This window comes from Deinococcus alpinitundrae, from assembly GCF_009982895.1.
In the GTDB taxonomy this organism is placed as follows: Bacteria; Deinococcota; Deinococci; order Deinococcales; family Deinococcaceae; genus Deinococcus; species Deinococcus alpinitundrae.
Window position 1 is genome coordinate 1 of sequence record NZ_WXZL01000013.1, and the last position, 54,517, is coordinate 54,517.

At 66.0% G+C, this 54,517-nt stretch carries 59 protein-coding genes, 2 tRNA genes, 1 pseudogene and 1 riboswitch (1 of these 63 cut by a window edge); of the genes and pseudogenes, 33 read left to right on the top strand and 29 right to left on the bottom strand.

Going from position 1 to position 54,517, the window contains the following annotated elements; all coding sequences use genetic code 11:
* Positions 1 to 480 (bottom strand): annotated as a pseudogene (locus GUI70_RS12920) (transposase); the annotation flags it as partial.
* A gap of 24 nt (positions 481 to 504) precedes the next feature.
* Between GUI70_RS12920 and GUI70_RS12925 the strand changes: the two are divergent.
* Positions 505 to 690, top strand: coding sequence for a hypothetical protein (locus GUI70_RS12925; RefSeq protein ID WP_161882736.1), 186 nt, complete (start codon positions 505 to 507; stop codon positions 688 to 690).
* Positions 691 to 815: 125 nt separating this feature from the next.
* Entirely contained in the window at positions 816 to 1,946 is a 1,131-nt protein-coding gene (locus tag GUI70_RS12930; RefSeq protein WP_161882737.1) for a tyrosine-type recombinase/integrase, read from the top strand.
* A gap of 96 nt (positions 1,947 to 2,042) precedes the next feature.
* Here GUI70_RS12930 and GUI70_RS12935 read toward each other — a convergent pair.
* Positions 2,043 to 2,116 (bottom strand) — tRNA-Gln (locus GUI70_RS12935).
* Positions 2,117 to 2,403: 287 nt separating this feature from the next.
* Here GUI70_RS12935 and GUI70_RS12940 point away from each other — a divergent pair.
* The gene (locus GUI70_RS12940; protein ID WP_161882830.1) at positions 2,404 to 4,209 is read left to right on the top strand and encodes a 30S ribosomal protein S1; all 1,806 of its coding nucleotides are present in this window, start codon (positions 2,404 to 2,406) and stop codon (positions 4,207 to 4,209) included.
* Between the two features lie 144 nt (positions 4,210 to 4,353).
* On the opposite strand, the gene GUI70_RS12945 is transcribed toward GUI70_RS12940, so the two are convergent.
* The 3 genes from GUI70_RS12945 to plsY all read right to left on the bottom strand — a co-directional run bounded on the left by GUI70_RS12945 (position 4,354) and on the right by plsY (position 6,592).
* Positions 4,354 to 5,379, bottom strand: coding sequence for an aspartate-semialdehyde dehydrogenase (locus tag GUI70_RS12945; protein WP_161882738.1), 1,026 nt, complete (start codon positions 5,377 to 5,379; stop codon positions 4,354 to 4,356).
* Between the two features lie 182 nt (positions 5,380 to 5,561).
* On the bottom strand, positions 5,562 to 5,864 hold the full coding sequence (locus GUI70_RS12950) for a hypothetical protein (RefSeq protein ID WP_161882739.1): 303 nt from the start codon (positions 5,862 to 5,864) through the stop codon (positions 5,562 to 5,564).
* A 134-nt stretch (positions 5,865 to 5,998) separates the two neighbouring features.
* Complete coding sequence (gene plsY / locus GUI70_RS12955; RefSeq protein WP_161882740.1) at positions 5,999 to 6,592, bottom strand: glycerol-3-phosphate 1-O-acyltransferase PlsY; 594 nt, start codon at positions 6,590 to 6,592, stop codon at positions 5,999 to 6,001.
* Positions 6,593 to 6,845: 253 nt separating this feature from the next.
* On the opposite strand from plsY, the gene GUI70_RS12960 reads away from it, so the two are divergent.
* Positions 6,846 to 8,042: a sugar ABC transporter substrate-binding protein gene (locus GUI70_RS12960; protein ID WP_438503488.1), complete on the top strand. Its 1,197-nt coding sequence runs from the start codon at positions 6,846 to 6,848 to the stop codon at positions 8,040 to 8,042.
* Between the two features lie 177 nt (positions 8,043 to 8,219).
* Here the strand turns inward: GUI70_RS12960 and GUI70_RS12965 are convergent, their stop codons facing one another.
* A complete protein-coding gene (locus GUI70_RS12965; RefSeq protein WP_161882741.1) occupies positions 8,220 to 10,097 on the bottom strand; it encodes a DUF3084 domain-containing protein in 1,878 nt (625 codons plus the stop codon).
* Positions 10,098 to 10,115: 18 nt separating this feature from the next.
* Entirely contained in the window at positions 10,116 to 10,874 is a 759-nt protein-coding gene (gene lptB, locus GUI70_RS12970; protein WP_161882832.1) for an LPS export ABC transporter ATP-binding protein, read from the bottom strand.
* Positions 10,875 to 11,021: 147 nt separating this feature from the next.
* Here lptB and GUI70_RS12975 point away from each other — a divergent pair, with 147 nt between their 5' ends.
* The 5 genes from GUI70_RS12975 (at position 11,022) to GUI70_RS12995 (ending at position 16,607) form a co-directional block, all read left to right on the top strand.
* Entirely contained in the window at positions 11,022 to 12,188 is a 1,167-nt protein-coding gene (locus GUI70_RS12975; RefSeq protein ID WP_161882742.1) for a phosphopentomutase, read from the top strand.
* Complete coding sequence (locus tag GUI70_RS12980) at positions 12,185 to 12,865, top strand: hypothetical protein (RefSeq protein WP_161882743.1); 681 nt, start codon at positions 12,185 to 12,187, stop codon at positions 12,863 to 12,865. The genes GUI70_RS12975 and GUI70_RS12980 overlap by 4 nt, the downstream gene beginning before the upstream one ends.
* A gap of 67 nt (positions 12,866 to 12,932) precedes the next feature.
* Positions 12,933 to 14,270 carry a histidinol dehydrogenase gene (hisD, locus tag GUI70_RS12985; protein WP_161882744.1) on the top strand — a complete coding sequence of 446 codons (1,338 nt, stop codon included), beginning with the start codon at positions 12,933 to 12,935 and terminating at the stop codon, positions 14,268 to 14,270.
* 163 nt (positions 14,271 to 14,433) lie between these two features.
* Positions 14,434 to 15,813, top strand: coding sequence for a hypothetical protein (locus GUI70_RS12990; protein WP_161882745.1), 1,380 nt, complete (start codon positions 14,434 to 14,436; stop codon positions 15,811 to 15,813).
* Positions 15,814 to 15,962: 149 nt separating this feature from the next.
* Entirely contained in the window at positions 15,963 to 16,607 is a 645-nt protein-coding gene (locus tag GUI70_RS12995; protein ID WP_237724895.1) for a glycosyltransferase family 2 protein, read from the top strand.
* Positions 16,608 to 16,610: 3 nt separating this feature from the next.
* Here GUI70_RS12995 and GUI70_RS13000 read toward each other — a convergent pair whose 3' ends face one another.
* Complete coding sequence (locus GUI70_RS13000) at positions 16,611 to 17,264, bottom strand: TetR/AcrR family transcriptional regulator (RefSeq protein WP_161882747.1); 654 nt, start codon at positions 17,262 to 17,264, stop codon at positions 16,611 to 16,613.
* 161 nt (positions 17,265 to 17,425) lie between these two features.
* On the opposite strand from GUI70_RS13000, the gene GUI70_RS13005 reads away from it, so the two are divergent.
* The gene (locus GUI70_RS13005) at positions 17,426 to 18,241 is read left to right on the top strand and encodes an SDR family NAD(P)-dependent oxidoreductase (protein ID WP_161882748.1); all 816 of its coding nucleotides are present in this window, start codon (positions 17,426 to 17,428) and stop codon (positions 18,239 to 18,241) included.
* A 164-nt stretch (positions 18,242 to 18,405) separates the two neighbouring features.
* The gene (locus tag GUI70_RS13010; RefSeq protein ID WP_161882749.1) at positions 18,406 to 18,705 is read left to right on the top strand and encodes a putative quinol monooxygenase; all 300 of its coding nucleotides are present in this window, start codon (positions 18,406 to 18,408) and stop codon (positions 18,703 to 18,705) included.
* A gap of 10 nt (positions 18,706 to 18,715) precedes the next feature.
* Here the strand turns inward: GUI70_RS13010 and GUI70_RS13015 are convergent, their stop codons facing one another.
* Together GUI70_RS13015 and proC are read right to left on the bottom strand one after the other, a co-directional pair.
* A complete protein-coding gene (locus GUI70_RS13015; protein WP_161882750.1) occupies positions 18,716 to 19,258 on the bottom strand; it encodes a hypothetical protein in 543 nt (180 codons plus the stop codon).
* 58 nt (positions 19,259 to 19,316) lie between these two features.
* Positions 19,317 to 20,108 carry a pyrroline-5-carboxylate reductase gene (proC, locus tag GUI70_RS13020; RefSeq protein ID WP_161882751.1) on the bottom strand — a complete coding sequence of 264 codons (792 nt, stop codon included), beginning with the start codon at positions 20,106 to 20,108 and terminating at the stop codon, positions 19,317 to 19,319.
* A 101-nt stretch (positions 20,109 to 20,209) separates the two neighbouring features.
* Here proC and GUI70_RS13025 point away from each other — a divergent pair, with 101 nt between their 5' ends.
* The 7 genes from GUI70_RS13025 (at position 20,210) to GUI70_RS13055 (ending at position 26,070) form a co-directional block, all read left to right on the top strand.
* The gene (locus GUI70_RS13025) at positions 20,210 to 21,043 is read left to right on the top strand and encodes a 50S ribosomal protein L11 methyltransferase (RefSeq protein ID WP_161882752.1); all 834 of its coding nucleotides are present in this window, start codon (positions 20,210 to 20,212) and stop codon (positions 21,041 to 21,043) included.
* A complete protein-coding gene (locus GUI70_RS13030) occupies positions 21,043 to 21,741 on the top strand; it encodes a 16S rRNA (uracil(1498)-N(3))-methyltransferase (RefSeq protein ID WP_161882753.1) in 699 nt (232 codons plus the stop codon). Before GUI70_RS13025 ends, GUI70_RS13030 begins: the two co-directional genes overlap by 1 nt.
* 28 nt (positions 21,742 to 21,769) lie before the next feature.
* Positions 21,770 to 22,177, top strand: coding sequence for an Hsp20/alpha crystallin family protein (locus tag GUI70_RS13035; protein WP_161882754.1), 408 nt, complete (start codon positions 21,770 to 21,772; stop codon positions 22,175 to 22,177).
* Positions 22,178 to 22,257: 80 nt separating this feature from the next.
* Positions 22,258 to 23,061, top strand: a complete 804-nt coding sequence (locus GUI70_RS13040) for a hypothetical protein (protein WP_161882755.1) — start codon at positions 22,258 to 22,260, stop codon at positions 23,059 to 23,061.
* Between the two features lie 38 nt (positions 23,062 to 23,099).
* A riboswitch (ZMP/ZTP riboswitch) is annotated at positions 23,100 to 23,187 on the top strand.
* 55 nt (positions 23,188 to 23,242) lie between these two features.
* On the top strand, positions 23,243 to 24,826 hold the full coding sequence (gene purH / locus GUI70_RS13045) for a bifunctional phosphoribosylaminoimidazolecarboxamide formyltransferase/IMP cyclohydrolase (protein ID WP_237724896.1): 1,584 nt from the start codon (positions 23,243 to 23,245) through the stop codon (positions 24,824 to 24,826).
* Positions 24,826 to 25,668 carry a bifunctional 5,10-methylenetetrahydrofolate dehydrogenase/5,10-methenyltetrahydrofolate cyclohydrolase gene (locus GUI70_RS13050; protein WP_161882756.1) on the top strand — a complete coding sequence of 281 codons (843 nt, stop codon included), beginning with the start codon at positions 24,826 to 24,828 and terminating at the stop codon, positions 25,666 to 25,668. Before purH ends, GUI70_RS13050 begins: the two co-directional genes overlap by 1 nt.
* An 18-nt stretch (positions 25,669 to 25,686) precedes the next feature.
* Positions 25,687 to 26,070, top strand: coding sequence for a DoxX family protein (locus GUI70_RS13055; protein ID WP_161882757.1), 384 nt, complete (start codon positions 25,687 to 25,689; stop codon positions 26,068 to 26,070).
* Here the strand turns inward: GUI70_RS13055 and GUI70_RS13060 are convergent.
* Positions 26,025 to 26,312 (bottom strand): hypothetical protein, encoded by a 288-nt coding sequence (locus GUI70_RS13060; RefSeq protein WP_161882758.1) that lies wholly within the window; start codon positions 26,310 to 26,312, stop codon positions 26,025 to 26,027. The genes GUI70_RS13055 and GUI70_RS13060 overlap by 46 nt on opposite strands.
* A 220-nt stretch (positions 26,313 to 26,532) precedes the next feature.
* Between GUI70_RS13060 and GUI70_RS13065 the strand changes: the two genes are divergently transcribed.
* From GUI70_RS13065 to GUI70_RS13090, 6 genes are all read left to right on the top strand, one after another.
* Entirely contained in the window at positions 26,533 to 27,084 is a 552-nt protein-coding gene (locus GUI70_RS13065) for a nucleotidyltransferase domain-containing protein (RefSeq protein ID WP_161882759.1), read from the top strand.
* 304 nt (positions 27,085 to 27,388) lie between these two features.
* Positions 27,389 to 27,901: an HD domain-containing protein gene (locus tag GUI70_RS13070; RefSeq protein ID WP_161882760.1), complete on the top strand. Its 513-nt coding sequence runs from the start codon at positions 27,389 to 27,391 to the stop codon at positions 27,899 to 27,901.
* Between the two features lie 107 nt (positions 27,902 to 28,008).
* Positions 28,009 to 28,500, top strand: coding sequence for a universal stress protein (locus GUI70_RS13075; protein WP_161882761.1), 492 nt, complete (start codon positions 28,009 to 28,011; stop codon positions 28,498 to 28,500).
* A 96-nt stretch (positions 28,501 to 28,596) separates the two neighbouring features.
* Positions 28,597 to 28,671: transfer RNA gene (locus tag GUI70_RS13080), tRNA-Glu, on the top strand.
* Between the two features lie 100 nt (positions 28,672 to 28,771).
* Positions 28,772 to 29,434 (top strand): deoxyribose-phosphate aldolase, encoded by a 663-nt coding sequence (gene deoC, locus GUI70_RS13085; protein WP_161882762.1) that lies wholly within the window; start codon positions 28,772 to 28,774, stop codon positions 29,432 to 29,434.
* Between the two features lie 26 nt (positions 29,435 to 29,460).
* Positions 29,461 to 30,039, top strand: a complete 579-nt coding sequence (locus GUI70_RS13090) for a Maf family protein (protein ID WP_237724897.1) — start codon at positions 29,461 to 29,463, stop codon at positions 30,037 to 30,039.
* A 97-nt stretch (positions 30,040 to 30,136) separates the two neighbouring features.
* Here the strand turns inward: GUI70_RS13090 and rpmF are convergent, their stop codons facing one another.
* The 3 genes from rpmF to GUI70_RS13105 all read right to left on the bottom strand — a co-directional run bounded on the left by rpmF (position 30,137) and on the right by GUI70_RS13105 (position 31,800).
* Entirely contained in the window at positions 30,137 to 30,319 is a 183-nt protein-coding gene (gene rpmF / locus GUI70_RS13095; protein ID WP_161882763.1) for a 50S ribosomal protein L32, read from the bottom strand.
* Positions 30,320 to 30,544: 225 nt separating this feature from the next.
* The gene (locus tag GUI70_RS13100; RefSeq protein WP_161882764.1) at positions 30,545 to 30,925 is read right to left on the bottom strand and encodes a hypothetical protein; all 381 of its coding nucleotides are present in this window, start codon (positions 30,923 to 30,925) and stop codon (positions 30,545 to 30,547) included.
* A complete protein-coding gene (locus GUI70_RS13105; RefSeq protein ID WP_161882765.1) occupies positions 30,922 to 31,800 on the bottom strand; it encodes a hypothetical protein in 879 nt (292 codons plus the stop codon). Before GUI70_RS13105 ends, GUI70_RS13100 begins: the two co-directional genes overlap by 4 nt.
* Before the next feature lie 69 nt (positions 31,801 to 31,869).
* Here GUI70_RS13105 and GUI70_RS13110 point away from each other — a divergent pair, with 69 nt between their 5' ends.
* The 5 genes from GUI70_RS13110 (at position 31,870) to GUI70_RS13130 (ending at position 35,172) form a co-directional block, all read left to right on the top strand.
* Positions 31,870 to 32,223: a 2Fe-2S iron-sulfur cluster-binding protein gene (locus GUI70_RS13110; RefSeq protein WP_161882766.1), complete on the top strand. Its 354-nt coding sequence runs from the start codon at positions 31,870 to 31,872 to the stop codon at positions 32,221 to 32,223.
* Between the two features lie 63 nt (positions 32,224 to 32,286).
* Positions 32,287 to 33,261 carry an ornithine carbamoyltransferase gene (gene argF / locus GUI70_RS13115; protein WP_237724898.1) on the top strand — a complete coding sequence of 325 codons (975 nt, stop codon included), beginning with the start codon at positions 32,287 to 32,289 and terminating at the stop codon, positions 33,259 to 33,261.
* Between the two features lies 1 nt (position 33,262).
* A complete protein-coding gene (locus tag GUI70_RS13120) occupies positions 33,263 to 33,820 on the top strand; it encodes a GNAT family N-acetyltransferase (protein WP_161882767.1) in 558 nt (185 codons plus the stop codon).
* A complete protein-coding gene (argC, locus tag GUI70_RS13125; protein WP_161882768.1) occupies positions 33,810 to 34,769 on the top strand; it encodes an N-acetyl-gamma-glutamyl-phosphate reductase in 960 nt (319 codons plus the stop codon). Before GUI70_RS13120 ends, argC begins: the two co-directional genes overlap by 11 nt.
* A 67-nt stretch (positions 34,770 to 34,836) precedes the next feature.
* Complete coding sequence (locus GUI70_RS13130; RefSeq protein WP_161882769.1) at positions 34,837 to 35,172, top strand: YegP family protein; 336 nt, start codon at positions 34,837 to 34,839, stop codon at positions 35,170 to 35,172.
* 13 nt (positions 35,173 to 35,185) lie between these two features.
* On the opposite strand, the gene tmk is transcribed toward GUI70_RS13130, so the two are convergent.
* From tmk to GUI70_RS13170, 8 genes are all read right to left on the bottom strand, one after another.
* Entirely contained in the window at positions 35,186 to 35,824 is a 639-nt protein-coding gene (tmk, locus tag GUI70_RS13135; protein ID WP_161882770.1) for a dTMP kinase, read from the bottom strand.
* Entirely contained in the window at positions 35,821 to 36,621 is an 801-nt protein-coding gene (locus tag GUI70_RS13140) for a Nif3-like dinuclear metal center hexameric protein (protein WP_161882771.1), read from the bottom strand. The genes tmk and GUI70_RS13140 overlap by 4 nt, the downstream gene beginning before the upstream one ends.
* A gap of 218 nt (positions 36,622 to 36,839) precedes the next feature.
* Positions 36,840 to 37,208 carry a VOC family protein gene (locus tag GUI70_RS13145; protein ID WP_161882772.1) on the bottom strand — a complete coding sequence of 123 codons (369 nt, stop codon included), beginning with the start codon at positions 37,206 to 37,208 and terminating at the stop codon, positions 36,840 to 36,842.
* Between the two features lie 27 nt (positions 37,209 to 37,235).
* On the bottom strand, positions 37,236 to 37,601 hold the full coding sequence (locus GUI70_RS13150; RefSeq protein ID WP_202630476.1) for a VOC family protein: 366 nt from the start codon (positions 37,599 to 37,601) through the stop codon (positions 37,236 to 37,238).
* A gap of 83 nt (positions 37,602 to 37,684) precedes the next feature.
* On the bottom strand, positions 37,685 to 39,526 hold the full coding sequence (locus GUI70_RS13155; protein WP_237724899.1) for a pectate lyase-like domain-containing protein: 1,842 nt from the start codon (positions 39,524 to 39,526) through the stop codon (positions 37,685 to 37,687).
* A 228-nt stretch (positions 39,527 to 39,754) separates the two neighbouring features.
* The gene (gene recQ / locus GUI70_RS13160) at positions 39,755 to 41,947 is read right to left on the bottom strand and encodes a DNA helicase RecQ (protein ID WP_161882773.1); all 2,193 of its coding nucleotides are present in this window, start codon (positions 41,945 to 41,947) and stop codon (positions 39,755 to 39,757) included.
* A gap of 67 nt (positions 41,948 to 42,014) precedes the next feature.
* Positions 42,015 to 43,004: an EAL domain-containing protein gene (locus GUI70_RS13165; protein WP_237724900.1), complete on the bottom strand. Its 990-nt coding sequence runs from the start codon at positions 43,002 to 43,004 to the stop codon at positions 42,015 to 42,017.
* A gap of 244 nt (positions 43,005 to 43,248) precedes the next feature.
* A complete protein-coding gene (locus GUI70_RS13170; protein ID WP_161882774.1) occupies positions 43,249 to 44,649 on the bottom strand; it encodes an acyl-CoA dehydrogenase family protein in 1,401 nt (466 codons plus the stop codon).
* A 99-nt stretch (positions 44,650 to 44,748) separates the two neighbouring features.
* On the opposite strand from GUI70_RS13170, the gene GUI70_RS13175 reads away from it, so the two are divergent.
* The 3 genes from GUI70_RS13175 (at position 44,749) to GUI70_RS13185 (ending at position 46,508) form a co-directional block, all read left to right on the top strand.
* Entirely contained in the window at positions 44,749 to 45,273 is a 525-nt protein-coding gene (locus GUI70_RS13175; protein WP_161882775.1) for a hypothetical protein, read from the top strand.
* A 159-nt stretch (positions 45,274 to 45,432) separates the two neighbouring features.
* Positions 45,433 to 46,266 carry an alpha/beta fold hydrolase gene (locus tag GUI70_RS13180; RefSeq protein ID WP_161882776.1) on the top strand — a complete coding sequence of 278 codons (834 nt, stop codon included), beginning with the start codon at positions 45,433 to 45,435 and terminating at the stop codon, positions 46,264 to 46,266.
* Positions 46,267 to 46,277: 11 nt separating this feature from the next.
* Positions 46,278 to 46,508 (top strand): DUF4287 domain-containing protein, encoded by a 231-nt coding sequence (locus GUI70_RS13185; protein WP_161882777.1) that lies wholly within the window; start codon positions 46,278 to 46,280, stop codon positions 46,506 to 46,508.
* A 58-nt stretch (positions 46,509 to 46,566) separates the two neighbouring features.
* Here the strand turns inward: GUI70_RS13185 and GUI70_RS13190 are convergent, their stop codons facing one another.
* Entirely contained in the window at positions 46,567 to 46,881 is a 315-nt protein-coding gene (locus GUI70_RS13190; RefSeq protein WP_161882778.1) for a hypothetical protein, read from the bottom strand.
* Between the two features lie 367 nt (positions 46,882 to 47,248).
* Between GUI70_RS13190 and acnA the strand changes: the two genes are divergently transcribed.
* Positions 47,249 to 49,960 (top strand): aconitate hydratase AcnA, encoded by a 2,712-nt coding sequence (gene acnA, locus GUI70_RS13195; protein WP_161882779.1) that lies wholly within the window; start codon positions 47,249 to 47,251, stop codon positions 49,958 to 49,960.
* Positions 49,961 to 50,225: 265 nt separating this feature from the next.
* Here acnA and GUI70_RS13200 read toward each other — a convergent pair whose 3' ends face one another.
* From GUI70_RS13200 to GUI70_RS13225, 6 genes are all read right to left on the bottom strand, one after another.
* Positions 50,226 to 51,896, bottom strand: coding sequence for a chloride channel protein (locus GUI70_RS13200; RefSeq protein WP_237724901.1), 1,671 nt, complete (start codon positions 51,894 to 51,896; stop codon positions 50,226 to 50,228).
* A 110-nt stretch (positions 51,897 to 52,006) separates the two neighbouring features.
* Positions 52,007 to 52,867 (bottom strand): lysine biosynthesis protein LysX, encoded by an 861-nt coding sequence (gene lysX / locus GUI70_RS13205; protein WP_161882780.1) that lies wholly within the window; start codon positions 52,865 to 52,867, stop codon positions 52,007 to 52,009.
* A 55-nt stretch (positions 52,868 to 52,922) separates the two neighbouring features.
* Entirely contained in the window at positions 52,923 to 53,096 is a 174-nt protein-coding gene (gene lysW, locus GUI70_RS13210; RefSeq protein WP_161882781.1) for a lysine biosynthesis protein LysW, read from the bottom strand.
* Positions 53,097 to 53,198: 102 nt separating this feature from the next.
* Positions 53,199 to 53,546, bottom strand: a complete 348-nt coding sequence (locus tag GUI70_RS13215) for a zinc ribbon domain-containing protein (protein WP_161882782.1) — start codon at positions 53,544 to 53,546, stop codon at positions 53,199 to 53,201.
* A 23-nt stretch (positions 53,547 to 53,569) separates the two neighbouring features.
* Positions 53,570 to 54,076, bottom strand: a complete 507-nt coding sequence (locus GUI70_RS13220; protein WP_161882783.1) for a LeuD/DmdB family oxidoreductase small subunit — start codon at positions 54,074 to 54,076, stop codon at positions 53,570 to 53,572.
* Positions 54,077 to 54,103: 27 nt separating this feature from the next.
* Positions 54,104 to 54,517, bottom strand: the 3' portion of a protein-coding gene (locus GUI70_RS13225; RefSeq protein ID WP_161882784.1) for a hypothetical protein. 183 nt of this gene lie beyond the right edge of the window; 414 of the gene's 597 nt are visible here — the last part of the coding sequence; the start codon falls outside the window, past its right edge; the stop codon is at positions 54,104 to 54,106.

A 54,517-nucleotide genomic window follows, 5' to 3' on the forward strand; every position in this document is an offset into this window, starting at 1 on the left:
CAAGGCCAGTTGGGTAGGCGAGGGCTCGCCCTTGCCCCGCCAGATTAAGAAGGACCAAGGCAGGCGCAGTTCTCCGCAACAGAGGTACAGCAGTACGACATGAACACCCTGCACCGAATTCAAGGTGTGCATCCAGTCCCCCAACCCTTCGCAGCGACCTTCCTTCGCGATCGAGGTCAGATCAACAATGAGTTCAAGCCGCGGTGGCCGTCCAACACAGCGTTTCCGGTAGGCCTTCAGTTGGGATTGCGCATGGTGGCGCATGACCCGAATCATGGCCGTCAGGCTCCAGGGCGCATGATTCAAGAAGCGGCTCAGGGCCGTGGGCGATTTGACCGTTGCATATGCTGGCAGCGGCTTCCCTGTCGCCGTCAGAAAAAGATTGAGTAGCACCTGGACGTTGTCCAGATGCTGCTTGCGCGTCAATGTCGCAAGAATGTCAGTGTAAAGCTGTCCAGCACGAGTTTCCTTTGCGTTCACACCCTCATTCTGAGGTGCAAAGCCGTGCTGGACAGCTTTTTCGTAAACCGCAACATCTCAGTAGTAACACCCGACCAGTTTTTAAGTCGGGTCATCGCAATATTGGGCAATACCAAGGCGGGTTACATTCCCATTTTGAAAGATGGTGTTCTAGAAACATGGGAAGCCACTCAAAGCACCATGCTAGGAAAAGGCGAAGACCGCCCATAAGGCGGCCCCGTAGGAAGAATCTATAGCGCACCAACCCGCTTGTCAAGCGCTGCTTTTAGGAGTCCTCAAATGTATCTCAAGTTGCGCCAGGACGGTAAAAAACTCTACTGGGTAATCCCACAACCATGACCAAACGAGGCAACGGTCAGGGCAGTGTCCGCAAACTTCCCTCGGGCCGCTTCCGCTGGGAAATCATGATCGAAGGCCGCCGCTTCTCCGGCATGGCCGCTAGCAAGACCCTCGCCCAGCAAGCCCTGGCGGGACTCATCGCCGACGCCACACGCGGCGGCATCGCCGACCCCAGCACCATCACCGTCACCGAATACCTCACCCAGTGGCTCGATGAGCGTCAGAAGACCCGCGCACCGCGCACCCACGAAGTCCAGGCGGCCATCCTGCGCCGCTACATCACCCCCGCCATCGGCGACAAACGCCTCCAGAAGCTCACACCGAACGACCTTCAGCGTCTGTACCTCGGCATGAACGCCAACGACCTCGGCACCAGTACCCAGCGGCAGACGCACCAACTGCTCTTCAGCGCCCTCAAAGACGCCGTGCGCCTTGAGATCCTGATGCGTAACGTCGCGGACGTTGTGAGGCCCAATCCGCCCCGCCGTGACCGTGTCGGGCTGGCCGCCTTCACCCCGGATGAAGCTGAGAAGTTCCTGGCCGCCGCCCGACTCGACCGCCGGGGCGCGGTCTTTGAATTCGCCGTTTCAACTGGAATGCGCCGGGGTGAGTTCTGCGGAGTCCGCTGGATTGACGTCGACCTGCAAGCCCGCACCGCCCAAGTCAGAGAAACCATCTCGGACGCGGGCGCTGATGGCAAGATCAGGACCGGCACACCGAAGACGGCCAACTCCCGGCGCACGGTTCACCTCTCGCCGGACGTTGTGACGCTGCTCATCCGGCAGCAGGAAGCCCGGCAAATCCTTGCGGAGACGATGGGGGAGAAGTGGCAGGACTCAGGCCGGGTCTTCACGAATCTGACCGGCGGTGACCTCCGGCCCAACAACCTGCGCCGCGACATGACCCGCATCTGCCAGGCTGCAGGCATTCGCACGCTGAACATTCACGGCCTGCGCCACACCTATGCCTCGCTGAGCCTGCGCCACGGCGTCCCGGTGGAAGTGGTGAGCAAACAGCTCGGGCATGCCTCTGTGGGGTTCACGCTGAGCCTCTACCGGACGGTGTACGAGTCTGAGCAGGCGAGCTGGGCGATTAGCCTGCGGGAGATGCTTTCCAAGGCCGGATGACTCGTTACGCACGGGTTACGCACGCGGCCCTGTTTTGATCGACAATCTGCGGAATGGAGAAATGAAAAAACCCGCGCTAGGCGGGTGTTTCCTTGCTGGCTGGGGCACAAGGACTCGAACCTTGATCGACAGTGTCAGAGACTGTTGTCCTGCCATTAGACGATGCCCCAACAACTTCCACTCGTTTCGCCTTACGGCGGCGGGTGACAGCGTGGGGAAGTATAGGGGCAGGGACAGGTCCTGTCAAGCGCCGGGGCCGCTCAATACCCTCAGATTTGCTTGCCGGGGGGCTTAGAAAGTGGTAAGCTGGGGCGTTAGCCGCGCGCAGGCGCGAGCTGCCAGGAGGAGCATCAAAGTGGAAGACCAAGTTAGCCGCACCCCGGATCAGGCCGGGGACACTCAGCCCACCACCGACACGGCGCAGGGCAGCGCCACCACGCCCACCACCACTGCAGAGATGGGAACTGCTGAAGTCAGCACCCCCAGCACGGACACTACCGACAGCGCCACCACCGAGACGGTCAGCCCGGCAGCAGCGCAACCTGCTCCGATCCCGGCCCAGGCGGTTCAGGCCCAGCCTGCGCCGTCGGCCCCGGTGCCCTCGGGCCGCCAGGAGCGCAGCGACGACGACTACCCCGCCATGACCATGGAGGACGTCCTCGCCACCCTGGATACCGAGAACCAGGAGTCCGGCGCGCCCGCACGCGGCGACGTCGTGACCGGCACCGTCGTATTCATCGGCAATGAGGGCATTGCAGTCGATGTGGGTGCGAAGATTGAGGGCGTCATTCCCTTCAATCAGCTCGGCGACGAGCCGATGACGCTCGAAGAAGCCCAGCAGATGTACAAGCCCGGCGACTCGATCGAGGCGTACGTGGTGCGTAGTGATTTGGCCAACGGCCAGATCGTGCTGAGCAAGAAGCGTGCCGAGCAGGACAAGGGCTGGCGCGTGCTGGCAGGGGTGCAGGAGCGCGATGAGTCGTTCCAGGTCGATATCGTCGACAAGGTGCGCGGCGGTCTGGTCGCCATGATCGACGGCATCCGGGCGTTTCTCCCGGCCAGCCAGGTTGATACCCGCCGGGTCAACGACCTCGATCCTTACGTGGGCAAGCCGCTGGAAGTTAAGCTCATCGAGCTCAACCGCAAGCGCAACCGCGTGATCATCTCGCACCGCGCCATCATGGAAGCCCAGAAGGCTCAGGCCCGCGAGAGCACCATGGGTCAGCTCGAACCCGGCGCGCAGTTTGAGGGCGAAGTCGTCGAGATCACTGATTTCGGTGTGTTCGTTAACCTCGGCGGCATCGACGGCCTGGTTCACCGCAGTGAATTGACCTACGGGCGTTTCAACCACCCCCGTGACGTGGTCAAGGTGGGCGACAAGGTGCAGGTGCAGGTCATCGACGTCGATCCGGGCCGCGACCGCATCAACCTCTCGATGAAGTCTTTGACCACCGACCCCTGGGAAAGTGCCATCGACAAGTACTCCATCGGCCAGAAGGTCACCGGCAAGGTCACCAACCTGACCAACTTCGGCGCGTTCGTGGAAATCGAGCCGGGTCTGGAAGGGCTCGTGCACGTCAGCGAACTCTCGTGGACCAAGCGGGTGCGCCACCCCAACGAAGTCCTCAAAGAGGGCGACGAGGTGGAGGCTATAATCCTGCGGATCGATCCCAAGGAGCGCCGCATCAGCCTCGGATTGCGCCAGGCCACCGACGATCCGTGGAGCAGCCTCCCCGACCGCTTCCCGCCCGGCACGCCGGTCAAGGGCAAGGTCACGGGCCTCACCGATTTCGGCGTGTTCATGGAAATCGAGGAAGGCATCGAGGGCCTGATTCACATCAGCGAGCTCGATCTTCAGCGCGTCAACAACCCGGCTGATTTGTTCAAGAAGGGAGACGACATCGAAGCCGTCATTCTGAACATCGATCCCGTGGAGCAGCGCGCCAGCCTGTCGCGTCGGCGTGCCCTGGGCGGCGCTCCGGCACGTGGCGGTGACTTCGTTTCGCAGGGCGGCGGTAGCCGGACCCCCAGCTTCGGTGGTAGCCCGGCCGGTGGTCGCAGCGGCGGCGGCGGACGCGGTGGACGCCGGGGCGGCGACTTCGAGTACAGCTTCAATGCCAAGGACGCCCAGCAGGGCGGCGGCAAGATCAGCGCCAAGCTCGGTGACGTGTATGCCGATCTGTTCGCACAGTTTGGTCTGGGCAGCGACAAGAAAGACGACGTCGCGCCCGCCAGCACTGAGGGCGAGAAGCAGAGCGAGTAACACTGAGCCGATCTACGAAAAACCGGGAGGGCCGCGCGCCTTTCCGGTTTTTTGTGATGTTCAGTGGCACTGCATCTGCTGTAGCAGCCGTTGCAAAAAGAAATGGCCTGAGCGAGAGTTGCTCAGGCCATTTCCATCCTCTGTCTAGCTTAGCGCCGCAGTTCTACTCGGCAACGCGCCTTTCGCCTGCAGGTACTCGGCGATCTGCACGGCATTGAGTGCCGCGCCCTTGAGGAGCTGATCTCCGCTGACGAATAATTCTAGGCCGCCCTCGAACGCCAGGCTGGCCCGGATGCGGCCCACCTCGACGTCGTACTTGCCGCTGGCGGTCAGGGGCATTGGATAGAGCTTGGCGGCGGGATCATCGCGCACCTCCACGCCGGGGGCGCTTCTCAGCAGTTCGCGGGCCTCGTCCGGCGTCGCGGGGCGCTCGAATTCCAGCGTGATGGCCTCAGAGTGCGTGCGCATGGTCGGAATGCGAACCGCCGTGCAACTCACGATCAGATCCGGTTCACCGAAGATTTTCCGGGTTTCCCAGGCCACCTTCATTTCCTCCTTGGTATAGCCGTTGTCCTGAAAGCTGTCGATGTGCGGAATGACGTTGAAGGGAATCGGGTAGGCGAACACCTCGGCCTCAGCAGACTGGCCATGCAGCATCCGGTGGGTCTGCGTCTCCAGTTCCTGCATCCCTTTTGCGCCCGCACCGCTGGTGGCCTGATAGGTACTGACAATCATCCGCTTGACGCCGTAGCGCTGATGCAGCGGCCAGACCGCCACAGCAGCGATGGCGGTGGTGCAATTGGGGTTGGCGATGATGCCCTGGTGCCCCAGGGCGGCCTCACCGTTGACCTCGGGAATGACCAGCGGCACGTTGTCGTCGTATCGGAACGCACTGGAATTGTCGATGACCAGCGCCCCGCCTTTGACCCACACCGGGGCCAGCGCCTTGCTGATGCTGCCGCCCGCCGAGGCCAGAATCACGTCGGCGTCGATCGGGCCGTCGGGGGTGGCCTGCACCGTCAGGTCTTCCCCCTTGAATTTCAAAGTACTGCCTGCCGAGCGCGGCGAGGCGTAAAGGGCGAGGTGGTCGAACTGGAGGCGGCTCTTTTCCAGCACCTGCAAGAGTTCGTGTCCGACAGCTCCGGTGGCTCCGACGATGGCAAGGCGCATAAGTTCTCCAGGGGCACAACGAGGTGAGAGGAAGGGAAAGAGAAAAAGAAAGCGCCCGCCGAGATCAAGGGCGGGCGGCGCTGCATGCTGCGGGCCGCTACCAAAAAATAGTCGTCAAGGCGGCAGTTCGGCGGCAGGGCATGGCCCCACGGTAGCGGCTCGCGGGCAGGGCGTCAAGCGGCTCAGCGTTTCTTGCGGCCCCAGGGCAGCCAGCCGCCGCGCTCCTGGCGCGGTGCGGGCGGGCTGTAGCCCTCTATCTTCATTTCCGGCTCCGGCAGGCCGATGAGTTGCCAGTCGCTGCCAGTCCACAATGCGCCGCCGAATCGTCCAGCGCAGTAAAGGGCGTGTTCGTGCTCAGCCTCGGGCGTGACGGCGCGTGGATCGGCCAGGGCGTCAAGCATCGCCAGCACGCCGTCATCGTCACACTTCCAGCATCCGCCACTGAACTGGGCTTCCTTGCCATAAATCCGAATGGTGACAGGCATACGCTCCCAAGCGGCTTCTCCGGCTCTGCCGCCTTGTGTTGAAGTAATGCGGCATACTAGCGCGCTTCACGTTTAGTCACCCGCGCCCACTTCACTTTTTTGGTGGCCCGGCTCTCTGTGCTCTACGCTTTGGGTCAGCTCTTCTTGCCGATGTGGCGCTCGGTTCCGGCTTGCAGCCGTTGAATATTGTCGCGGTGCTGCCAGACCACCAAGACGCACAGTGCCAGCAGCAGCAGGACTTCCCAAACGGGGCGGCCCAGCGCCGCCGCCGTGGTGACGGCCACGGCTCCGCCCACCAAACTGCCCACCGAAACGTAGCGGGTGAGAGTGACACTGAAGATGCCCAGCACCAGCACACACGCGCCCACGATGGGGTCGATGGCCACGATGGTGCCCAGGCTGGTCGCCACGCCCTTGCCGCCTTTGAAGTTCAGGAAGACGCTGTAATTGTGGCCGAGAATGGCCAGGATGCCGCACAGCGCGGCCCACTCGGGCAGCAGACCGAGCCAGCGGGCCAGTAGCACCGCCGCTGCACCTTTGGCCGCGTCGAAAAGGGCCACCCCCAGCCCCGGCCCCCATCCCAGGGTGCGCTGCACGTTGGTGGCCCCGGCATTGCCGGATCCCACCGTGCGGATATCGATGCCCCGCGAGCGGGCAATCCAGGCGGCGGCGGGCAGGGCACCCAGCAAGTAGGTGAGGACGAGGGCCAGCAGGGTGTGCAGGATCACGCTCCCGATTGTACGCGCCCACCGGGAAACGTGGCGCTCGGCGCACTCCGGGCTGCCAGGGCCGCTGTACCTAGCAGTCTGTGGCCTGGGCTGCGTTGTGCCGGTTCGCGGCGGGGAGTATACTGAGTGCCGAATAAATCCTAGTTCTCTCCAGTGCTGCCCAGTTGCCCTCAATGGTGGTTTGCGACAGGAACTGCTTGCTGAGATACGCTGGATGGATTGGAAGCGGTTCAATTCGCCGCTAAGGAGTGTTATGAAAAAAACTATGAAATCAGCGTTCGTCTTCGTCTCGCTGGCGTTGCTGGGCAATGCTGCGGCTGCCAGTCTGACGGTCTGGACCCACTTCGGCGACGCCGAGCTGACCTGGCTTAAGGCCCAGGCCGCGACCTACACCAAGAGCAGCGGCAATGCTGTGCAGATCGTCAGCGTGCCGTTTGATCAGATTCCCGACAAGCTGATCCAGAGTGCCCCCAAGGGCCAGGGACCCGACGTGGTCGTGACCCTGCCGCAAGACCGTCTGGGCCAGCTCGCGGCGGCGGGCGTCATCGAGCCGATGGACAAGTACGTGCTCTCGAAAAGTGACCTCGACAAGACGGCGGTGAGCGCAATGACCTATCAGGGCAAGCTGTTCGCCCTGCCGATGTTCGCCGAGGCCGTCGCGGTCATCTACAACAAGAAGCTGCTGCCCGGTGGCGTGCCGACCAACTGGGACCAGTTCATCAAGACGGCGCAGGCCAACACTGGCAACGGTAAGTTCGGCTTTCTGGCCGATCTGTCCAACGCCTACCTGAACTACGGCATCTTCAGTGCCTACGGCGGCTACGTCTTCAAGAATACCGGTGGCACCCTCAACGTCAAGGACGTGGGCCTGTCGAATGCCGGGTCCGACAAGGCGGTCGCCACCCTCAACGATCTGCGCTACAAATACAATCTGGTGCCCGAAGGCGTGGACGGCGGCGTGGCGAAGGACGCCTTCGTGCAGGGCCGCCTGGCCATGCTGCTGACCGGCCCCTGGGATATGGCCGACATCAAGAAGGCCAACATCGATTACGGCATCGCGGCGCTGCCCGCACCCACCGGCGCGCCCAATAAGTGGTCGCCGTTTGTCGGCGTGCAGGGCGTGATGCTCAACGCCTACAGCAAGAACAAGGTGGCGGCGGCGCAGTTCGCCAAGCAGCTCGTCAGCAGCGACGCCCAGACCTCGTTCAACAAGGCCGGGGGCCGCATTCCAGTGAGCCTGTCGGCCCGGGTGAAACTCAAGAGTGATCCGGTGGTGGCGGGCTTCGGCAAGTCGATCAGCGCCGGGACGCCGATGCCCAACGTGCCGCAGATGAGCGCTGTCTGGGGGCCCTGGAGCAATGCCGTGGCCCAGAGCGTGCAGAAAGCCAGCCCCAACTACACCAGTATTCTCGACAGCGCCGTGAAAGAGATCAACGGCAACATCAAGTAAAGTCTGAGTGTTGTGCTGGCAAGCGCCCCACCATCCCGGCGGGGCGCTTGTTCGTTTGAGCGGGAAGACAGTGGCGTCAACTGGGCGTTTTCCCAGGCAATGGAACGGACAAACGCTCCAGCGTTCAAGCAGCCCAGTGATCAACAATTCCCCTACCACTTTTTGCGCCCCAGCTTCCTACTTCAGCACTGGATACAGGTTCACCGGCACGCCGGGGCGGATATCGTCTCTGGAGGCCAGGCCCACCATCGCCGCCGCACCATTTTGCGCGCCGAGTTTGCCCAGCACGTCGAGGCGCTCACTGTCACTCAGGCCCAGGTCGCTGATGTATTCCAGGGGCACGCCCCGGCTGGTCAGATCGAACACCGTGTCGCGGATCAGGTCGGTGAGCTGGGCGCTGAGGTTGTCGGTGCCGTGCTGCAGATCGATGCTGGCTTGGCGGATAATCTGGCCGCGCTTAAACAGCACCGTCTGGGGCCGGGCTTCGCAGCTCAGATCGACCGGAAAGCCGCTCGCCACATTGACGGCAGCGCGGCACTGCACAAAGGTGCTGGTGTTCAGACCGCGCAACTTGGTATCCAGCTGGGCGCGGGCATCCGGCGAAAGGCGGGCGGGCGGGCTGCCGCGTGCGCCCTGCTTCTGGGCGGCGGCGGCGACAGCCTTCAGGAAGTCCGGCACGCTGCGCACGCTCGCCACCACCCCAGCGTAGACCAGGTCGTTGCGGCTGTAGATCAGGTCGGTGTTGCGGCTGGCGCTCAGCTCGCTGTTGGTGCGTGAGTAATCGACTTCCAGCTTGGAGAGGTTGGCCTGGGCGCTGACGAGGTTGTTCTTGAGGACGTTGTTGGCCGCACTCAGGGTCTGACGCTGGGTTTCCAGGGTACCGATCATGCTTTGCAGGTTCAGCAGTTCGCGGCGGATGTTGCCGAGGTCCTGGGCGGCGGCGTCGCGCTGGGCCAGCAGATCGCGGCGCTGCTTGACCAGGGCGTCGCGCTCGTCGGCCAGGCTCTCGCGCTGGGCCTGGGCCACGTCACGGGCTTGCAGGGCGCTGTCGCGGGCGCTGAGGGCCTGCGCACGCACGGTGTCGGCCGTGTCGCGTGCAGCGTTGGCCGTGTCGCGCGCAGCATTGGCCTGATCGCGAAGGCGGTTGGCAGCGTCGCGCTGCGCCAGGGCTGCATTCCGGGCCGAAAGGGCCGCCTGCTGGTCGCGTTGCAGGGCGTCGCGCTCTCTTCGGGCGCTGTTCAGATCGGCCTCGGCTTTCAGTCGCTCGGCCAGGGCGCGGTCGCGGCTTTGCTGGGCAACCTGTAACTGGGCCTGCACCTTGGCGCGGCTGACTTCCAGCCCGCTGGTCTGGGTTTCCAGCGTTTGAATCTGGGTTTGCAACGCTGCTGCCCGGTTCTGCGCGGTGCGGGCCTGCTGCTGCGCGTTGACGCTGCTCTGGTCGAGTTCGACGATCTGGGTACTGAGCAGGTTGGCCCGCGCCTCCTGATTGAGTTCGCGCTTGCGGCTGCCCTCCAGCGCCTGCTGCGACGTTTTGAGCGCCTGCTGGTTGCGCGCTGCCTGGGCGTCCAGGGTGCGCTTGAGGGCTGTGAGTTGCTGGATGCGGGTCTGCAAGCTGCTCACCTCACCCGCCAGCGTGCTGCGGGCGGCCTGGGTCGTGTTGAGCTTACGCTCGGCGGCGGTCAGATCGGCCAGCGCCGAGGCGGTTTCTCGCCTGGAGGCCGTGACCCGTAAGTTGGCCGCGTCGCGCTCCTGCTCGGCCTGCTTGAGATCGGCAGTGGTGGCCTTCACGCCTTTCTTGAGCTGCCCGAGTTCGGTGCGCAGCTTATCGGCCTGCGTGATGTTGTTGATGGCCGTGCGGTTGAGCAGCCCGAAGGCCAGCACGGACGCCAGGCTGATGCCCATGCCTGAGGCCACCGCCACGATCAGCGCGGTGGTTTTGGGCCGCAGCCCGAAGAGACGCATGTGTTTGCGCCCGGCCTTGCGGGCGATGGTGTCGGCGCTGTAGGCCACCAGACCCGAAAGCAGCACTACGAAAATCAGAAAACCCAGCAGCACGAAGGTGGCCTGTTTCCCTTACAGCTCGAAGTCGTCGCCGAGGTAGTGGTTACGCGCCTCGATGTCCTGGGCGAAATCTTCGGGGGTGCCCTCGAACTTCACCTCGCCGTCGTACATCAGATACACCCGGTCACACAGGGCAATTGTCTCGCGCACGTTGTGGTCGGTGATAAACACCCCGATGCCCCGGCGGTCGCGCAGCTCGCGGATCAGGCGCTGAATCTCGCGGATGCTCTTGGGATCAACGCCCGTGAACGGCTCGTCAAGCAGCAAAAAGTCCGGGTCGGTGGTCAGGGCGCGGGCCAGTTCCAATCGGCGGCGCTCCCCGCCGGAGAGCTGGTAGGCCTGCGACTGGGCCAGGTGGCTCAGCCCGAACTCGGCGAGCAGGCTGTCGGCCCGCTGTTCCTGCTCGGTGCGGCTGATGTTCTGGTATTCGAGAATCGCCAGCAAATTATCGCGTGCGCTCATCTTGCGAAAAGCACTCGGTTCCTGCGGCAGATACCCGATGCCGCGCCGGGCGCGCTGGTGCATCGGCAGCCGGGTCACATCCTGGTTTGAGAGCGTGATGCTGCCGCCGCCGGGGCGCACGAAGCCCACCATCATGTAGAAGGTGGTCGTTTTGCCCGCGCCGTTGGGGCCGAACAGCGCCACGATCTCGCCGCGGGTGACGCGCAGATTGACGCCGCGCACCACGTTGCGCCGACCGTAGGTCTTGCTGAGGCTGCGTGCCTCGAAGTGGGCCGGAGCGCTGGCGATACTGGGGCCGGGCGAATGAATCGGGTCGGGGGCGCGGGCGGTCACGTCAACGAGCCTAGCACGGCCAAAATTGAGCGCGGTGAGCAGGATGACAGCGTGTGGGGGGGGTCGTGGCGGCGGGCCGGTGAACCTGGATGGAGATGCACTAGGATGAATTAGACTGCCCCTATGAAGTTCTCGATCATCGTGCTCGATTCGGTGGGCGCAGGTGAGCTGCCCGACGCGCAGGCCTTCGGCGACGTGGGATCTCACACCCTCAACCACACCTTGGCAGCCAGCGGTGTGCAGCTGCCCAACCTGACGGCGCTGGGTCTGGGCCAGTTGCCCACGCTCGATCTGCCCGCCGCGTCCCCTTCAGCTCCCGCCAGCGCCAGCTTTGGCCGCCTGAAGGAAGTCAGCCCCGGCAAGGACACCTCCACCGGCCACTGGGAATTCATGGGGGTGCAGCTCGAACACGCTTTTCAGGTGTTTCCCGAGGGCTTTCCGCCGGAAGTGATGAACCGCTTCACGGCGGCCACCGGCACCGGCTACCTGTGCAATCAGCCCTACAGCGGCACCCAGGTCATCGCCGACTACGGCCCCGAACACCTCGAAACCGGCGACCCGATTGTGTACACCTCCGCCGACAGCGTGTTCCAGATCGCTGCGCACCTCGACAAGGTGCCGATCGAAACGCTGTACCAGTGGTGTCAGGCGGCCCGCGACATCTTGCAGGGCGAGTATGCCGTGGCCCGCGTCATCGCCCGGCCCTTCCGGGGTGAGTTCCCTTACGAGCGGGCGAACGACCTGCGTCGCGATTTCTCGCTGACGCCGCCGCCCACGGTGCTCGACGCCCTCAAAGCGGCAGGCAAGGACGTGGTCGGCATCGGCAAGATTCCCGACATCTACGACCACCAGGGCTTTACCGAAGAGATTCACACCGATGACAACGCCGACGGGATTCGCAAGACCCTGGCGCGGATGCAGCAGCCCTACGACGGCCTGGTCTTTACCAATCTGGTCGACTTCGACAGCAAGTTCGGCCACCGCCGCGATCCGCACGGCTATGCCGGGGCGCTGCGGGCCTTTGACGATGCCCTGCCGGAACTGCTGAAAAACGTGCCGGACGACGGCTGCCTGCTGCTGATCTCCGATCACGGCAATGACCCCACCTGGCGTGGCACCGACCACACCCGCGAGCATGGTCTGTTGCTGGCCTACCGGCCCGGCGGCAGCGGCGTGGGCGTGTCACTGGGCGACCGTGAAACCTTCGCCGACATCGGCGCGACGGTGGCTGAGGCGCTGGGGGTCAGCTGGAACGGCCCCGGCCAGAGTTTCTGGAGCTTGATCCGGTGAGCCAGGCGGCCCGCCCCGCCCTGACGAGATGGCTGAGCAGCGAGTCGCTGCGCCTGACCCTGACGCTGGGCGGGCGATTTGCCGGTGAGCAGGTGTGGCAGACCCAACCGGAGAAATTCGGCGCGGCCGGGCACGGCTACCAGACCCGCGTGCAGACCGATTTCGGCGGTGTGTTGCCAGTGGTGCGCAAGGTGCAGGTGTCGCGCTACCTCGCTGACGGGTCGAGCCTGAGCTACGCAGAGAGCGAGGGGCGCAACAAGCCGCACTTCGAGACGCTGTTTGACCGTGAAACGGCCCTGATCACCCTGCGCCACAACCGCGAGGAGGCCACGGCCCCGCTGCTGACCCCGCACCACGACCCGGTCAGCCTGGTGATGGCCCTGCGCGGCCCCGACGCCCCGACCCAACTGTGGCGGGCGGCCCTGACCGGCGGAACGGTGCATGTGCAGCCGCTGCCCGACGCCGAGGTGGGGGGGCAGCTGGCCCGCGCCTTTTACCTGCGGCCCGGCGGCGCGTATGTGGCGAGTGAGCTGGAGGCCCCCTACCGGCTGCTGAGATTGGTGCAGCCCACCGATTTCGGCCCGGTGGACGCCAGCTTGCAGTTTGAAACCCGGCGTAAAGAAAAAGAAGAGACCCGTCCCGAAAAATCAGACAAGCCCCGGCGGCGCAGAGCCTAAATCCGCACTGCTCCCGGGCTGAGCGCCCAGCGCCGGGTTTCCCCCTTTTATTCAGGAGACTCCTTTCATGCAAATTCTTCAGGGCGAGGCCGCCCGGCAAGCACTCAGCCGCAGCTTCAATGATATTCCCGTGCCGGAGAGCGTGCTGGCGCGCAACGAGCAGCTCTACGGCGAACGCCTGACGCCCCAGCAGGTGGTCGAGCGTATTCTGGCCGACGTTCGCGTGCGCGGCGACGACGCCCTGCTCGACTGGACCGAGAAGGTGGACGGCTTCCGGCCCACCCTGCGGGTCAGCGCCGAGGAGATCGTGGCTGCCCAGATCGCCCCGGAACTGCATGAGGCGCTGCGGCTGGCAATCCGGCGGGTGCGCGACTTCTACCGCCAGCAACCCGCCCACGGCTGGATCGACCACGGCGAGGGCGGCGCGCTCGGCCAGCTGGTGCGCCCCTTGTCGCGGGTGGGCGTGTACGTGCCGGGCGGCCTCGCGCCGCTGATCAGCACCCTGATTCACACCGCCGTGCCCGCCCAGGTGGCAGGCGTACCAGACATCATCGTGACCACCCCACCCAACCGCGAGGGTCAGATTCACCCGGCCATTCTGGTGGCAGCCCGCGAACTCGGCATCACGCAGGTGTTCCGGGTGGGCGGCGCGCAGGCCATCGCCGCACTGGCTTACGGTACCGCCAGCATTCCTCGCGTCGACAAGGTGGCGGGGCCAGGCAATCTGTTCGTGGTGATCGCCAAGCGATTGGTGTTCGGTCAGGTCGGCATCGAGAGCCTGCCCGGCCCCACCGAGACGCTGGTGATTGCCGACGACACCGCCTCGGCCCGCTACGTGGCCGCCGACCTGCTGGCCCAGGCCGAGCACCTGGGGGCCGAGCCGGTGCTGGTGAGCAGCAGCCGTGACCTCTTGATCCGTGTGCAGGCCGAACTCGGCGGTCAGATCGAGGCGTTGCCGGAACCCAATCGCAGCTGGGCCCGCGACAGCATCGAGAGCCGCATGAAGATCGTGCTGGCCGCCGACCTCAATGAGGCGCTCGAGTTGTCCAACCTCTACGCGCCTGAGCACCTGTGCCTGCTGACCCGCGATCCCTGGAGCCTGCTCGGCGGGGTGCGGCGGGCCGGGGGGGTTTTCGTGGGCGAAGCCAGCATGGAAGCGCTGGGCGACTACGTGGCCGGTCCCAGCCATGTGATGCCCACCGGCGGCACGGCCCGCTTCATGAGTCCGGTCAACGTGCGCGACTTCCAGAACATCATCAGCGTGGTGGGCGTCAACGCCGCCGAACTGGCCCGCATCGGTCCGGCGGCGGCGCTGCTGGCCCGCGCTGAAGGTCTGGAAGCCCACGCCCGCGCCATCGAGAGCCGCCTGAATGCGGCGGAAGACGCGCCGGGTCTGAGCCGCTGAGCCGTATCAGGCCTGAGCGTCCTTAAGCTGATCCTAAGAGAAACTGATCTTGTGCTCTCATGCCAGCGGTCACAATGATGAGATGGATTGCCGGAGCTGACCTGCCGTCAGGCCGGACCCGTTGACCCCCACCCCTTCAGCCGTCAAGACCCAAGGAGAACGTATGCCCCACCCCCAAAGCGGTATTTCAAAACGCAGCTTGCTGCTGCTCGGCGGTTTGACCGCCCTGATGGCCAGCCCATCGGCCCGCGCCCGGCTCGGCGAACTGGTGCAAGGCACCCTCGGCAGCGCCCAGGACCTGCTGGGCGACACCGTGGCCCCCGCCGCCCAGCACGCGGCCCAGGCAGTGGCGCTGCGGGCCGGTGAATTGACCGAGGAGGCCCGCAAGGTCGCTGCCCAGGCCCAGGACCATCTGCCTGATTTGATCGACAGCGTGCGTGAGCAGGCCGGTCAGCGCGGCCAGCAACTCCTCGACAGCACCGCCGATCTACGCGGCGATCTGGCCGGGCGGGCCGTTGCTGCCGCCGCCGTGGCCGCCAGGACTGCTGCCAGCGTGCAGGATTCGCTGTCGAGCACCGTGTCGAATGTCCAGGACAGCGTGCAGGACCGGCTCACAGAAGTTCAGCAGGAAGCCGGGAAGCGCCGCAAGGTGCTGGCGTCGGAGGCCGGAAACCTGCGCGGCGACCTCGTTAAGACCGTCAGCAAAACGGTCGACCGGACTGCCAAGCAGGGCAAGAAGGTGCAAAAGCAGGCCAGGAAAGAAGTCAAGGCAGGCTGGCTGGGCTTCCTCGACACGGCCCAGGAGCAGGTCGAGGATACGCGCAAGGTCGCTGCCAGGAAGCTGGAGCACGCCGGAAAGGACACCCGCAAGCAGGTCAAGCAGATGAAAAAGCAGGCCCAGAAACGAGTGCAGAAACAGATCAAAAACAGCTGGCCCTCGTTTGCCGACGCGGCCCAGGAGCGCGTGCAGTCGGTGAGCGCCGACGCCCGCAAGCAGGCCCAGGCGCAGTTTGGGAGCCTGGACAAGCGCAGCCGCAAGCAGGTCAAGGGCTATGAGCAAAAGATCGCCCGGCTGGAAAAGGAACTCGCGCGCACGGCCAGCAAGCAGCTGAAAAAGGCTGGGCTGGGCCGCAAGCGTCGGGGCGTCGGTGGGCTGTTGCCGGTGGCCCTGCTTATCGGCGGCGGTGTGGCGCTGGCCCGCGTGCCTGCGGTGCGTCAGGGTATTCTCGACGGGGTGGGCGCATTCAGCCCTGAGGCGGCCGACTGGCTGCACAACGCGGGCCGCACGGTTCGCAACGCCATCGGCACCGCCTGGCTGGAGCGCATGGAAGACGTCAACCACGCCCCGGCCCCACAAGCGCCCTCGCCCAAGCCTGACCAGGCCACGGGCAGTGCCGCCTACGCTGCGGTGGAGCCGAATTCCCCCGCCGCCACGCCCGCGCCTGCCGCTCCGGCGGAGGCTACCAAGCCCCAGAACGACAAAGACCAGGATGCCAAAGCCGCCGTGCCCCAGGAAACCCCGGCAGATTCGAAGAAAAACTGAGATCTGAGTGGTAGGGCTGGGGCGTGTGGGGAACTGAGGTTTCCCATACGCCCTGGCTTTTTCTATCTGGCGCTCGGCGCTCGGCCAGGGTATGGGCCACAGCGGCGGAATGCTGGGGTGCTCCTCATGTTTGCGTGTACCATGACCGTGTGCCGAGTGTCGCCGTTGTCATTCCTGCCTTCAATGAGGCCGACACCATTCCCCAGGTGATTCGCGCGGCGCTCGAACTGACATCCGACGTGGTGGTGGCTTCCGACGGCAGCACCGACGACACCGCCGGGGTGGCCCGCACGGCAGGAGCGCGGGTCATCGAGCTGCAGCACAACCAGGGCAAGGGTCCGGCCCTCAAGGCGGCCCTGCAAGCCACCCAGGCCGACTACGTGGTGATGCTCGATGCCGATCTGGTGGGCCTGAACCGCGCCCACCTCGATATTCTGCTGCGCCCGGTGCTTTCGGGCGAATTGGGCATGAGTATCGGCATCTTCGACGGCGGCGGGCTGATCACCGACCTGGGCAACAAGCTCACCCCGCACCTCAGCGGTCAGCGTGCCTGCCTGCGGCACTGGCTGCTGGGCGTGCCACATCTAGGCGCGGAGCGCTGGCCTGAACCGGCCATCACGGCGGCCCTCAAGGAGCAGGGCGTCAAGTGGGACTACGTCGAGCTGCCCAATCTCAAGCAGGTCATGAAGGAAAAAAAGCGCGGCTTCTGGAAAGGTGCCCGCCACCGCACCCGGATGTATATCGATCTGTTCGGCTTCAAGCGGCGCAAGAAGAAGGCTGAGAAAGGCGGCTGACGCTCAGGGCCGGGTGGTGCTCAGGCCCCTGTAGAGTGCCGTCAAGCTGTCTTCCAGCGCCGGTCGAAGCTCGACGTGCAGGGCCGCCAGGCCGCTGATCTTCAGCGCTTCGCGCACGGCCGGGGCCGGTTCGCTCATCGGCTGCAGCCCCGCGATCAAAGCCTGGGTGTAGGTCAGCAGCGGCGCGCCGCCGCCTGCAGGCAAGCCGGGCAGCGCCACTTCCAGTAGCGGGGTGACAACTGCCAGCCGCGCCGAGAGCCAGCGCTTGTGTTCCAGCGCCCGGGCCGCACTGATGTTGTGCTCCAGCAGACCGGCGTGTAGCGGCAGCAGCCAGGTCAGTTCCGGGTACTCGAGGGTCAGGGTCGTGATGAGCGCCGCCAGGCCCTGGGCGCTGTGAATTCCGCCCAGGCGCAGGTGCTTTTCCAGCGAGGTCAGAAACTTGCCCAGCAGGTCCTCGTAGACAGCCAGAAACAGGGTTTCCTTGCTTGGAAAGTAAGCGAACAGCGCGGGCTTGGTCAACCCGACCCGCTCGGCGATGTCACTGAGGGTCAGGGCCGGATAGCGGGCGGTGAGCAGCAGGTTGCGGGCTTCGTTCAGAATCTGCTCCCGGCGCGCTGCCTTGGCGGCTTCGGAACGGGCACGAACTTGAGGAACCATGAGTCAATTATAAGCCTGAGAAAGCATCTTTGCAAATCGAGAGGCTGAATGGCAAGAGATTGACAATCTGACCCCCGGTAAGTTAACTTGAATTATCGAGGGTCAATAAGCCGTATTGACTTCGTCCGCCTCGCTTTCCGTCCCTTTTCAAGGAGCCGAATATGTCCACTGCCGATGCCACCCGCCCCACTGCCCTCGTCACCGGAGCCAGCGGCGGGATCGGTGAAGCCTTCGTCCGCCAGTTGGCCGCCCGCGGCGTTCACCTGATTCTGGTGGCCCGCAGCGCCGACAAACTCGAAGCGCTGGCCGCACAGATGCGCGCCGCGCACGGCATTCAGGCCAGCGTGATGGTGCAGGACTTGACGCTGCCGGGTGCGGCAGGGCAGCTTCAGGAACGGGTCAGCGCGGCAGGACTGACGGTCGACTTTCTGATCAACAATGCTGGATTCGCCAGCTACGGGGAGTTTTACCAGTTGCCACTCGAACATGAGCTGGAGATGCTGCAAGTCAATATCGTGGCGCTGACCGAACTGACCCACCGCTTCTTGCCGGGTATGGTGCAGCGCGGGCGCGGGCGGGTGCTCAATGTGTCTAGCACCGCTGCTTTTATGCCAGGCCCCTTGATGGCGGTCTACTACGCTTCCAAAGCCTATGTGCTGAGCTTTTCCGAGGCCCTCAGTGAAGAGTTGCGTGGCACCGGCGTGCAGGTCACGGCGCTGTGTCCGGGGCCGGTGGCATCTGGGTTTCAGCAGCGTGCCCAGATGGAAGACAGCAAATTGCTCACCAGCAGCAGTCCGCTGCTCGCGCCGATACTCAGTGCCGAGGCGGTGGCGCGTGAAGGCCTGCAGGCGATGTTCGCGGGCCAGGCGGTCAAGGTGGTGGGCCGCCTCAACAAGCTGCAAACCCTCACCCCGCGCTGGATGCCGCGCGCAGTGGTACCGCGAATGGTCAAGCGGCTTCAGGAGCGCAGCCACTAAAGCTTGACGGGGCCAGCGGTTACAGGGGCGAACGGATCGCCCGTCGCGACGCCGACAAGCCCACTGCCCTGGAACGCGAACCCAAGTTGCCTCACTGCGCCTTTGACCTGAAGCCCTTAGCCGCTGTCCAGGCTGCCCCAACGGATCAGCCGCTCAGGAGACGTGTGCTCATCATCGCCGGAACCGTCCGTATTCGCCCAGACCAGCGCGACGCCGCTGTTCGGCAGGCCCGTCAGATGGCACAGGCCACCCAGAGCGAGGTGGGCTGCTTGGCCTACACCTTCAGCGCCGACCTCACCGACCCTGAACTGTTTCACGTTTTCGAAGCGTGGCAGGGCGAAGCCGCGCCAGCCGAGCACTTCCGAACGCCCCACATGGCCGAATTCAACCGCCGCCTGCCGGATTTGGTCGCCAGCGCCCCACAGCTTCAGCGTTACAGTGTGGCCTCGGTTCAGCCGTTCTAGTGCGGCGGCCCTATTTCAGCAGGTCCACAACCTGTCCGCCCGCTGCCTGGTAGCGCACCACGCCCAGGCCCGGCACGAAATAGCTGTACTGGGTGGAGGTGCCGCCGCCGCTGATTACGTCGCTGCGAATCAGCAGGGCGTTGAAGTTCCCGGCGCTCAGGCTCAGCGGTTCGTTGCCCATGACCCGGCTGCTGAGCTTGAGGCCGCCGCTGGCGCTCTCCCAGCGCTGCCCGAGCGTCAGCGGTGAGGACGGATACACCGTCAGCGGGGGGTTGTACCACACGACCTGCTTGCCGATGCGCACACCGCGCAGGTACACCCCGCCGCCCCGGTACTCAAGCAGGTCTTCCGAGACGGTCACGCCGCCGATCTGGTGGGCCGTCGGCGTCACGCTGACACCCTTGACGGTGGTGGGCTGGCCGATCTGCTGGGTTTCGCCGCTGCTGTAGCGCCAGGTGGTCGAGGGCGTGCTGGGAAAGTAGCTGCCCGCCGCCAGCCCGCTGCTGGAGAGCAGGGAAACCAGCAGCGGAGCGAGGAGGGAGCCGCGTTTCATCACGCCCAGTCTAGCCGGGCGGTTCTGACGGCAGATGCACAAAAGGCGGCGGCGCGCTTTACTCCTGATCGCGTCCGAGTTCGGCACTGCGCAGCGTGGCGGCCACCACCGTGCTGATCAGCGCGCCGCGCACGCCGCTGCCTTCCAGCACTTCCAGGCCCGCGATGGTGGTGCCGCCGGGGCTGGAGACCTCGTCCTTGAGCATCCCCGGATGCGCCCGCTCCAAGAGAAGACCGCCGCTGGTGCTCATGACCCGTGCGGCGAGTTCGTGGGCCAGCGCGCGCGGCAGCCCCATGCGGACGCCGCCGTCGGCCAGCGCCTCGGCTATCACCGCCAGGTAGCCGGGGCCGGAGCCAGTGAGGCCGGTAAAGGCATTGAACAGGTGCTCGGGCAGATTGTAGACCTGGCCCACCGCACCGAAAATCTCGTGGGCGTAGGGCATGTCGCCGCCGCGCTGGGCTTCGTCCAGGCCAGTGATGGCGGTCTGTGACTGGCCGATGGTGGCTCCCAGGTTGGGCATCACCCGCACCACCCGCTCGGTACGCAACCGCCGCGCCAGGGTGGCCACGCTGACGCCCGCCATGGTGCTGATGTAGCCGGTGTCGGGCTGGGCCAGCCATTCGCTCGCCTCGGGAAACACGCGCGGCTGCAAGCTGATCAGCACCCGCTCGGCCCCACCGAGGTCACCCACCGGCAGCACCGGAGTGCCCAGGCGCTCGGCGATCATGTCCAGCCGCGCCGCGTTGGTGTCCATGATGCCGATCTCGTCCGGGTGCAGCAGTCCGCGCCGCATGACGCCTTCCAGAATCGCCAGCCCCAGTTTTCCCACGCCCACGATGGCCAGTTTCATGCCCGGCAGTATAGAGGCCGCTCCAGGCCGCACAGAACCGGAGAACAGACAAGGCGAAGGCGGCACGCCCGCAGGTGTGAGACCTTGCTAGCATGTCCGGCATGCTGGTGTATGTCTTGCCCGGAACCCTGGAAACCCGTGAAGCCGACCTCGATACCCTGTGGGAAGCCGGGGCGACGGGCCTGGAGGAGCGTGCCGGAATGTTGCGCGCTTACTTCGACACCCCCGCCGACCTCACGCTCGACGGCGAATGGACCGACGAACCCGACCAGGACTGGCAGGCCGACTGGAAAAAGGGGTTGACGCCCGTGACGGCGGGCCGCTTTACCATCACCCCCTCGTGGCTGGCCGACGAGGTGCCGCCCAGCCAGATCCCGCTGCTGATCGACCCCGGCATGGCCTTCGGGACCGGGCACCACGCCACCACCCGGCTGGCGGTGGAGGCGCTCGGGCAGCTCGATCTGGCGGGCCGCCGGGTGCTGGATGTCGGCAGCGGCAGCGGGGTGCTGGCCCTGGCCGCGGCCCTGGGCGGGGCCGAGCGGGTGCTGGGCCTCGACATCGACCCGGTGACGCTGCCCGCCGCCATCGAAAACGCCCAGCTCAACGGCCTGAAGGCTTTTCCCGGAACGCCCGCCCGCTTCGAGACACTTGGCGGCAGCCTGAGCTTCGCGGTGGGCAGCCTCGATCCTGACGACCTCGATGACACAGGCGAACCCGAATATGACGTGCTGGTCGCCAATCTGTTTGCCGAGCTGCACGACCTGCTGGCCGGAGCCTACCGCGCCGTGCTGCGCCCCGATTCGCCACTGATTCTGACCGGCATTCTGCAAGACCGTCTGCCGCTGGTACGCGCCGCCCTGGCCCGCGAGAGCTTCACCCAGGTTAGCGAGACGCTCGACGGGGAGTGGGTGCTGATCACGGCCCGCTCCAGCTGATGGCGCGGCACCAGCACCGCGTCAGGGTGGACGCACTCGCCGCGCAGATGAGCCTGAATGCCGCCGAGATCAAGCACCTTCAGGTGATGCGGGTCCGCTCCGGCGACAGTGTGTTGGTCTTCGACGGCCGGGGCGCAGCGGGCGAGGCCGAGCTGACGCAGCTCGACGCCTTCGGTGCCCGTCTGAAGCTGCTGGGCCGGACGGAAACCAGCACCGAGTATCCACAGCCGGTCACGCTGGGCATCGCGCTGCTCAAAGGTGACAAGCTCAGCGACGTGGTGCGGGCGGCCACCGAGCTGGGCGTGGCGCACTTCCAGCTGCTTCAGACCCGTTACGCCGACGTGCCGGACATCGGCGAGAACAAGCTCACGCGCCTGCGCCGGATCGCCGAGGAAGCCGCCAAGCAGTCGCAACGCTCGGTCGTGCCGGAGATCGCGCCGCCCATGCCGCTGGCGCAGTTTCGCCCAGGGGGGCAGGTCTTTTATGCCCACCCCGGCAGCCCGGCCCGGCTCCTGGACGAGTTGACTTGGTACTCACCGCTGACACTTATCAGCGGCCCCGAGGGCGGGTTCTCGCCGGAAGACCTGGTGCAGCTCGGCCTGGCTGGGGCAGCAGGGGTGACGCTCGGTCCCCGTATATTGCGCGCCGAGACTGCGCCGATGGCCCTGCTGGGAGCGCTGGCGGCCAGTGGAGTCTGAGCGGCCCGCGTTTGCTACCCTGACAGGTATGGATAAGCCCGTACTCGCCCGTCTCAACCGGGTCATGGAACTGCGTGAGGAGGTCGAAACCCTGGCGTCAGGCGGCCCCTACACGCTCGACGCCGACTGGCTCAGCTCCGGCACTCACCTGACCCTGGTGGCCGATGTGCCGGGCTGCTTGCCCGAGAGTCTGACCCTGGAAGACGACGGCGAGGCGGTGACGCTCAGCGGTGAGCGCAGCGCCCTGCCGGACGATCAGGACGCGCTGCACCGCGAGCGTCGCACCGGACGCTTCACGCGCCGCCTGCCGTTTCCGGTGCCGGTACTGGCCCAGAGCGGCGAGGCCAGTCTGGTGGCCGGGGTGCTGAGTGTGCGCTTCGAGAAGGTCAACAAGACCATCGAGGCGCATACGGAAGAACCACAGCCGCAGCGCTGAGGTGCTGGGCGGTTTGGCTTAGGGCGGGCTGGGCCGGGTGGCCGATGTGGGCGTATTTTTCTGCCCTTTACAGTGCGGGCATGACCCTTCCTCTGCACCTTGAGCGCGCCTTCGCCCGGCTGAACATGCGGGTTCACAGCATGAGCGCCCCGGTGCGGCGTGCGGCAGCCTCCAGCTTCAACCTGGACATCGCCACCGATCGGCACGGCGAGTATTTCGAAGTTCGGCTCCCGGAGCAGTCCCAGCCCGAACTGCTGACGCTGGACGTCTGGCCCGATCTGCGCCAGCTTTTGCTGATGGCCCGCACCGACGGGCGCAAGGGCAAGTTTCTGTGCGGTTTCGACGAGCGCCACCTGTTCACCGCCGCCGTGCCGGGTCCGGGGGTACGCGACGTGCCGGGTGCCATGCAGGCGCTTAAGCCCGCCGCCGTGCTGACTAGCGAGGAGCATGCCCATCTGCGAACCAGTGCCCGCCTGCGCCGCCGCAACGCCGCTTTCGTGCGCCAGGGCGAGTGGTTTTTCGTGCCGCAGCCGGAATTGATCGTCTTGCCCGAACGGGTGCGCCGCAACGAGCCGCTCTCGCGCGGTGCGGGCAGCAAGACGCATGTGTGCGCCGAGGCCGCTCGGGTCGGCGGCGAGCCGGTGATGGTCTGCTCCAGGTTTCCCAGCGGCGTGCCGCTCGCCCGTTACCTGCAACTGGTGCGGTCCTCGGCCCTGGTGATGACCTGGCACTGGCAGCAGATGACCCGCAACCCAGAGCTGTACGTGCGCGGCGAGGTGCGTCACAAGGACCACGCCACGCTGACGCTGCCCACTTGGCACCGGGTGCTGATGAACACCGAGAACGAGGCGGCGGGGCGGCGGACGGTGGCGTTTCTGGACTGAAGGGCGGCTTGCCCGCTGCGGCTTGGTATACTTTCCCCGAGCGCTGCGGCGACTGGCGCTGAACGTGGGGGCCACCACGGGGAAGCCGCAGCTTTTTTGACCAGATCGCACGCCTGGGTCGGACTGTACCGTTACCTCCATCAGGAAGGCGGGGCGTCCAGCTCTTCACCCAGGAGACCGCATGTCAATGTCCGAAGCCAGCCAAACCCAGCCGACCCCCCGGCGCGCCCTGATTTCCGTCAGCGACAAGCGCGGCGTGGTGGACTTCGCCCGCCAGCTCAGTGACCAGGGCTGGCAGCTCCTCTCGACCGGCGGCACCCTGAGCGCCCTGCAAGCGGCGGGCGTGCCCGCGACCAAAGTGGCCGACGTGACCGGCTTTCCCGAGATTCTGGACGGGCGGGTCAAGACCCTGCACCCCAAGATTCACGGCGGCATCCTGGCGCGGCGCGATGAGGCGCACCTGGCCGAACTTGCTGCGCACGACATCGGATTGATCGATCTGGTATGCGTCAACCTGTACCCCTTCCGCGAGACGGTGGCGGCGGGCGCGGACCTCGCCACCGCCGTCGAGAACATCGACATCGGCGGCCCGGCCATGCTGCGCGCCGCCGCCAAGAACTTCGCCGACGTGCTGGTGCTGGTCGACCCCGCCGATTACCCGGTTGCCCTGCAAGCGGAAGTCTCGCAGGCCGAGCGTCAGCGCCTGGCGGCCAAGGCTTACTTGCACACCAGCAGCTACGACGCGGCGATCACGGCGTACCTGTCGGCTCCGCTGACGGCCGAGCAAGCACCCGCTGAACCCGTGCCCACGGCGACGGCGGACTTTTTTCCTGCCGAAATCACGCTGCCCCTGACCCGCGTGGCCGAGCTGCGTTACGGCGAGAATCCCCACCAGCCCGCCACGGTCTACCGCCTCGGCGAGCAGACCGGCCCGGCGCTGGACGCCGAGGTGCTGGCCGGAAAAGCCATGAGTTTCAACAACTATGCCGACACCGACGCCGCCTGGGCGCTGGTTTCCGAGTTCGGCGGCCCGGCCTGCGTGGCGGTCAAGCACGCCAACCCCTGCGGCGTGGCGCTGGCCGACTCGCCCCAGGTCGCCTGGGAGCGCGCCCGCGACACCGACACCCTCAGCGTGTTCGGCGGTGTGGTGGCCCTCAACCGCCCCATCGATCTGGCGACGGCCAAGAGCACGCGCGGCACGTTTCTGGAAGTGCTGATCGCGCCAGACATCGACGAGGACGCCCTGGCCTGGCTGCGCGAGAAGAAGCCGGATCTGCGGGTGCTGCGTGCCGGAAAGACCCAGGCCCCGCGTGTGGAGTACCGCCCGCTCGTCGGCGGCTTCCTGGCCCAGCAGCGCGACGACCGCACCTGGGACGAACTGTGCCCCGAGGTCGTGACCGCCCGGCAGCCCAGCGAGGCCGAGTGGCAGGATTTGCAGTTCGCCTGGACGGTGGCCAAACATGCGCGCAGCAACAACGTGGTGCTGGCGCTCGGCGGCGTCACGGTAGGTGTGGGGGCCGGCGCGGTCAGCCGCATCTGGGCCGCCGAGCGGGCGGTGCAGAACGCGGGCGAGCGCGCACGCGGCTCGGTCATGGCCTCGGAAGCCTTCTTTCCCTTCGACGACGTGGTGCGGCTAGCGGGCAGTGTGGGCGTCAGTGCCATCATCCAGCCGGGCGGAGCCAAGCGCGACCCCGAAGTCATCGCGGCGGCCAACGAACTCGGCCTCAGCATGGTGCTGACTGGCTCGCGGCACTTCAAGCACTGATGCAGCTGCTTGGCAGACCCCTGGCGGCCAGCGTCACGGCAGAGGTGCGCCAGCGGCTTTCGCGGCTCGGCTTTTCGCCGCACCTGGTCAGCGTGGTGGCCTCGGGCGACCCGGCCACCCTGGTGTATGTGGAGAGCAAGCGCCGTCAGGCCGAGAAACTTGGCGTGCGCCTGAGTGTGCAGGACCTCGGCGCTGGGGTGTCGCAGGACGACTTGCATGCGGCCCTGCATCAGCTCTCGCAAGACGACAGCGTGCAGGGCATCGTGCTGGAGTTGCCGCTGGCCCCGCACCTCGACCCGGACGCGGCGCTGCGGCGCATCGCTCACCCCAAGGACGTGGAGGGACTGACCCCGGCCAACCTGGCCCTCGTCTCGGCGGGCCGCGAGGCCGAGGCGCTGCTGCCGCCTACCCCGCGCAGCGTGCGCTTCTTGCTGCGTGAGGCGCTGGACCTCTCGGGAGCGCGCATCGCGGTGATCGGGCCGGGGCGCACGGTGGGCCGCCCGCTCACATGGATGCTGAACAACCGCCAGGCGACGGTGACGCTGTGCAATGAGTTCACCCGAGGTCTAAGCGAGGTGCTGGCCCCGCAGGACGCGGTGGTGGTGGCGGTGGGCCTGGCCGGATTGCTGCGGCCCGAACATGTGCAGCCGCACCACGTCGTCATTGACGCGGGCATCAACGTCACGGCGTCCGGCGTGGTCGGTGACGTCGACCCGGCAGTCTGGCCGCTCGTTCGCGCCCATACCCCGGTGCCCGGCGGGGTCGGCCCGCTCACCAGCGCCCTGATGTTTCAGAACCTGGTGCGGGCGGTGCGGCTGCAAAGAGGGGAGACGGTGGAGTGAGCCGGGCATAATCGGCAAATGTCCACTTCAACCCGGCGTCTCGGCAACGACCCTTCGAGCTTGTTGCTGGCGGCCATTTTCGTTGCCGCCGGAGCGCTGCACCTTCTGCGGCCCCGCGTGTTCGATTCGATTGTGCCGCCGTATGTGCCGATGCCGCCGCGTGCCGCCACCCTGATCAGCGGCGCGGCGGAACTGGCGGGCGGACTGGGCCTGCTGCACCCCGCCACCCGTCCGGCGGCCCGCTGGGGACTGCTGGCCCTGCTGCTGGCAGTGTTTCCCGCCAATGTGCAGATGGCCCTTGAGCCGGAGAAGTTTGTGCCGATTCCCGCCTGGGCGTTGTGGGCACGCCTGCCGCTTCAGCCGCTGCTGATGCTCTGGGTGTGGCGGGCTGGGCGGCGGTGAGCGGCGCAGCGATTGCCGAGGCAGAGCTGCGCCGCTCGCTGGGCGATTATCTGGAGCGTGGCAGACCGGACGGCGTCTTCGCGACCCACTGGACGGGTCCCGGCACGGTGAAAGAGCTGGGCCAGCTCGAAGCGCCGGAACTCCAGCTCGACCTGCTGCCGGACCCGCCGATGCCCGGGCAACTCGGGGCGCTCACCGAGCTGGGCTACCGGCCCACGCCCGACGCCCGGCAGTGGGTTCACCTGGATGGATGGACGTTACGGCTGAGCGATCTGGGCGCGCTGGATTCACTTAACCTTCAAGCCCTCACGAACCACCTGGCGGGCGACCACGCGGCCCGAGAGCGCTACCTCAGCGTCTACCGGGCACGGGGACGCGCCGAGGCCGGAGGCCGATGCCCAGCTCTGGCCCCAAGCGCTGGCGGCCACCTTGCAGCGTCAGGGTTCTGGGCCGGTGGCGGCGTTGGCCGACCTTTTCTCAGCCTTGCCCTTTGCCTGGATGGTCGCCAGTGGCTGGGCGCTGGAACTGCACCTCGGCCAGCGCACGCGCCTGCACCACGACCTCGACGTGGTGCTGCCGACAGCCGCCCAGCCGCACCTGCACGCACTCCTCTCACCCGACTGGCGCTTGGACGCCTGCGTGAACGGTACCTACCATGCCTGGGACGGGCAAGCCTTCGACGGTTTTCAGGTTCACGCCCGCCGCCAGGGCTGGCCGATGCTCGACCTGATGTTCGGCGGTGTAACCAACCAACGCTGGGAGTACCGCCGCGACCCTGCCCTGACCCTGCCGCTGGAGCGGGCCAGACGCCACTCGCCGCAGGGCTGGCCCTACCTCACGCCGGAAGCGGTGCTGCTGTTCAAGGCGGGCCGCCCCGGCAGCGTGCCCAGAGGCAAGGATGTCGCCGACTTCCAGCGGGTGCGGCCAGATTTGGATACCGAAGCGCGGACCTGGCTCAAAGCCTCGCTGCGCCGCGTTCACGGCGATCACCCCTGGCTCGAAGCGTTGGGGTGACTGGGCCAGGGCGAACCGAATTGGATTGACGGGATCAAGTTCTATACCGGCACATCGGCGCTGAGCTGCTCGGGCGGCAACCGCAGCCGGGTGATCAGCAGGCTGTTGAGCGCTCCGATCACAACGTCACCTGTACAGGGTCTGCCCGCTGGTCGGAGTCCACCAGTTCTCAAAACCAATTCACTCGGCGTCCGTGTCCGATCAGCGTGGCGCTAGACTGTCAGATGTGTTTGGGCGCTCGCTTCTTCAAACGGTCGTGTCTTTTCTGGCCCCGGTTTCTTCGCCCCGGGCTTCTTTCACACCGTTGCCGGATCACTCTTCCCTGAGTCCCGGACCGCAGAAATCGGGTCACCTGCCTGGCAAGCTCCGGCGGCTGTCGCGGAGCATTCATGCCAGCCAGGCGCGGCCCGAAGACGGCTGGGCGCTGACACAGCTGACACCTGCCGAGGCGCGGCTGTACCTGGGTATGGACGCCCGTGACCGCGAACACGCTTGCCGGGTCACGCGGGCGCTGTTGGCGGCCTCCCCCCAGGCCAGCCCAGCACTCAAGGCGGCGGCACTGCTGCACGACTGCGGCAAGTCCGTGCGGCCCTACCGGGTACATGAGCGGGTGCTGGTGGGTCTGGTACCGGGCCGCCTGGCGCGTCTGCTGCCGTTCGGAGCGCTGTACGTGCGCGGCGCTCACCCACTGCTCGGTGCTGAACTGCTGCGGCACGTCGGTGGTCGGGTCAGGGTGGCCGAACTCATCGAGCGCCACCACAGGCCCGGCGGCGACGCCGAGGCCGCGTTGCTGCACCGCTTCGACGAGCTGGAATAGATGCGCTGCAAGAGTCGAGTCGGAAGGGTACAGCTGCCCTCTCAATCTTTCCTTCATTTTTAGCCCTGTTTCACCCCACCTCGCTGCTGGGCCGTTACGCTCGGGGTATGACCACTTCCGATCCTAACGTGCCTGCCCCGGTGGTCGCCCGTGCCGAAGCGCTATTTGCCCGCGTCGCCATCGGCATCGACTTTTCCGAGAGTTCGGCGGGCGCGCTGGAGCTGGCGCGCACCCGCTTTCCGGGAGCCGAGCGGCTGCTCGTTCACGTGGTGGACGCCCGCGTCGCCGCCATGCCCGACATTTCCGGCGCGGGATTGGTGCCGATGACGTCCTCACCTGACTTGCTCGATACCCTCGCGAAGGTCGACCACTCGCGCCTCGATCAGCTCACCGAGGTGGGCGAATCGCAGCAACTCGTGACCGGTGATCCGGCGGCGGCGCTCACCGAGGCGGCCCAGGCCTGGAACGCCGACTTGATCGTGGTCGGCAGCCACAACCAGGGCACCATCGAGCATTTCTTCGTAGGGTCGGTGGCCGAGCAGGTCGTCAAACGGGCGCAGGTCCCGGTGCTGGTGGTCAAGCGCGGCTCCCAGCGCTGAACGGGCGGGCCACAGGGGTTGACAGGGCGCACCGCCGCGCCTTACAGTAAGCGGCCCTGACAAACCGCCCTCACCGGCGGCGAGCAGCACCCAGGCGGCCCCATCGTCTAGCGGTCAGGATGGTACCCTCTCACGGTATAGACACGGGTTCGAGTCCCGTTGGGGTCACCACAACAAAAGTTCCCGCCACTTTCCTAACGGAGGTGGCGGGGCTTTTTGAGGCCCGTGTGCATCAACGCCCTGTCGTGCGGTGAGCCGCTATGCTGCGGCCATGAACCTGGCTTCCTTCATCGACCACACCCTGCTCAAGGCCACCGCCACCCCGGATGACATTCGGAAGCTGTGCGCCGAGGCCCGCCAATACCAGTTCAAGGCCGTCTGCGTCAACCCACAGCACATCGAGCTGTGCGCGCAGGAACTCGCGGGCAGCGGCGTACTCATCGCCACCGTCTGCGGCTTTCCGCTGGGGGCCGTGACCAGTACCCAGAAAGCCGAGGAAGCCCGCCTGAGCCTGAGCGCCGGGGCCGACGAGGTCGATATGGTCATCAGCATCGGCTCGGCCCTAGCGGGCGACTGGACCTACGTGCAGGCCGACATCGCCGCCGTGCGTGAAGCCACAGCCGGGAAGGTGCTGAAGGTGATTATCGAAACCTGTTATCTGAGTGACGGGCAAAAGGAGCGGGCGACCGAGGCCGCCGTGCAGGCCGGGGCCGATTTCGTCAAGACCAGCACCGGCTTCGGCACGGGCGGAGCCACCCTGGACGACGTGCGGCTCATGGCCCGCGTGATTGCTGGCCGGGCGCAGATCAAGGCGGCGGGCGGGGTGCGTACGCCTGCCGACGCCGAGGCCATGATTGCGGCGGGCGCGGCGCGGCTGGGCACGTCCGGCGGCGTGGGTCTGGTGTCGGGCGACGGCAACCCGGCCGGGTACTGAGCGTGCTGGGCAACGTGGAGTCGGCTGTGGGCGGACAGCAGGTGGTGCTGGCCTCGGGCAGCCCGCGCCGCCGCGAGTTGCTGGCAGGGCTGGGCGTGACGTTCCGGGTGCTGGCCGCCGACCTCGACGAGCATAGCGACCAAGTGCACCCGCTGGAGGTGGCCCGCGATCTGGCGCTGCAAAAGGGCCGGGCGGTGGCCGAGCGTTGCCCAGGTGCGGTGGTCATCGCCTCCGACACGGTGGTGGCCCTGGGCGACGCGCAGCTCGCCAAGCCTGCTGATGTGGAAGAGAATGCCGCCTTTATCGCGCAGCTCAGTGGCCGGGCGCACCACGTCTACACTGGAGTGGCGGTCATCTCGCCGCGCGGCGAGGACGCCGAGGTTTCGGACACCACTGTGGTGTTCCGCGAACTGACGCCCGGCGAGGTGGCCTGGTATGCCCAGAGCGGCGAGGGTCTCGACAAGGCGGGCGGGTACGGCATCCAGGGGCTGGGTGCTGCCCTGATTGAGCGCATTGAGGGCGAGTACAGCGGCGTGGTGGGCTTTCCGCTGAGCGTCGTGATCCAGCTGCTGCGGCGGCACGGTGTGGCCGTCTGCGGCGAGTAGGGTGCTGCCCCCTCCGTTCTAGACGCGAAAAAACAGCGCCTCAGTGGGCGCTGTTTTCGATACAACTCTTTTGTATGCCTTCAGATCGTCAATTCGTTCAGACGCTGATGATCTGGCGGCCCGCGTAATAGCCGCAGCTGGGGCAAACGTGGTGCTGAAGCTTCTTGTTGTGGCAGTTGGGACAGGGCACCAGGTTGGGTACCACCAGGGCGTGGTGGCTGCGGCGCATGTCGCGCTTGCTCTTGCTGGTCTTCTTCTTGGGAACGGGGTGTTTGGCCATGATGGTTTCTCCTGAGTCTTTGCCTGCACGTGGGGCCAGACCACCCCGGCGGCGTTTCTTGGGTTTCTCGCTCGCGCTGGCCTGTGCTGGTCTACGGCGCAGACTGATCGCAAAGCAACAGCAGGGAGTATAGCACGCGGCGGGGAAGAGTGGATACTGGGCAAAGCGGGCGGCGGATCAGCGGTGAACCGGGCCGACCCGGCCGGGCAAGTTGCTGACAGCGCTCTAGCGCCGCCCACCCATGTTCTTCGGCGGCCCTTTCTTGACTCCGGCGAAACGGTTTTTCTCGGCGCGTTTGGCAATGCGCACCTGTGACGCCTGGGCCGCCGTGGGCTTCTGGCCGGGCTTCAGGGGGCGCGGCGGGGGCGGCCCGACCAAGGTATCGAGCGTCATCAGTTTGAAAAAGGGAATGTAGACGACCGTGATCAGGAGCAGCGTGCCCCACCAGGTGCGCAGGTAAGCGCCCAGTCCCACGGCGTAGAGCAGCGCTTGCAAGATTGTCACGACCGCCACGAACAGCAGGGTGCGGGCCAGAATCTTGAAGAGCTTGCTGCGGGTAAAGCCGGGGTCAGGGTCGGCGGTGGTGAGCCAGGTCCAGGGATTCATAGCGGGTGCTCCTGCGGGGGGGCCGCGAGCCGGGTGACGAAGGCAGCGAGTTCCGGCCAGTCGCTGAGTTCAGGAGCGAGTTCGAGCAGCAGGGCGGGTTTGCGGGCCGTGCCCGACAGGCGCGTCAGGGCGCCGAGGGTGGCTGCGTCGCGTAGTGGGGCCAGGTAGATCAGGCCGCGCACCGCGCCCTTGCCTTCCAGCAGGTTCTGTGCGCCCCAGAGGTCGCGCTCGCCAGGCGGCAGCGGCTTGCCGGAAGGCGTGCTGAAGCGCTGGCCGCGCTCCTCGACCTGCTCGCGCGGCAACTGATCGGCCCAGACCGGATGCAGCGCCAGATTGCCGAGCTTGGCCCGCAGCGGTCCCGTCAGGAAGGCGTCGCGCAGTAGGCTGTCAGGACCGATGACGGCCACCGTTGGCCTGGCGGGCGCGCTCAGCGGCGGCAGGCTCTCCCTGGGCGGCTGGGCCAGCAGTTTGACCTTGCTGAGTGCCAGGCGCACCTGCGAGGCGTTGTGGGTGAGCTGCTGGCCGAGTTCGAGCGCCGCGCCGGTCAGCTCCGGACCGCCGTCCGGCACCGCCCGCAGGGTCGGCAGCCCGCTGATGCGGCGCGGCAGTAGTTCGGCCAGATCGCTGGCCCAGGCGTCTTGCGACACCGCCCGCGTGCTGGGCAGCAGGGCCAGATCGACGTTGCCGAGTTCGAGCAGGCGGCCCAGGACCAGCTGCACCTGCACCGGCACGTCCGGCAGGCTTCGGCGGCCCAGTTCGTAGGCGTCTTCGGCAGGCAGCGTGGGCGTCACGACCTTGACCCCCAGTTCGTTGAGAAATGTGTTCCAGTAGCGCATCTGGCGCGCGCCCAGAACGTCGAGCAAACCGACTTTCATAAGCAGCAGTCTAGCGGCTGGGCGGCCCCAAACTTGCTCATGGGCCGCCCGAAGCGGGACAATGCCGCCATGCCCCTCATCACAGTGCAAGGTTACGGCGAGATTCAAGCCCACGACAACGAACGGCTGGTGCTGGCCCTAGAGCGCGGCGGCGTGGACATTCTGCACCGCTGCGGCGGCGTGGCCCGCTGCACCACCTGCCGGGTCGAGTTCAGCGCCGGAGAGCCTTCCCAGATGACCCAGGCCGAGCACGACAAGCTGACCGAGAAAGGCCTGAGCGGCGTGCGGCTCTCGTGCCAGATCGAATGCCAGCACGACATGGCCCTGACCCCGGTGCAGACGGTGACCAGTAGCGGTCTGGAAGCGGGCAAGGCCCCGGCGGAGACAATCGAACCGGCCCCGGTCTGGATTGAGACAAGCTGAGGGCCGCATCTTCATGCACTTTTCTTGCATGTTCATACGCCCAGCCGCTACACTGGCGACCTTATGCCGACATCCCCCGCTGAGCTGCTGACGCCCGACACCCTGCCCACGCCGGTCATGGCCGGGCGGGATTTTTTGTCGAATCTGGACATGAGTAGCGCCGAGCTGCGCAGCGTACTGGACACCGCCGCCTCGATGAAGCGCGGCGAGTGGCGGCAGGTCAAGCCGCTCTCGGGGCTGTCGCTGGCACTGGTGTTCGAGAAGGCCAGCCTGCGCACCCGCACCACCTTCGACGTGGGCATGTACCAGCTCGGCGGCCACGCCATCACCTTATCCAACCAGGAAATCGGACTGGGCCAGCGCGAGCGCGTCAGCGACGTGGCCCGCAACCTGGAGCGCTGGGTCGACGGCGTGATGGGCCGGGTGTACCTGCAACAGACACTGCATGAACTTGCGGACCATTCGTCCATTCCAGTCATCAACGGCCTCTCGGACATGCTGCACCCGGTGCAGCTCCTGGCCGATTACCAGACCATCGAGGAGGAACTCGGCAGCGCGGCGGGCAAGCGGGTGGTCTACATCGGCGACGGCAACAACCTCGCCAATAGTCACATCCATATGGGCATCCTGACCGGCTCGGACGTGACCATCGTGACCCCGGTGGGCTATGAACCCAACGCGGGTGTGCTGATGGACGCCGTCAAGCAGGGCACCCAGATCACCCTGACGCACGATCTGAGCGCCATCGACGGCGCGGACGTGTTGTACACCGACGTCTGGATTTCGATGGGCCAGGAAGCCGAGGCCGATATCCGCCGCCGTGCCTTCCGGGGCTATCAGGTCACGCCGCAGATGCTCGATCGCCTGGCACCGCACGGTATTTTCCTGCACTGCCTCCCAGCCCACTACGGCGAGGAAACCGTGCCGGAAGCCACCGAGCATCCCAAGAGCCGGGTCTTCGATCAGGCCGAGAACCGCCTGCACGCGCAAAAGGCGCTGTTGTATCACCTGCTGGGCAGCGCCAAGCCGAGGTGGTGAGGTGCCTGGGCCGCTGCTCCCCACCCTCCACACCCCGCGCCTGACCATCCGGCCCCTGATCCCGGCTGATGCGCCCGCGTTCACGGCGTACCACAACGACCCCGAGATTGCGCGCTACCAGGGCTGGGACATGCCCTACCCGCTGGAGCAGGCCGAGGTGCACGCCCGTGAAATGCAGGTGGACCCGTCGCTGCGGGAGGACTGGAGCACCCTGATGCTGGAGGGCGCTGGAGGTTCCGTGTTGGGCAATCTCAGTCTGCGCCTGACCGGACACCGCACGGCGGAAGTCGGCTTTACCCTGGCGCGTGCCCACTGGGGCCAGGGCTATGCCGCCGAGGGACTGAGCGCCCTGCTGGCGTGGCTGTTCACCCAGGCCGATCTGCACCGGGTTCACGCCAGCCTTGATCCACGCAACGTCCGCAGCGCCGCGCTCCTAAAGCGCGTGGACCTGCGCTTCGAGGGGTGCAGCGTGCAGGCCTACTGGCACCGTGACGGATGGACCGACGACGCTCACTACGCGCTGCTGCAAAGCGAATGGCAGGAGAAGCATGACACCTAAAATTTTTATCGACGGCGAGGCGGGCACCACCGGCCTGCAGATTCGCGCCCGCTTGCAGGGCCGAGACGACCTCGAACTGCTCAGCATCGCCCCCGAGCGTCGCAAGGACCCCGAAGCCCGCCGCGAGCTGCTCAACGCCGCCGACGTGGCCATCTTGTGCCTGCACGACGATCTGGCACGCGAGGCCGTGGGCCTGATCGAAAATCCCCGGACGCGGGTGCTCGATGCCTCCAGCGCCCACCGGGTCGCGCCGGGCTGGGTCTACGGTTTTCCCGAACTGGTCAGTACCCAGGCCCAGGCCATTCGCGAGGCCCAGTTCGTCAGCAATCCGGGCTGCTACGCCACCGGGGCCACGGCTTTGCTGCGCCCGCTGACCGACGCCGGGCTGGTGCCGCACGACGCTCTGCTCAACATTCAGGGATTCTCCGGCTACAGCGGCGGCGGGCGGACACTCGTCGACGCCCACGAGCAGCAGCAGGCGCACCCGATGGCCGGGCCGTTCCGGAGCTACGCCCTGACCCTGAACCACAAGCACCGCCCCGAGATGGCCGAGTACGGTGGCCTGGATACCGAGCCGCTGTTCACGCCGCATGTGGGCGGCTGGCGGCAGGGCATGCTGGTGCAGTTGCCGCTGCATCTGGGAGCGCTGAACGTCACGGCAGACCAGCTGCGGGACGCCCTGACTCAGCACTACGCCGGGCAGTGCTTCGTCTCGGTGCTGCCAGAAGCGGCCAACCCAGCCATCCTCGACCCCGAGGCGCTCAACGACACCAACCGCCTCGAACTGTTCGTGTATGCTAACGACCACGGGCAGGCGCTGCTGGTCTCGCGGCTCGACAACCTGGGCAAGGGAGCCAGCGGCGCGGCGGTGCAGAATCTGGACGTGATGCTGGGTCTGGACGGGGCCGGGCGTGACTACGCGCTGGCAGCAGGCAGACCGTCCGTCTGAGAGGCTGAACAGATGCGCTAGACTGCGTCCAGTTTCACAATTCAGCGCATCAGCTCGGGAGGTCAGCGTGGCAGGCAAATTCGTAATCAAGCGCTCCGGCAAGGATCAGGACGGCTTCATCTTCAATTTGCACGCCGGCAACGGCCAGGTGGTGCTGACCAGCGAGCGCTACGAGTCCAGGGCCAGCGCCCTGAACGGCATCGAGTCGGTCAAGACCAACGCCGCCAACCCGGCCCGCTTCGAGTTGCGCCAGGGCAGTCAGGAGCCGTACTTCGTGCTGAAGGCCGCCAACGGGCAGGTCATCGGTATGGGTGAGCATTACTCGTCGGACAGTGCGGCCCGCGAGGGGATGGCGGCCGTGGCGCGGGCCGCTGAGGGTACCACCACCGACGACCAGAGCTGAGAAGCGGGTTGGCCTAGCCGACTTCCCGCCCCATCGCTCTCAGGGTGGCGGCCACCGCGGTCCAGATCTGCGCCTCCAGCGCCTCTGCACTCTGCTCGGCGTCCAGCACCAGAAACCGCTCCGGCTCGGCAGCGGCGATGTCCAGAAAGCCCTGGCGCACCCGGCGGTGAAAACCCAGATCGGCGCGCTCCAAGCGGTCCGGCTGGCCCCGCGCTGCCGCCCGCTCCAAGCCCATCTCGGGGTCGAGGTCGAGCAGCACCGTGATATGGGGCCGCAATCCCCCCGTGGCTTCCCAGGTGACCTCGCCGACAAACCGCGCCTCCAGCCCCCGCCCCGCGCCCTGGTAGGCGGCGCTGCTGTCGGCGTAGCGGTCGCAGATGACCACCTCCCCGCTGTGGAGAGCTGGGCGAATCACGTCCCGGACCAGCTGGGCGCGGCTGGCGCTGTAGAGCAGAAATTCCGAGAGCGGATCGATGTCGAGATCGTGGTCGAGCAGCACCGAGCGCACTTGCATGCCCAGCGGCGTGCCGCCTGGCTCGCGGGTCAGCTTGCAGGCCACGTTCGCCGCGTTCAGCCGGGCCGCCAGCCGCTCGATCTGGGTGGACTTGCCCGCGCCCTCCGGTCCCTCGAAGCTGATGAAAAGGCCGCTCACAAACCAGTGGGCTGGTGCAGAAACTGCCAGGGCAGGCCGAACTCGTCTTCAATTCTGGCCGCCAGCGCCCGTACCCCGAACACCTCGGTCTCGTAGTGCCCGGCGTAAATTACGTTCACGCCGTACTCGAAGCCGTCGTGGAAGTGCTTGTGTTCGGGTTCGCCGGTCAGCACGGTGTCCAGGCCCATCGCAGCGGCCTCAGGAATGCTGGAGGCCCCGCTGCCGCTCAGCACGCCCAGCCGCTGCACCTGCGGACTGCCGCCGCCGTGAACCAGACAGATCTCGCCGGTCAGCTTTTGAATGCGGTCGGCAAAATCTTGCAGGCTCTGCACGAACGGCAACTCTCCGGCCAGCCCAATCTTGCCCCCGGCCCACTCACCGAACGGCTCCAGGTTTTGCAGGGTCAGGGCGCGGGCGATCATGGCGTTGTTGCCGACCTCCGGGTGGGCGTCGAGTGGAATGTGGGCGGCGTAGAGGTTGAGATTCGCGCCCAGGGCGATCTGAAGGCGGCGGGCATGCGGCCCGGTGACGGCCAGCGGCTGCCCCCAGAACAGCCCGTGATGCACCAGCAGCAGATCGGCCCCGCTGTCGGCGGCGTCTTGCAGGGTGCGGGCGCTGGTGTCCACGCTGGCGGCGATGCGGCGAATGATGTCGGTGCCCTCGATCTGGAGTCCGTTGAGACTGGGGTCCTTAAAGGCGTTGATCTGGAGGTACTCGCCCAGCCAGGCCACCAGTGCGTCGCGGCTGATCTCACGCGGCTGGGCCTGCTGCGGTGCGGTGTGTTCGGGGAAGGTCATGCTGGACATTCTAGAGGGGCAGGCAGCAGCACTTGGTCGCCTGGAGCGCTTTGGAGCGTTTGTCCGTTCCATTACCTGAAAAAAGTGCCCAGGCAACGCCATTGTCTTGGGTAAAACGGACGCCTGTAAGGACGCCTGCCCGCTCCAATCCGCTCCAGCATATTGTTAACTTGCGCTGCACGGACGGAAAGGATGCCTGACTTGTTCCGTCAAATGCTCTAAGGCCGTTCGATGATCTCCAGCCGGTTGCCCCAGGGATCGCTCAGAAAGGCCCGGCGCAGCGGAGAGAGCAGCGTGTCGGGCATGGCCACAACGCCGTACTCGGCGGCCCGTGCCAGCACAGCATCGAGGTCTGTGCAGCGCAGGGCCGGGTGGCCGATGTCGAGCGGCGCGAACGGTTCGCACACAGCGATGTGCAGTTGCCGTCCGTCGAGCAGGCCGAACCATAACCCGCCACGCTCGGTGACGACGGGGGGGTGTGCCAGTTCGGGCAGCTCCAGAAAGGTGCCGAAAAAAGCGCGGGCCTGCGACTGGTAGCCGTGCGGGGCCTGGATGGTCATGTGGTCGAAACCGCTGAGCAGGGTCATGGCCTGAGCATAAACCGTGCAGCGAAGTCAGGCTTCGATGACTTCCAATCGGTTGCCCCAGGGGTCCTCCAGAAAGACCCGGCGCAGCGGGGCCAGTTCGGTATCGGCCCGAACGACAATGCCGTACTCAGCTGCCCGCCGCGCGAAGGCGTCGAGGTCGGCGCAGCGCAGGGCCGGGTGCCCCTTCGTTCGCGGCACGAAATTGTCGGTCACGCCGATATGCAGCTGGCGTCCGTCGGGCAGGCCGAACCAGACGCCGCCGCGTGCAGCCAGCACGGGCGGCTTGGGTAGCTCCGGCAGCTTCAGGAAGTCGCCGAAAAAGGCCCGGCCTGCGGCCTCGCAGGCTCCGGGCGCTTCGATCTGGATGTGGTCAATGCCGGTGATCAGGGTCATGGACGCAGGATAGGCTCCCAGGAAAGCCAGGAAAAGCGGCCCGCCACCAGTGAGGTGGGGGCCGTGCGCCATGCCGCTCTGCGTCAGGGGAAATTGATCACCATGCTGGGTGTTCCGGCGGGCTTGCCGGTCGCCGCGTCGCCCGTCACCGGGTCGCCGGTCTGGTTGACCACGTGGTCGATGATGCCCTTGCCGGTGTTGAGCTGCACCGTCAGCAAGCTGTGGAGCTTGACACCGGACGCGACAGGCACGTTGAAGGCGTTGCTGGCATGAATGGTGGGGTCAACATTCATGAAAATGTAACTGCCCATGCCCCAGCCCTCGTGGGTCTGCACCGTGTCGGCCACCTTGTAGGCGGCGTAGCCGAGCGTGGTGCCATTTTTCCAGGCGGCCTGGTTGGGTGGGTCATACGGCAATTCGTTTTGAAAGAAGATGGTCTTGCCGCGTTCGCCGTTCCAGAGGACTTCCTCTTTCTGGAAATGCTCCACAAACAGGCCCGTGGCAGTCACATCGTTGCCGTTGACAATCACGCCGTGATCCGCCGTATTGTCGGTCCAGCCGACCCCGCTGCCGTGATCGGCCCGCCAGACCCACAGGTGGTCGAGCAGGGTACCGGAGCGGTTGACTTCCAGGCTGTTGGACGCCTTGCCGAGATGCGGTCCGCCGATGCGGAAGAACACGTCGTGCAGTGCCACCGGGTTGCTCAGCGAGCCGCCTGTGCTGGTGGTGCCGATCTTGAGCAACGTGGGCGAGTTGACGCTTCCAGCGTCGAAGGTCAGTCCGGCGATGTCCACGCCGTCCACGTCGCCCACCGTCATCGGGACGGCCCCGTCTTGTGCGGTCAGGGTGGCCAGGCCCAGCCCCAGCACCACGGTATTGGCCCTGTTGACCTGAATGCTCTGGCCGACGGTATAGATGCCGGGCGTGAACAGCAGGTTGCGCCCGGCAGCCAGCGCCGCATTGATGAGGGCCACGCTGTCGCTGGGCCGGGCGATGAAAAAGGAAGTCAGCGGCAGGGTGCGCCCGCCACTTTCCGCGCCGCTGGCCCAGCTCACGCCGCTGCTGTTTTGCCGGGTGTCAGGCACGTATACCTGATACGCACCGCTGCTGTCGAGGTACAGGTACGGCTTCTCGCGCGAAACCGGGGTGGTGGGCAGGGTGGTGTAGGTGCCCAGCGACTTGCCGTCGGTGCTCAGCGTGCCGAAATTGGTTTGCGGCGCGCCGACGACGCCCGAAAACACCTGGTTCCAGACGCCGTTCGACCAGCCGGGAATCTCGCTGTTGCGTACCAGAAATTGCTGCTGCGAGCCGTTGATCAGCGCGTCGGTGCCGCTGAATTTGGAATCGGCGATAAACCCGCCGCTGGCGTACTGCGGCCCGGCCGAGCAGTAATCCATCAAGCTGAACTTGCCGACGATATTCATGCGCCGTAGCGGGGCCGCCTGCGAAACGGCCCAGAAGTCGGTGGCCGTCTGACAGCCCTCGCCGCCCGCCACCTGGACGGTCATATTGGAAGCCGAGCGCCAGAAGTTGTCCAGCGCGATGCAGTTCCCGGGCGGCGAGGTGGTGGTGTCCAGGCAGCGGTTGTAGACGTTGAGGTGGCCGTTGATGACCACGTCGTTCGGCGTGCGGCCTAGACCCATGACCTCGGTGTAGTAGCCGACATCGATCAGCAGCGGCTTGTCGGGCGTGCCGTAGGTGCCAGGCTTGAACAGCAGGGCAACGCGGCCATCACCGAATTCGGCGTTGAGCTGCTGGGTCTTGACGGCGTCTACCGCTGCCTGAATCTCGGCGGTGGACATGCTGGGGTCAAAAACCTTCACGTTGTCGCCTAGGTCGCGGTTGTCCACGGCGGTGACAACCTGACCACAGGCCCCCAGAACCAGCGCCAGGCCCACCATCAGTACGGCCTTCCGGCGCGGCACGGTGTGCTTTGAAGAGGAAAAAGAAACCTCATATGCTGCCCGTCGTCTGTTCATGTCGCTCCCTTCAACCATCACGCCGCAGTTCAGCACCACACGGCGGCAGGGCGCTGTGCTGGGCGGGATGATTGGTTGTTGTCCGGACCTATCCTAGAACATCTGTCAAAAGGAATTTCTCTGTTGCTTAACCAGCGGTCAGACTCCGGAGCGGTGCATGGACTTTCTGCTTGCTTACGGGTGGTCTGCACTCCGGATAGCCGCGATGATCTGCTCGCCATACGCCTCAATGCGTTTCTCGCCCAGGCCCGGCAGCCCGCGTAGCCCGTTCACGCTCTGCGGCTGCCGTTCGGCCAGCAAGTCAAGCGTGGCATTCGGGAAAATCAGGAAGGCGCTGACGCCCTTGACTTTGGCGAGCTGTTGGCGCACAGCGCGCAGGCGATCGGCCACGTCGGGATGGGAGGCAAGCATGCCCGAACCACCAAACAGGCGGCCTTCCGGCAGCCCGGCGCTCGGCCCGGCTTCACTTTCCGCTCTGCGGTTCAGGATGCTCAGCAGCGCGTCGTTTTTCCTGGTTCCGGCAGCTTCGGCGGGCGCGACGTCGCCGCGCAGCACCTCCAGAAATACCTCGCCGTACTGGGCGAGCTTACGGGTACCGACCCCGGCGATGCTGCCCAGCACCGCCAGCGAGTCGGGCCGCCGCTCGGCCATCTCGCGCAGGGTAGCGTCGTGGAAGATGACGTAGGGCGGCACTTCCTGTTCGCGTGACAGCTTGAGCCGCAGGGCACGCAGGGCCTCGAACAGTCCCCCGGCGGCTCCGGCAGGCGCGACACTGCGGTCGCGGCGGTTCTTTTTCGCTGTCTGTGGCGTCAGCATGTCCTCGCGCAGCCACAGGGTTTCCTCGCCCCTGAGCAGTGGGCGTGCCTTGGCCGAGGCGATCAGCGAGCCGTGCCCGGCGGCGTCGGTGGTCAGGTAGCCCAGTGCCACGAGTTGCCGCACGATGTTGCGCCAGCTGCGCTCTGGCACCGCCTTGCCCACGCCGAAGGTCGGCAACTGGTGGTGGCCCAGGCCGCGTATGCGCTCGGTGGCATTGCCCAGCAGCACGTCGGTCAGGTGCGCCGCGCCGAAGCGGTTGCCGGTGCGGATCGCCGCCGAGAGCGCCATCTGTGCCGGGCGGGTAGCGTCGAAGGTCTGCGGCGGATTCAGGCAGGTATCACAGTTGCCGCACGGCTGGGGCAAGTTCTCGCCGAAATAGTTCAGCAGCACCTGGCGGCGGCACGAAGCGGTCTCGCAGTAGGCCAGCAGGGCGTCGAGTTTGGCGGCCTCCACCCGCTTGACATTCTCGGGCGCTTCACTCTGGGCCAGCATCCGCCGCACGTTGACCACATCGGCCAGGCCGTAGGTCATCCAGGCGGTGCTGGGCAGCGAGTCGCGTCCGGCGCGGCCGGTTTCCTGGTAATAGCCTTCCATGCTCTTGGGCAAATCGAGGTGGGCCACGAAGCGCACGTTGGGCTTGTCGATGCCCATGCCGAAGGCGACGGTGGCCACCACGATCACGCCCTCCTCGCGGATGAAGCGCTCCTGGGCCGAGTCGCGCTCACGCACCGGGAGTCCGGCGTGGTAGGGGAGGGCCGTGAGGCCCTGGGCCCCCAGCCACTCGGCAGTTTCCTCCACGCTCCTGCGCGACAGACAGTAGACGATGCCCGCCTCGCCGGGGTGCTCGGCCCGGATGAAATCGAGCAGTTCGGATTTCGGCCCGGCCTTGCCCGCGCCCTTTTGCTGAATGCGGTACTGGATGTTGGGCCGGTCGAAGCTGCTGACGAAGAGCTGCGCATTCTCCAGTTCCAGCACCCGCACGATGTCGGCGCGGGTGCGTTCGTCGGCGGTGGCGGTCAGCGCCAGCCGGGGAATCCCAGGGAACCTTGCTGGCAGCACGCCGAGGCCCTGGTACTCGGGCCGGAAATCGTGGCCCCACTGGCTGACGCAGTGCGCCTCGTCCACGGCAAACAGGGCGATGTCGGCCTGCTCCAGCAGTTCGAGCATCCGCGCCGTGAGCAGGCGCTCCGGCGCGACATATAGCAGATCGAGTTCACCGGCCACCAGCGCGGCCTCCACCTCGCGCACGCCCTGCAAACTCAGGGTGCTGTTGAGGTAGGCGGCCCGCACCCCACTGAGGCGCAGGGCGTCCACCTGGTCTTTCATCAGCGCGATCAGGGGACTGACAACCACGCCCACGCCGGGGCGCAGCAAGCTGGGCAACTGGTAGCACAAGCTCTTGCCGCCGCCGGTGGGCATCAGCACCAGTGCGTTCTCGCCCTGGGTGGCCGCCCGCACGATCTCGCCCTGCACGCCCCGGAACTGATCGTAGCCCCACACCGATTTGAGGACAGCGAGGGCCTGGGCGTCGGGCGAGGCAGCGGCGATCATGGCCGGATGATAGCGCTTACGCTGGCAGCGTAATGGTGATGCGGCGAAGTGCGGCAGTCCGCTGAATTCAACGTCTCTTTTGATTCTGGATGAGCTGCCCCGCCTGAGCTTCTGCACCTACGTCGCGCTCGAACAGCGGGTGGCCCAGGCCGTAGCCCTGCCCCAGATCGGCTCCCAGCGCCACCGCTATCGCCAGTTCGGCCTCGGTTTCCAGTCCCTCGGCCACCACCCGCACGCCGAGCTGGTGGGCGTAGCGAATCAGGGCGTCTACCAGCTCGGCACGGGGGTCGCTCAGGGTCAACCCCAGCAGCAGGCTTTTATCGAGTTTGACGATGTCGGGGCGCAGCGTTTCCAGGTAAACCAGGCTGCTGTGCCCGGCCCCCAGGTCGTCGAGCGCCACCTTCATACCCTCGCGGCGGTAGCGGTCCAGCACGGTTCGCAGCACTCCCAGATCCGGCACGCTCTCGGTCTCGACCACCTCGAAGATCAGCCGCGCCGGGTCCACGCCGCTGTCCCGGCACGCGGCGAAGGTGGTGCTCAGGCACACCTCCGGGTCGTAGATCACGCCCGGCATGAAATTGATCAGCAGGTGGCTGTCGCCTTCGATCAGCGCTGCACCCTGGCGAATGGCCACTTGGCGGGCGCGGCTGTCGAACAGATGCAGCCCACCGTGCGCCGGAGCCGCTGAGAGCAGTTCGCCCGCGCCGATCAGCCGCTCGCCGAGCCGGGCGCGAACCAGGGCCTCGTGCCCGAACACCTCGCCGCTGCCTAGATCGAATACCGGCTGAAAGGCCATCTGCAAATGGTCGAGCGCGGCGGGAAACCAGGCGGTCTGGCTGAGGGTCAGCCGCAGTTCGAGCGCCATAGCTTCCCAGTACGCGGGGTGCTGGTTGATCAGCGGCATCACCTGCACCTGCGCCAGTTCGCCGGGCTTGAGCGCGCCAGCGATGGCCGAGAGCCGAGGAGCGAGTGGCCCGGCCTCACCGCTCAGCCGCCAGCCGGGACCGCCGCTGTAGGCTTCGGCCCCGCCGCACAGCCAGGCCAGACGCCGGGTCACGTGCGACGAGGCACTGAAAACAATAACTTCTTCGGCTGCCAGACCACTGCGTAGCTGCTGGCATTCGCAAACGAACGACTCCATGCGTTCACTCTATGGAGCCCCTGTCACACAACTAAGACAAGCCTCACTGTAGGCATTGAGCGGATATTGAGCACAAATGGTCACCAGGTATGAAAAGTCTAAAGAAAAGGCCAAGCCGCTGGGGACTTGACCTGTGGAGGCGTGGGAAACGAGTGAGGGCTTAGACGAAGGCGCTCAACCCGGTGACGGCGCGGCCCACCACCAGCGTGTTGATCTCGTTGGTGCCCTCGTAGCTGTAGATCGCCTCGGTGTCGGCGAAGTGCTTGGCCACGCCATTTTCGAGCAGAATGCCGTTGCCGCCGAAGGTTTCTCGGGCAAACGCCACCGTCTCGCGGCACCTGGCCGCCGTGAACACCTTGGCGAGTGCCGCGTGCTCGTCTTTCATGATGCCGTGGTCGGCCATGTACGACAATCTCAGGCACAGCGTGAACATGCTGGTCACGTTGCCGAGCATATGCACGAGGTGGTTCTGGATCAGCTGGAATTCGCCGATGCGCTTGCCGAACTGCTGACGGTCCTGGGCGTACTTGACGGCCAGTTCGTACGCGCCCATGGCGCAGCCCACGCCCTGCCAGGCCACGCCCGCGCGGGTGAGGCGCAGCACGTCGGCGGTGGTGCGCCAGCCCTTGACTTCCTGCAGGCGATCGGTGTCGGCCACCCGGCAATCGGTCAGAGTGATCAACCCGTTCTCCACGATTCTGAGGGCCGTCTTGCCCTGAATCTTCTCGACTTCGTAGCCGGGCGTTCCGGCCCGCACGATGAAGCCGCGCACTTCGTTACTTTCCTCGTCGCGTGCCCAGATGACCGTGAAATCCGAGAAGGGGGAATTGCCGATCCACTTCTTGTGGCCATTGAGCACCCAGGCGTCGCCGTCGCGGCGGCAGGTGGTGTGCAGGCCCCGGCTGACCTGCGAGCCGCCTTCGGGTTCGGTCAGGCCGAACGCACCAATGGCCCTCAGATCCAGCATCTTGGGCAGCCACTCGGCTTTCTGCTCAGCGCTGCCGCCCAGCGCGATGGACGCGAAGGCGAGGCCCGCGTGGACACCGAAGAACACGGCGGTAGACACATCCACTTTGCAGGCCTCCAGCGTGATGATGCCCTCCATGACGGTGGCGTCGGCTTTGCGGGTCCCGTCCTCGTTCCACACCTTGCGCAGCAGATCGAGCGGGCGCATGGCGTCGATCATCTGGCGCGGAAACTCGTCGCGGTTCCAGTACTCGTTCATGATCGGGGCGACTTCCGCGTGCATAAACGCCTGGACCTGTCCGGCCACCTCACGCTGCTCCGGCGTCAGCGTGTCCATCAGGCCGAAGAAGTCGCCGTTGGGGACGGGCAACTCACGCGGCTTCTTCGCCTTGTCCTGCCCCGCACCGCCCTTGCCCACCCCCAGCGCCTTACTGAGCTGCTTCAGTTGCGCCTCGTCCATGCTAGCCGCCGCGTTGAGCAGCCCGGCCAGATCGATCTTGCTGGCCAGCGCGCCGAGCTTGGTCAGATCGAGCTGCGAGAGAAGCAGGGTCAGGTCGCCGCTGCCCGACGGGGTGCGTTGTGCTGGTGTGGTCATGGCTTCATTGTGGCGCAGCAGTTATTTTTAGACTGAGTTCAAGAATACGGGTGGGGTTGAGCGATGCTTCATCTGCTTGCTCCGGCCCTACCATGGAGCATGACCGCGCCGCGCCCGACCTCGCTCCTGCGTCCCACCGAGCCGCTCGCCAGCAAGCCCGCCGGGTATTTGGGGCTGGCGACCTACAGCAGCCTGGGGCGCTACTGGACCTACATCGGCGCGGCGGCGCAGGCTGGGCGTGAGCTGAGCGTGGTGCGCGGCGAGAGCGAGGCGGTCTGTCGCCGCCGCATCGCCGGACATACCCTGGCGGGCGCGGGCCTGCTGCTCGATGAGGCTAAGGTGCTGGTGGCCCTCGACGACGGCCTCGCGCCGCACCCGGCGCTGCTCGCCCTGCTGGGCGGCGACGGTGGCCCGCTGCGCGACACGCTCAACGCCGCTTACCTGCTGCGCCTCAATTTCGTGCTGGCCTTTACCCGGCAGCGGGAGATGATCGTGCGTCCCGAGTTCAAGTTCGTGCCGCAGGCGGGCGAGGCGGCCCAGCTACCCTCGGACGTGGCGCTGCCTGCTCGCCGGATGAGCCGCGACGAGATCCGCTTTCTGCTGGAGCGGGCCTGCGGGCTGTGAGCAGCGCCGAACAATCAAAAGGGCAGCGCGTTGCAATTACACTGTTATTCTGCTAAAATCGTAATCAGCAGCCATATTCGTCAAAACTGGGAAGTCGTCCGCCGCTGTCAGTCGGGCGCTGGTCCGCTCGTTGCTGCATTTGCCACCAGGAGAATCCACATGACCGACGTGCTGTCTGCTCCCTTCCTTGCCCTGGCCCGCAGCGGCTACGCTCCCGTCAACGGCCTTCAGCTCTACTACGAGATTCACGGTGAGGGGCTGGGCAGCGCGCCGCCGTTGATTCTCTTGCACGGCGGCTTCGGCACGGCGGGAATGTTCGCCGGGGTTCTGCCCGCTTTGACACCGGGCCGCCAGGTGATCGCGGTGGATTTGCAGGCGCACGGGCGCACCGCCGACATTGACCGCCCGCTGCGCTTCGAGGCGCTGGCCGATGACTTGGCCGCTCTGGCTGCCCACCTGAACTCGCCGCAGGTGGACCTGATGGGCTACTCGTTCGGCGGCGGCGTGGCCCTGATGACCGCCATTCGCCACCCTGACTTAGTCCGGAAGTTGGTGGTCGTGTCGTTTCCGGTTTCCAGCGACGCCTGGTATCCCGAAGTGCGCGCGGGCATGGCCCAGATGGGAGCGCAGGCCGCCGAGGGCATGAAAGCTTCACCGATGTACGCCGCCTACGCCCAGGTTGCGCCCAGAATCCAGGACTGGCCGCTGCTGGTGACCAAACTCAGCCAGCTGATGGGTTTGGATTACGACTGGACCGCTCAGGCGGCAGCCCTCACCATGCCGGTCTGCATCGTGGTGGGCGACGCCGATCTGTTCGGCCCCCAGCACGCCGCCGGGTGGTTCGTTCGCCTCGGCGGCGGCCAGAAGGACCCCGGCTGGGACCGTGCCGCCTTGCCGGCCACACGCCTGGCTGTTCTGCCGGGCACGACCCATTACGACATTCTCGTGTCGCCGCTGCTCTGCGCTGCGGTCACGCCGTTTCTGGACGCTTGAGGGCGGCACGGATGCCCAAGTCGCCTGAAGAGCTTCGGCAGCTCTCTTACGCCAGCATTGAGGCCAAAACGGGCATCAGCGTCGCCGACTGGCTGGCCCGCATTCGCCGCTCCAGTGCCAGAAAACACGGCGAGATCGTTCAGTGGCTCAAGACGGAACATGGCCTGGGCCACGGCCACGCCACACTGCTGGCCCACGACGCGATGCGCCGCGATGCCGATCACCGCGTGCTGATTCCCTGAAGTTGACCTGCTTGCCCCAAGTTCTGCCCGGCCTGGGTGCTGCCAGTTATGACGCCGCTCAGTCCTGGCCGAGTTCCGGCTTGCCCGCCTGCCCCTGGGGGTCGGTGGTGGCCCCGCTGGGCGTCATGCCGTCTTTGAGGCTGCCGTAGGTCACCGATTTTTCGGGAATGCTGCCTGCCTCGGGCGCAGGCGCGGGCGCGGCACTGGGCGGCGCGGTTTCGGAGCTGACCTTCACACCGCCGTCCTCGACCTGCTGCCAGACTTCCTGCGAAGCGGATTCGGGAATGGTGTTGCGCTCCACGCCTTTTTCGGCCTGGGCGGTGTTGCTGGGGATGTTGCCGGGCACACTGCTGTTCGGTTTCCCTTCTCCCATGTCTGTTTCCTCCTGAACTGTGTAATCCATTCAGGCTAGAGGAACCCGGCAGAAATGTGGTGCGGGCCAACTTTACAGAGCTTTGGGTTTAGACGGCACCGAGAAGACCGAAGCATTGGGAGGCGGCGACCTGGCCATGAGGACCCCCGTTTCTCGACTGGGGTCTACCCGCTGCGTTTGGCTGTCCCGAGGAATCAGCTCGTCACCCAGTCAAGCTTCAGGGTAAAGAGCGGTTGAAATTCTTGCGTCATGTTGTCCCTAAAGTGGTTACAAGAATTCGAGCCGAGAACCCGGAGGGTAACGCCCGCCGAATCGCCATTCCGACATAGAATGGAGCTATCCGCCCACTGGGCAAGGAGGAACGCAAATGGCACAGAATTTATTCGGCGCACGCGAAGTCCTGAGTGACGACGCCAGCGGCAAGGTCTACTACTACAAGCTCGACACCCTCAAGGAGCGCGGCTTCAATGTCGACAAACTGCCCTTCTCAGTCAAGGTGCTGCTCGAAAGCGTGTTGCGGGAAGCCAACGATTACGACGTGCGCCAGGAGGACGTGCTGAACCTGGCGAACTGGAAGCCGGTGAACGAGGAAATCGAGATTCCCTTCAAGCCTGCCCGCGTGATCTTGCAGGACTTCACCGGCGTGCCCGCCGTGGTCGATCTGGCTGCCATGCGCACGGCGATGGTATCGCTGGGCGGCGACCCCAAGAAGATCAATCCGCTGATTCCGGTGGATCTAGTAATCGATCACTCGGTGCAGGTCGACGAGTACGGCACCGATCTGGCGCTCCTGAACAACATGGCGCTGGAGTTCGAGCGCAACAACGAGCGCTACGAGTTCCTCAGGTGGGGCCAGCAGGCCTTCGACAATTTCGGCGTGGTGCCGCCCGCCTCGGGCATCGTTCACCAGGTCAACCTCGAATACCTTGCCAAGGGCGTGATGAGCCGCCCGGAAGATGACGGCGTCGTGGTGTATCCCGACTCGCTGGTCGGCACCGATTCGCACACCACCATGATCAACGGCATCGGCATCGTGGGCTGGGGCGTCGGCGGCATCGAGGCCGAAGCGGTGATGCTGGGCCAGCCGATCTACATGCTGATGCCGGAAGTAGTGGGCTTCAAGGTGACCGGCAAGCCTGCCGAGGGCGTCACCGCCACCGACACTGCCCTGACCGTCACCGAGATGCTGCGCAAGGCCGGAGTGGTCGGCAAATTCGTGGAGTTCTACGGCGCGGGCCTGAGCAACATGACCCTGCCGGACCGGGCCACGATTGCCAACATGGCCCCCGAATACGGCGCGACGATGGGCTTTTTCCCGGTGGACGACGAGGCGCTGCGCTACCTGCGCCGCACCGGACGTCTGCCCGACGAAGTTGAACTCGTCGAGAAGTACTGCAAGGCCCAGGGTCTGTTTCGCACCGACGAGACGCCCGACCCGGTGTTTACCAGCATCATCGAACTCGACCTCGGCACGGTGGTTCCGAGCCTCTCCGGCCCCAAGCGTCCGCAGGACCGGGTGGCACTGACCGACATGCAGCCTGTCTTCGGCGAAGCATTGGTGGCCCCCATCAAGCAGCGCGGCTTCGAGCTGCCCGCCGATACGCTGGGCGCGAAGGGCACCATCACCGGCACCGGCTACCAGATCGGGCACGGCTCGGTGGTGCTGGCGGCGATTACCTCCTGCACCAACACCTCCAATCCCAGCGTGCTGATCGCGGCAGGTCTGGTCGCCAAGAAGGCCGTCGAACTGGGTCTGGACAGCAAACCCTGGGTCAAGACCTCGCTGGCTCCCGGCTCGCGTGTGGTGACCGAGTACCTGGAAGCGGCGGGACTGCAAACCTACCTCGACCAGATCGGCTTCAACACGGTCGGCTACGGCTGTACCACCTGCATCGGCAACTCCGGCCCGCTGCCGGAAGCCACCGTGGACGCCATCAAGTCGGGCAATCTGGTGGCCGCCTCGGTGCTGTCGGGCAACCGCAACTTCGAGGGGCGTATCAACCCCGACATCCGCGCCAACTACCTGGCAAGCCCACCCCTGGTGGTCGCCTACGCGCTAGCCGGAACGGTGGATATCGATCTGGCCAAGGGCGTGATCGGTCAGAGCAAAGACGGCTATCCGGTCTACCTCAAAGATCTGTGGCCCAGCAACGCCGAGATTCAGGAAGTCATGGACGCGGCCATCAACGCCGAGATGTTCAAGAAGATCTATGACGGCATCGAACAGAGCAACGCTCAGTGGAACGCTATTCCGGTGTCGGGCGGCGACCTCTACAACTGGAACGAGAACAGCACCTACATCCAGAACCCGCCGTTCTTCGAGAATCTGGCCGATGGCGTGAAGGAAGTCAGCGACATTGAAAGCGCCCGCGTGCTGGTGAAGGTGGCCGACTCGGTGACTACCGACCACATCAGCCCCGCCGGGAGCTTCGGCGCGTCCTCGCCCGCTGGCAAGTTCCTGATCGAGAACGGCGTGCCGCAGAAGGATTTCAACTCCTACGGCTCACGGCGTGGTAACGACCGCATCATGACGCGCGGCACCTTTGCCAACATCCGGCTCAAGAACCAGCTTGCGCCTGGTACGGAAGGCGGATTTACCACCAACTTCCTGAACGGCGAAGTGACCAGCATCTACGACGCCTCGGTGGCGTACAAGCAGGCTGGAGTACCGCTGGTGGTGCTGGCGGGCAAGGACTACGGCATGGGCAGCAGCCGCGACTGGGCCGCCAAAGGCACCTTCCTGCTGGGCGTCAAGGCCGTCATTGCCGAATCGTTCGAGCGCATTCATCGCAGCAACCTCGTCGGTATGGGCGTGCTGCCGCTGATGTACAAGAACGGTGACACCGCCGACTCGCTCGGTCTGACGGGCGAGGAGACCTTCCACTTCCACCTGCCCGCGACCCTGAGGCCCCGCGAGGACGTGCGCGTGACCGTCACCGATCTGGCCGGCAACAGCCGCGACATCGTGGTGCAGTGCCGCATCGATACGCCCGTTGAAGTGGATTACTACAAGAACGGCGGCATCCTGCAAACCGTGCTGCGGAGCATCTTGAAGAAAGGCGAAACCGCGCAAGCGTAAGCGTTCAGGAGAAGGAATTGAGAGGGCCCCTACCGAAATGGTGGGGGCTTTTTTTGAGTAAAGTGATTTTATATGCTGTCCAACGTTGCTAAAATTGGTTTTTTAAGCAACTTCAACCTTTAAACCCCCTGTTAATGAAATCCCTTACAGGATTTGCTACTATTAAAAGCTGTCACACTAGCGATAGTGGGCCAACGCTGAGCAAGAACTAACTAACGCCTCGGGCTGGGGCGGCCTGTTCAAACGCCCCGTCTGGCTCAACTCCTCACCCCAGATTCAGCAGTTCGCGCAGCTTGCCGAAGGCCGCATCGGTGGCGACGATATCCAACACGTCGTTTTCTTCCAGTCTCAGGTCGGGGGTGGCGCTCAGAATGCTTGCGCCACGCTCCAGGCCGACGACCTGCGCCCCGACGGGCAGACTCAGCACGTTGACTCTGGCTCCCAGCCACGAGGGCGGCGCCGCGACCCGGTAGAGCGCTTCCTGACTGCTTTCCGGCGGCGCGGCGCTGAGAATGGTGGTGGTCGGCGTGATGAGCTGCATCTCGGCGGTGCGACGGTCCTTGAGCTGCCCGTCCACGTAGCCGAGCTGCCCGCTCAGGGTATGGGCCAGGCCCGACGAGATCAGCGCGGCGGGCAGTAGGGCGTCGCCGCCCCAGGTGGCGGCCAGCAGGGTGGCGGCCAGCGGGATGTTGAGCGTGACCGTGAGGTAAGCGCTCGCGCCCACCAGCGCGCACACCGCCGGGTCGAGCGCGGTGGGCAGGGTGGTGTTGAGCCCCACCCCGATCAGCGCTCCGGTGGCAATTGAGGGCAGCACCCCGCCGCCGAAGCCCAGGCGCACGCCGAGCGCCAGCAGCACCCACTTCCAGCCGCCGTACCCGAGCGCCTCGCTGCCCAGAAAGCCTGAGAGCGAGAGCTGCGCCCAGCCAGAGCCGCCGCCAAGCACTGCCGGGGTCAGATACAGTGCGGCGGCGGCCACCGCCAGCCCGAACAGCCCGGCCCAGCCCAGCCGCGCCCAGCCGATGAGCCAGGCTTGCGGCCACAGGCGCGAGAGCCACACCCCCACCCAGGCCAGCAAGGTCGTCGCCAGCGCGATCAAAGCGTAGAGCGGCAGTTGCAGGGCGCTGGGGGCCTGCAAGCTCGGCACGTCGAACAGCGGGGCCGCGCCGAAGGTCAGGCCGTAAACCGCGTAGGCGCTGACCGCCGCCAGCACGCACGGCATCAGCACCTCGAATTCGAACTCGAAGCGCCGGTAGAGCACTTCTGCCATCAGCACGGCGGCGGCCAGCGGCGCGTGTAGGACCAGGCCCAGCGCGGCGGCCACGCTTGCCAGGCTCAGGGTGCGGTCCTCGGCCACACTCAGGCGGCCAAAACGCGAGAGCAGCCGCCCCGAGAAGCCGCCCAGCGCCGTGAAGCTGGCGTCGCGGCCCACCGGCAGCCCCACGCCGTAGCTGAGCAGGTTGGCACCCAGCAGCCGCAGCTGGGTGCTCAGGCGGGTGCCGCCCCGGCGGTGGTAAGCGCTCACCGCTTCCGAGAGCGGGTCCGAGGGACTGTGACGGGTCAGCCAGGCGGCCAGTACCGCCGCCACAGGCAGGGCCAGCAGGCCGTAGGGCGTGGCGTCCCCGAAGGTCATCAGCAGCCCGCCCTCGCCGGGGGTGCCGGGCGGGCTGTAGCCGACCACCCGCGAACCCCAGTCGATCACCAGCCCCAGCAGCAGCCGCAGGAGCGTGCCGAGGGCGCCCACCAGCACACCCGCCACCAAGCTGTAGAGCACCAGCCGCCCGGTTTCGATGCGGCTGCGAACGGTGCGGGTCAGCGGCGCGGCCAGCGGACGGCCCCAGGCGCGGCCCAGGGACTGCCGAGCGGGCCGGACCGCACCAGAATCGGGACCGGACTTGACCGGTCGGCTCGGCAGGCGAAGCGGAGAACGCGGAGACACGCCGCGCAGTCTAGCGCCTGTCTGTCTGTGGGCCGAGCCTCAAAGACCCGCCTGCACGGGTGGCGGGCGGGTCTTTGAGGCTCGGTCGTGGCTGCGCTGGGTGCCGCGCTCTACTGTGCCAGCTGCCGAATGGCGTACTCGCCCATCAAGCGAGGAATATCGACCCCGGTGGTGCTGACCGAGTTCTTGAATTCCATGGTGTGGTTGATCTCGATGACCAATAGGCCGCGTGCCGGATCCTCGACCAGATCGATCGCCACGATCTCGCCCTGCACGGCCTCGGTGGCTCGCAGTGCCAGTTCGGTGATCTCCGGGGTCAGCTCGCACTTGCTGGCCTTCGCGCCACGCGCCGTGTTGGTGATCCAGTGTGCACTGGTGCGGTAGATCGCCCCGATGCACTCGCCGCCCACCACGAAGGCGCGGATGTCGCGCTCGGGTTTCTCAATGAGTTCCTGCACATAAAAGATCTGGTGTTGCGGGCCGCCCAGCACGTCTTTGTGCTCGATCACGGCCTCAGCTGCGTCGCGGTCGTTGAGCTTGCTGACCATCCGCCCCCAGCTGCCCACCGTCGGCTTCATGACCACCGGGTAGCCGATGCGCTCAATCAGCGCCAGGGCACTCTCGGGCGTGAAGGCCACCCCGGTTTTCGGCGTCGGCAGTCCGGCCCGGCTCATGGCGGCATTGGTCGCCAACTTGTCGCCGCACAGCTCGATCACGTGGCTGGGGTTGATGACCCGCACGCCCAGGCCTTCCAGCGCCCGCGTCACGGCGTGGCCGCGCGACTGCGAGACGCAGCGCTCCAGCGCCACTTTCCACGGCACCTGATCGCCCGCGCCCGCGCCGTCCGGGAAGGTCACACTCAGTTGCGGCGCGAACACCTTGTCGTAGGGCACGCCGAGGCTGTCGAGCGCCTCGAAGAGCATCTTCTCGTCGGGGCGCACGCGGTCGTAAATAATGGCGAGTTCGGCCATAACAGGTCTCAGAAAACGAGAACCGGGCGGCGGGTGGCTGCCCAGCTCTCCGTCTTCACTCTCCCCAGTCCTCGGCTTCTTGCGGAGCCGGGGCCAGGCGCGGCGGGTCGAGGCTGACGACTTCCAGCTCTGCGCCGGTGTCCTCGTCGATGACCAGTTCGCCAAGTTCGGGGTTGTCGAGTTCGATGATCGCGCCGCTCTCGGGGCTTTCGAATCGGATGGTTGCCATACGTGCCTCCTGAACCGAATCGGTTCCTTTGCGCTTGACAGGTTACAGCGCCTTTTGCTTTTCAAACGGAATTGCCTAGACCGGAACCCAAAATGGGTGACCTCAGGTTCCGGGCTGGTCTTCCGACTGTTCCTCGAACGAGAGTTCGACGCCGGCCTGGCAGTGCGGGCAGCGCACCAGGCTGGTTTCCTCGCCGCCCTCGCCCTGCACGGTGGGCGCGGCGGCCAGCATTTCCTCGGTCACGTCGAATTCCTGGTGGCAGTTGGGGCACAGTGTCAGAATGCCCAGCAGTTCGACCTCGAAGTCTTGGCCCTCGTTGCGCACCACTTCCATCTCGGCGTTGCAGTTCTCGCAGACGATGGCGTCACCGACCTCGAGTTCGGCACGGTCCTCGCCGGTGAGTTCCAGCACCTCCCCGCACACGGGGCAGTCAATTTCCAGAATCGTCATGCACTCAGTTTACCCCGCGCTGCTCACGGCTCCGGCGCGGGCAGCTCACCGGGAAAGCGCTGGTACTTTTTGTAGAAGGCCAGAATGCTGCCTTCCCGGAGCGCCTCGGTCAGGAAGGCAGGCGGCGGGGTGAGCTGGAAGATGTCCGCGCCGCGCGTGAGTCGGCCACTCTCCACATCGAGCGTCACCTCGTCGCCGTCGTGGAGCGCGCCGAGCAGGTCGGCCTCGAAAGCGGGAATGCCCAGGTTGAGCAGATTGCGGTAATGGATACGCGCGAAGCTCGGCGCGATGATGCTGCCCACCCCCAGCTTCTTGAGCGCCGCCGGGGCGTACTCGCGGCTGCTGCCCAGGCCCCAGTTGCGCCCCCCGATCAGCACGTCACCGGGCCGGGCCTCGGCAGCGAATTCCGGGCGGAGGTAGTGAAAGGCGTAGGTCTGAAACAAGTCCTCACCAGCCATGAATGGCGCGAACTTGCCGGGCAGGATGTCGTCGGTGTTGACGCTGTCACCGAATTTCCAGATGCGGGGCATGCCCTTATCTTGTCACGTCCGGCGTGCTCAGGGCCGCTCCCAGTCGATCACCTCGCGTTGGCGGGCGAAGAACAGAAACTGCGAACCGGGCAGCAACGCGTTGAGCAGCACCGCCGAGAGAATGCGTCCCATCAGGCCGTAGAACTTGCCCAGCGGCGTGAAATTGCTGTCCGGCATGACCAGCACGAACCCCATCAGGGTGATCAGCAGCACCGCCAGGGTGGTGTTGAGGGCGGACTTGTTGGCCTCGTAAAGGCCGATCAGGGCGTTGCCGCGCCGCGCCTGCACCCGCCCGCTGGTCAGGTCGGTGCGCACGCCGTGGGCGCTGATCGCCAGCACCACCCGTAGGCCCGGCCTAAAATCGAAGGCCCGCTCGCGCAGCATCGCCTCGGTGAGTTGCTCGGCCAGGCGCTGCACCTCGGTCAGGTGGGCGGCGAAGAC

Excerpts from the sequence above, each read along its gene's own strand:
- GUI70_RS12975 (WP_161882742.1), top strand. The coding sequence starts at position 11,022 with ATGAAGTTCTCGATCATCGTGCTCGATTCGGTGGGCGCAGGTGAGCTG.
- GUI70_RS13185 (WP_161882777.1), top strand. The coding sequence starts at position 46,278 with ATGCCCAAGTCGCCTGAAGAGCTTCGGCAGCTCTCTTACGCCAGCATT.
- GUI70_RS13215 (WP_161882782.1), bottom strand. The coding sequence starts at position 53,546 with ATGACGATTCTGGAAATTGACTGCCCCGTGTGCGGGGAGGTGCTGGAA.
- proC (WP_161882751.1), bottom strand. The coding sequence starts at position 20,108 with ATGAAACTGGCCATCGTGGGCGTGGGAAAACTGGGGCTGGCGATTCTG.
- GUI70_RS13190 (WP_161882778.1), bottom strand. The coding sequence starts at position 46,881 with ATGGGAGAAGGGAAACCGAACAGCAGTGTGCCCGGCAACATCCCCAGC.
- argF (WP_237724898.1), top strand. The coding sequence starts at position 32,287 with ATGCCGACATCCCCCGCTGAGCTGCTGACGCCCGACACCCTGCCCACG.
- GUI70_RS13170 (WP_161882774.1), bottom strand. The coding sequence starts at position 44,649 with ATGACCACACCAGCACAACGCACCCCGTCGGGCAGCGGCGACCTGACC.
- GUI70_RS13100 (WP_161882764.1), bottom strand. The coding sequence starts at position 30,925 with ATGAATCCCTGGACCTGGCTCACCACCGCCGACCCTGACCCCGGCTTT.
- GUI70_RS13075 (WP_161882761.1), top strand. The coding sequence starts at position 28,009 with ATGACCACTTCCGATCCTAACGTGCCTGCCCCGGTGGTCGCCCGTGCC.
- GUI70_RS13050 (WP_161882756.1), top strand. The coding sequence starts at position 24,826 with ATGCAGCTGCTTGGCAGACCCCTGGCGGCCAGCGTCACGGCAGAGGTG.
- lysX (WP_161882780.1), bottom strand. The coding sequence starts at position 52,867 with ATGGCCGAACTCGCCATTATTTACGACCGCGTGCGCCCCGACGAGAAG.
- GUI70_RS13175 (WP_161882775.1), top strand. The coding sequence starts at position 44,749 with ATGACCGCGCCGCGCCCGACCTCGCTCCTGCGTCCCACCGAGCCGCTC.
- GUI70_RS13110 (WP_161882766.1), top strand. The coding sequence starts at position 31,870 with ATGCCCCTCATCACAGTGCAAGGTTACGGCGAGATTCAAGCCCACGAC.
- GUI70_RS13035 (WP_161882754.1), top strand. The coding sequence starts at position 21,770 with ATGGATAAGCCCGTACTCGCCCGTCTCAACCGGGTCATGGAACTGCGT.
- GUI70_RS13150 (WP_202630476.1), bottom strand. The coding sequence starts at position 37,601 with ATGACCCTGATCACCGGCATTGACCACATCCAGATCGAAGCGCCCGGA.
- GUI70_RS13030 (WP_161882753.1), top strand. The coding sequence starts at position 21,043 with ATGGCGCGGCACCAGCACCGCGTCAGGGTGGACGCACTCGCCGCGCAG.
- GUI70_RS13055 (WP_161882757.1), top strand. The coding sequence starts at position 25,687 with ATGTCCACTTCAACCCGGCGTCTCGGCAACGACCCTTCGAGCTTGTTG.
- recQ (WP_161882773.1), bottom strand. The coding sequence starts at position 41,947 with ATGATCGCCGCTGCCTCGCCCGACGCCCAGGCCCTCGCTGTCCTCAAA.
- purH (WP_237724896.1), top strand. The coding sequence starts at position 23,243 with ATGTCAATGTCCGAAGCCAGCCAAACCCAGCCGACCCCCCGGCGCGCC.
- GUI70_RS13105 (WP_161882765.1), bottom strand. The coding sequence starts at position 31,800 with ATGAAAGTCGGTTTGCTCGACGTTCTGGGCGCGCGCCAGATGCGCTAC.
- hisD (WP_161882744.1), top strand. The coding sequence starts at position 12,933 with ATGCAAATTCTTCAGGGCGAGGCCGCCCGGCAAGCACTCAGCCGCAGC.
- GUI70_RS12960 (WP_438503488.1), top strand. The coding sequence starts at position 6,846 with ATGAAAAAAACTATGAAATCAGCGTTCGTCTTCGTCTCGCTGGCGTTG.
- lysW (WP_161882781.1), bottom strand. The coding sequence starts at position 53,096 with ATGGCAACCATCCGATTCGAAAGCCCCGAGAGCGGCGCGATCATCGAA.
- GUI70_RS12990 (WP_161882745.1), top strand. The coding sequence starts at position 14,434 with ATGCCCCACCCCCAAAGCGGTATTTCAAAACGCAGCTTGCTGCTGCTC.
- GUI70_RS13140 (WP_161882771.1), bottom strand. The coding sequence starts at position 36,621 with ATGACCTTCCCCGAACACACCGCACCGCAGCAGGCCCAGCCGCGTGAG.
- GUI70_RS13000 (WP_161882747.1), bottom strand. The coding sequence starts at position 17,264 with ATGGTTCCTCAAGTTCGTGCCCGTTCCGAAGCCGCCAAGGCAGCGCGC.
- GUI70_RS12950 (WP_161882739.1), bottom strand. The coding sequence starts at position 5,864 with ATGCCTGTCACCATTCGGATTTATGGCAAGGAAGCCCAGTTCAGTGGC.
- deoC (WP_161882762.1), top strand. The coding sequence starts at position 28,772 with ATGAACCTGGCTTCCTTCATCGACCACACCCTGCTCAAGGCCACCGCC.
- GUI70_RS13180 (WP_161882776.1), top strand. The coding sequence starts at position 45,433 with ATGACCGACGTGCTGTCTGCTCCCTTCCTTGCCCTGGCCCGCAGCGGC.
- GUI70_RS12945 (WP_161882738.1), bottom strand. The coding sequence starts at position 5,379 with ATGCGCCTTGCCATCGTCGGAGCCACCGGAGCTGTCGGACACGAACTC.
- rpmF (WP_161882763.1), bottom strand. The coding sequence starts at position 30,319 with ATGGCCAAACACCCCGTTCCCAAGAAGAAGACCAGCAAGAGCAAGCGC.
- GUI70_RS13005 (WP_161882748.1), top strand. The coding sequence starts at position 17,426 with ATGTCCACTGCCGATGCCACCCGCCCCACTGCCCTCGTCACCGGAGCC.
- GUI70_RS13220 (WP_161882783.1), bottom strand. The coding sequence starts at position 54,076 with ATGCCCCGCATCTGGAAATTCGGTGACAGCGTCAACACCGACGACATC.
- GUI70_RS13040 (WP_161882755.1), top strand. The coding sequence starts at position 22,258 with ATGACCCTTCCTCTGCACCTTGAGCGCGCCTTCGCCCGGCTGAACATG.
- GUI70_RS12940 (WP_161882830.1), top strand. The coding sequence starts at position 2,404 with ATGGGAACTGCTGAAGTCAGCACCCCCAGCACGGACACTACCGACAGC.
- GUI70_RS12930 (WP_161882737.1), top strand. The coding sequence starts at position 816 with ATGACCAAACGAGGCAACGGTCAGGGCAGTGTCCGCAAACTTCCCTCG.
- GUI70_RS13145 (WP_161882772.1), bottom strand. The coding sequence starts at position 37,208 with ATGACCCTGCTCAGCGGTTTCGACCACATGACCATCCAGGCCCCGCAC.
- GUI70_RS13015 (WP_161882750.1), bottom strand. The coding sequence starts at position 19,258 with ATGAAACGCGGCTCCCTCCTCGCTCCGCTGCTGGTTTCCCTGCTCTCC.
- argC (WP_161882768.1), top strand. The coding sequence starts at position 33,810 with ATGACACCTAAAATTTTTATCGACGGCGAGGCGGGCACCACCGGCCTG.
- acnA (WP_161882779.1), top strand. The coding sequence starts at position 47,249 with ATGGCACAGAATTTATTCGGCGCACGCGAAGTCCTGAGTGACGACGCC.
- GUI70_RS13025 (WP_161882752.1), top strand. The coding sequence starts at position 20,210 with ATGCTGGTGTATGTCTTGCCCGGAACCCTGGAAACCCGTGAAGCCGAC.